Genomic DNA, 57671 nt, shown 5'->3' with positions numbered 1-57671 from the left:
GTTTTTTCTGTAGTAGCTTTTACATGTTGCATAGTGGTTTATCCTTTTATTGGGGGAGTAATACTTATTCCATTGGTAGTATCATTCATATGTTTATGCTATTTGCGGTTTCGTAACAGAAGATAAATAAGAATGAGATTATAGAAATCTAAATATTTAAAGATATTAAATTTTTTTCGTTTCATATATAATTGTGAAGGGGGAATATTTGTAACTATTTGTAAAAAAGGGAGGCGTCTATAAAATGCATGAAATTGCTAAGTGGGATTTAGATTCATTGTATTCGAATGAAGATATCCTATCTCCAATATTGAAGCTGAAAGAACAATTTTTTGTAACAAAAGATATAGTGATTCTTTCAAAACTTATTCAAGCTATTGAAAAAGCAGAATACTATTTGTACTGTCGATCGGCTGAAGAAAGTGTTACATCGGATAATACTAGATTGACTGTGAAAGTAAAGGAATTAAAAAGTGAAGTGCAGCAAGTCATACAGCAAAGTGAGGTGGAAATTACCGATAGTACTAGGCTAATAAAAGATGAACTAAGTGCGTGGGAAAATATGTACATACAATTAAGGAATAGGATAGAAATAGAGCACAATAATAAGCAATTATCATTTGGACAAGCAAATCATGTTGCAATGAATAGTGATAATGAAAAGGAAAGGCTAGAAGTATTCGAGTCATTAACATGTGCTTTACATAAGGAGAAAGAAATTTTTGCTACTGTATTAAATCAAATAGGAAGATTGCGTAATACAAAGAGTAATGAATTAGAAGACATAGATATTTTAACTCAATCTTTTCATGCAAATGGCATTTCAGAAACTGTATTATTACAAATATGGAATGCGACTGAAGAAAATCTTGATAAATTAGTAAGTGTTTTAAATGTGTATAAGAAAGGTAGAGCTTCGATTACATGGCATGAACTTATGACAGTAAAGGAAAATAATGAGGTAATTATTCCTTTTTCGGTAGCAGTACAAAACATATACGATGCATTAAAAAATATAGATGAAGAATTAGCAGAATTTGCACGTCATGCGATAGAAAGTGGTTGGGTAGATGCAGAGCTGAGAGAGAATAAACCACCAGGTGGATTTTGTGCTCCTTTTTTCAGTGAGAAAGAATCTCGAATCTCAATGCGTTACGACGGAAGTATCGATAGTGTAAGAGTACTTGCCCACGAACTAGGACATGCTTGGCATTTTTATAATATGAGTTTTGAACAATCCTCTTCTTTTTTAGATGATTATTTGCCAATGAGTACAGCTGAATCAGCATCTATTTTCTTTGAAACGGTGCTTATAAATTATCTAATTCAAACAACAGATAGTATAGATATGAAAAAGTCATTGCTTAGCTGGAAAATAAGAAACTGTTTTAATTATGTAATGGCAATTCGAGCATCGTACGAATTTGAGAAGAACTTTTACGAGAAATGTAAAGAAAGTCCTTTAAGTGCTGATGAAATCGAAAAATTATCTATAGTAGCGCAAGAAAAAGCATATGGAAATTCATTATCAGAATATCAGCCGTTTGTTTGGATGAAATATGTTCAGTTTTATTTAGCAGATGTTCCTTTTTATAATTATCCATACACATTTGGGTATTTAGCTAGTTTTAGTTTATTAGAAATAGCTAAAGAAAGGAAAAGTATTTTTCACTTGAAATATAAAGAGTTTTTACGAGAAACAGGAAAAGCTCCAGTGGAAGAACTGATGAAAAAATATTTTGAAATAAATATAACGAGCTATGAATTTTGGGGTAAGGCTTTTAGACAAATTTCTATAGATATTGATGAATATTTGAGGCTTATATAAGGGGCGAGTATAGTGGATTACCAACTTATAAAGGGAATACCTTTTTCAACTTTAGAATATACAAAAGCTATAAGTTTATTAAAAAGTTGGCTACATGAAAAACAAGAGAAACCAAGATTTGTAGTAACTGCAAATCCTGAAATTGTTATGTCTGCAAAGGAAAGTACGGCTAAATCTAAACAGTTTAAAAAGATGTTACTATCTGCGGATTTAATAACAGCGGATGGAATTGGTGTCGTAATTGGCTCGAAAATATTAAAAGGAACGCTGAAAGAACGCGTCACTGGGGCAGATATCACTCACGATTTAATAAAATATTGTAACGATAATCGATACCGTGTCTTTCTTTTTGGAGCTGCACCAGAAAGTAATAAAAAGGCATTAGTAAAATTAAATGAGCAGTTCCCAGGCGCACAGTTTAAAGGACAGCATGGATTTGTAAATGGTGAGGAAATAGAAGAAGTAAAAATGAAAATAAAGCAATTCAAGCCGCACTTATTGCTAGTAGGACTAGGTTCACCGAAACAAGAAGAATTCATCTATGAAAACATACAAACATTAAACGTTCCACTATCTATTGGTATTGGAGGTATGATCGATATATTATCTGGTACTGTAAAAAGAGCACCGAAAATTATGAGGGATACAGGAACTGAATGGTTATATAGATTACTCTCACAGCCGAAAAGATTAAAGAGACAAATCGTACTTCCGAAATTTTTATTGTCGGTTATGTCTGAAAGAATTAAAGGGAGTAATTAATAAAGGAGAGTACATTCATGAACAGAATCGGAATTATCGGAGCAATGCAAATTGAAATAGACTTACTTTTAGAAAAATTAGTTGTACAAGAAGAACAAATAATTGCGGGAATGCCTTTTTACGTTGGAGAATTCATGGGAACTGAAGTAATTGTTACAAGATGTGGTGTAGGGAAAGTAAATGCAGCCGCATGTACGCAAACATTAATTCATAAATTTGATGTAGATGCTATCATCAATACAGGTGTTGCTGGTGGATTACACCTAGATGTAAAAGTTGGTGATATTGTTATTTCAACGAATGTTACCCATCATGATGTAAGTAAGACTCAAATGAAAAACTTATTTCCGTTTCAAGAAGAATTTATCGCAAGTAAGGAATTAGTAGAGCTAGCGCGTAAAGCATGTAATAGTAGTTCTTTACATATGGAAATTCATGAAGGAAGAATCGTAAGCGGTGAATGTTTTGTTGAAGATTCAAAACTAAAAGCGAAATTAATAGATGAATATGCACCACATTGTACAGAAATGGAAGGTGCAGCAATTGGACATGTTGCCTACATAAATGAAGTACCGTTTCTCGTTATAAGATGTATTTCTGACAGCGCAGACGATGAAGCTCAAATTTCTTATGATGACTTCGCGAAAACGGCCGCAAACTATTGTTCAGAAATTATCGTTGAGATGCTTAAAAATATATCAAGTAAAACTGTATTATAATTCAAAAGGAGAGAATGAAATGTTACAAGCATTAATTTTTGATATGGACGGAACGTTATTTCAAACAGATAAAATTTTAGAATTATCGTTAGATGATACTTTTAATCATTTACGTTCATTACAATTATGGGATACGGTAACACCTATTGATAAGTACCGTGAAATCATGGGTGTGCCATTACCGAAAGTTTGGGAAGCTTTATTACCGGATCATTCTCTTGAAATAAGAGAACAAACAGATGCATATTTTTTAGAAAGATTAATTGAAAACATTAAGAGCGGAAAAGGTGCTTTATATCCGAATGTAAAAGAAATTTTTACATATATAAAAGAAAATAATTGTTCAATTTATATTGCTAGTAATGGTTTAACTGAATATTTACGAGCAATTGTATCTTATTATGATTTAGACCAATGGGTTACTGAAACGTTTAGTATTGAACAAATAAACTCACTTAATAAAAGCGACTTAGTAAAAAGTATTTTGAACAAATATGATATAAAAGAAGCAGCTGTAGTTGGGGATCGTTTATCTGATATAAGCGCAGCTAAAGATAATGGCTTGATTGCGATTGGATGTAATTTTGATTTTGCACAAGAAGATGAACTTGCCCAAGCTGATATAGTAATAGATGATTTACTGGAGTTGAAGGGGATATTGCCTGCTATACAGAGATAATAAAATTGTTTAAATTACAATATAATCATTCTAAAAATAATAAAGTCGTTTAAAAATCTTTCTTCCATTAACGGAGTAAATTGCTTAGTGGGGAATTAAAATAAGTACTTGTGGCTTCTGAAGAAATGGAAAAAGAAAGATGTTAAATACAAAGTAGACTCTGTTATACAGAGGTAAAGATAGTGGTATTCATTTGTGATGGATTAGTAATGGTTTGATTTGGATTATAAAGTGTGTGTTATTTTTGCCAAGTACTATATGACTTATTCTATGGAGGGAATATGATTAAAAATAATTTTAAAATTAGTAATATTCCTGCGGTTTTATGGGGAGATAAAAGTGAAAAAGTTTTTATTGCAGTACATGGAAATATGTCAAATAAGGAGGATACAGTTATTCAAAAATTAGCTGAAGAAGCTAATCAAAAAGGTTATCAAGTATTAAGTTTTGATTTACCCGAACATGGAGAAAGAACAAATGATAATACACTTTGCAAAGTACAGGTTTGTGTTAGTGAATTATCTATAATTATGAATTACGCAAAAGAACATTGGAAACAAGTAAATGTGTTTGCATGTAGTATCGGAGCTTATTTTAGCCTTATAGCCTATCAAAATGATGTGATAGAAAAGGCATTATTTTTATCACCAGTAGTTAATATGGAACGAATTATCGAAAATATGATGAAATGGTTTAATGTAACACCAGAACTTTTGCAAAAAGAAATGACTATAGAGACACCAATTGGCCAAAAGTTATATTGGGATTATTTATGCTATGTAAAAGAACATCCTATTAATACATGGAATATAGATACATATATTATGTACGGAGCTAAGGATGAACTGTGTGAATTTGAAATTATTAATGATTTTACAAAAAAACATCGTTGTGCATTAGAAGTCATGGAGACAGGTGAACATTATTTTCATACTGAAGAACAGTTAAAGATATTTCAACAGTGGTTACACAAACATATCAATTAACGAAGTATAATTTATCTTGGGTCTGTTTGAGAATAAACTAATATAATATTTCATCATATTTGAGTACAAATAGTTTTAAACGTATAGCAATTAAACAATTATATTATCGATTTACATCTGAAGTGCAAAATACGCATGACACAAATTGAATGAAGTAACAACCATAAAAATGCTCAGAATAAATAGTTCTTGAGCATTTTATTTCATATTAAGGGGGAATTTATTTGAAAGATATACATATTCAACAAATTGAAGATTTAATGTTATACGAACACAATTACCTTGTTCAAGAAAGCAAAGAAGAAGGATTTAATTTCCTAATAAAACTAATAAGTGAATATGAAAATAAAATAAACACATTTAATAAAACTGGTGAATGTTTATATGGTATTTTTCAAGGGGAAAAGTTAATTGGAATAGGAGGGTTGAATGAGGATCCTTATACAGAAAATAATAAGATTGGCCGATTAAGGAGATTTTATATTTTAAAGAATTATCGTCGTATAGGGCTAGGGAAGTTGTTATTAAACCAACTATTATCTTATGCGGAAAAGAATTTTAAAGTAGTTGTTTTACATACAGATACAAAGCAAGGCGATGCATTTTATACTGCAAATGGATTTGTGAAAGGGGAATTATTTAAAGGATCTAGTCATTATAAAGTATTATATGAGTAAAAAAGAGACCTCAGCTTCGAAACCATACGCTTATGAAGTCTCTTTTTTCTAGTCAATTATGTTCAACGTTCATTTCTTTCAATAGTCCCTTCGGATCACCTTTTACATAATAGAAATGTGGATTATTTTCATCGTCGTAAAGCATAATATAAGGTTTTTGATTAAGAGGGAGGAGAATAAGTACTTCATCAATTGTTGTTTGTAGCCATTGATTTGTAATAGAAACTGGTTTAGATAAAGGGATTTTTATCATGTGACCATCTTTTGGAACGACATTTAAGTTTTTGAACGGGCCAGTAATGGATTTAGCATATTGAACAGCTTTTTTTTGAATAGCTGGATCTAAAGATTGTTTTTGAACGACCATTTCTTTTTGACAATCAAATACTTCAATTTGTTGATTTGTATTTGCGAACACATTTGTCGATAATAAGAAACAAAGAAGAGTAATGACTCCGATTTTTTTAATCATAATACAACACCTCGTCTTTACTATACCCTTAAAAAGTTCAAATATTTTTCTGTCACATTTATGTAACAAAGAAGTTGTATAATACAATTGGTTTTTGTTTAAAAGCAATGGAGGATAATTCATGAAAGTATTAATTGCAGATGATGAACAAGATATGTTAAGGATTTTAAAAGCTTATTTTGAAAAAGAAGACTTCGAAGTGTTATTAGCGAAAGATGGAGAGGAAGCACTTCAAATATTTTATGATGAGAAAATTGATTTAGCTATTTTAGACTGGATGATGCCGAAACATAGTGGTATTACTGTCTGTCAGGAAATAAAAAAGAATTCAAGCGTAAAAGTATTAATGCTTACGGCGAAAAGTGAAAGTGAAGATGAATTAGTAGCGCTTCAAAGTGGTGCAGATGAGTACGTAAAAAAACCATTTCATCCAGGTGTATTAATAACTAGAGCGAAAAAGCTTATACAGCATGATGATGTCATTCAAGTTCAAGATTTGAAAATAGATTTTACTAAAAATAAAGTTTATAAAAATGACAAAGAGTTAGATATTACAAAAACAGAGCTAGAATTAATAAAGTGTTTTTTAAATCATAAAGGCATGATTTTAACTCGTAAAAAATTGTTAGATATCGTATGGGGATATGACTATTTTGGAGAAGAGCGAACTGTTGATACACATGTAAGAAGATTACGTAAAAAAGTTGGAGAAAATATTATAAAGACGCACCGTGGGTTAGGATATAGTTTGGAGGAACAGAGTGAATAAACTTGGAAAAAAACTATTTCTCAGCATTTCTTTAACTGTTATTCTTATTTTTACGATTTCTTTATTATTAATCAACTATCTTTTACCGAAATATAATATTTACAAAACACGAGAAAGTTTAAAAGGTATTACAGCACAAATACAGTCCATACCGAGCGAACAAATAGATGAAGCAATTTCTAGCATTGAAAATAAAGGAACTGTTACGATTGCGTATACATCAATTAACAATTCGGAAGATCATATTAATGATGAGTTACGCTTGCAACTTACAAGGAAAAGAGTTGCCCTTAATAAACTTTGGATTACAAAAGGTGAAATAATAAAAGTAAAGAACTTCGGACAATTGAATAAAATATATGATCAAGAGAAAACCAAATCTAGTTTTTTTGTGAAATATATTGCGAAAAACGATATGTTGATTTTAGTAGGGGTTTCTATCGCACATTCGAATGAAATAATAAAAACGTTAAACGCATTGTATTTATTCATTTTAGGTATGACGATTTTACTTATTATTGTACTTGTATGGATATTGTCAAAAGCAATTACGACACCACTGAAAGAATTAAGTGATGTCGCAGAAGATATTTCACGTTTAAAGTTTAAAAAGACAAAAGTGAAAACGAATGATGAAATAGGAGAGTTAGCCGATAGTATTAATATCATGAGTGAAAAACTACATGAAGCACATCAAGATTTAACAGATCGTAATGAACATTTAAAACGATTTATGGGTGATGTGACGCATGAATTAAAAACACCAATAGCACTAGTAAAAGCATATTCTATGGGAATAAAAGATGGTCTAGATGATGGTACGTACATAGATACAATCATTAAACAAACAGATCAAATATCAAATTTAATTGAAGAATTATTACGATTTTCTAAATTGGAAAGAGATGTTTTGCAAAAAGAAGAATTCTCTATTAAATCACTACTCCAAAGTATTATAGATAAGCATAAGATTGAACTGGATTCAAAAGAAATTGATTTGCATGTGAATTATAATGTTGGCGATGCAATTATTTATGCAGATGTAAATAAAATGAGTATGGTATTACAAAATTTAATTTCCAATGCGATAAAATATACAACAAATCAAAATATAAAAATTACTTTAGAAGATCGAAATGAAAGTGTATATTTTCAAATTCAAAATGGTATGAATGGTGAACAAATGAAAGATATCGATAAAATTTGGGAGCCTTTTTACGTCTTAGAATCTTCTCGTAGTAAAGACCATTCAGGTACAGGACTAGGTTTAGCAATCGTGAAAAGTATTTTAGAAAGGCATGGTTTTGACTATGGTGTATCTACTATAGAGGGAGAAATACGGTTTTATATAACTATGAAGAATGAATAATTTAATACGATTAGAAGCATCGTCTATTAATAGGCGATGCTTCTAATTGATTATATGTGAGTAGTAAACGAGAATAAATAACTTCGAAAAATCGTTGGAAGAGTGTTCTGCAAATTTCTCAAGTGGTTGCATGAAGTGTTAACTGAATTTTCAGTAATTTTGTTGTATAGTAAAAGGAGAAATATATGGGGAGGAAAGAGTATGGGGAAAAAGAAAATAGCTACACTATCAGCAATATTATCTTTATCAATTGCATCAGGTGTTTCTAGTATGACTGCGTATGCGGACAATAAAGACACAAACTACATAAATAAGAATGACGTTAAATTAAATGGAAAAATTTCAGAAGCGTTACGTTCAAACACGAAGATTGAATTAGAGAATGGGATGACAAAACCGATTTACTCGCTTGATGAAGCGATTGTTGAAAATTTATTTGTAGAAACGGAAGTAGATAGTGATCGAGATGGAAAAAAAGATCGAGTATCAGTAAAAGTTATGCGTCCAAAAACTGATCCAAATGTGAAAGTTCCTGTTATATATGAAATGAGTCCATATCGAGCGGGTTTAAAAGACGTTCCTGTATATAATGTAGATGAAGAATTGTATGCGTATGAAGGCAAACCGTATGGAGCTGTTAATCTTGGTTCATACGGAAATTATTATGTACCAAGAGGCTATGCAGTCATTTTAGGTGAAAGTATTGGAACTGGAAAATCAGATGGATGTCCGACTACTGGGGACGAACAAGAAATATTAGGGACGAAATCTGTCATTGATTGGGTAAATGGACGTGCGAAAGCATATACAGAAAATGGTGAGGAAGTTAAAGCCGATTGGTCAACAGGAAATGTAGGTATGACTGGAGTCTCTTATAATGGTACGTTACCGAATGCTGTTGCAACGACAGGCGTTGAAGGGTTAAAAACAATTATACCAATTGCAGCGATTAGTAGTTGGTATGATTATTATCGTGCAAACGGTGCAGTCATTGCGCCAGGTGGATACCAAGGAGAAGATACAGATAATATGGCAGAAGCAGTACTAACAAGAGAAAATCCTGAAGTTTGTGGACAAGTAATAAAAGAGTTAACAGCAGGACAGGACCGAAAAACTGGTAATTATAATGATTTTTGGGACAAACGTAATTATGTAAAAGATGCTAAAAACGTAAAAGCGAGTGTATTTGTTGTTCATGGTTTAAATGATTGGAATGTAAAGACGAAGCAGTTTGCGCAGTGGTGGGAAGCGCTTGGAGAGAATGGTGTCCCTCGTAAAATGTGGTTACATCAAGGTGGACACGGTGGGACATCAACGAATGACTGGCAAAAAACACAAAATAAATGGTTTGATTACTGGCTATATGGAATTGAAAATGGCATTATGAATGAACCAATGGTTGATGTACAACGTGAAAATAAAACATGGGAAAAATTAAAAAACTGGCCAGATCCAGCAGCTGTACCGTCAAAAATTCGTATGTATTTAAGTAACAAAGCAGTTAATTTACCATTGAGCATGGGGACTGTTAATAAGGTGTTTTCATTCGTAGATGATGCAAAAATGAAATCAAACGAATTAGTAGCAAACCCAGAATTAGAAGTAGCCAATCGATTAGTGTATACAATGCCTATACTGCCAAAAGATACGCGTATAAGTGGTACGCCAAAGATTTCAATTACAGGAAATATTGATCGATCTGTATCAAATTTAACAGCATTACTTGTTGACTATGGAGGAACGAAGCCGGAAATCGTAACACGAGGCTGGATGGATCCACAAAACTTAAAGAGTATAGAAACTTCAACAGCGATTCAACCGGGCAAAGATTATACATTTACATGGGACATGCAGCCAGATGATTATGTCTTTAAAGCTGGGCATCAAATTGGAGTTGTTTTAATTGCAAGTGATTATGATTATACAATTAGACCAAAAGCGGGCACGAAGCTTACAGTGAAATTAAGTGAAGTGACATTGCCAATTGTGAAATAAATAGTTATGGATAAAGGGCTTACTACAAAGTAAGCTCTTTACATTTTGAAAGGGGGAGTTTAATGTGAATGTTTATTGGTAGATACAAAAAGGCTTACAATAAATAAAAAAATTGCATTTATGATCAATAGGCCACTAAATGTAAGCCCAGCAAAACCTCCAGCGAATCCATCTCCTACTTTTTCACCAATTACATGCAAAGTGGCAAAGAAAACGATGGGGGAAGAAAGAATGAAAATGCCACTTGTAATTTTCCATATTCGTCTATACTTCTTTGCAATAAAGAAAATTACAGCATTAAAAGCAATAAGAAGTAAAAGAAATATAATGAATGAATTCATCATAGGCTCCTCTTGGTAAAATTCTGAATTTTCATTCGCAAGGGTATGTTATATAATATGATTATATTGTATGGAAAGCGAGTGATATATTATGACAGTCAGCTCTTTCGAATTTTCATTAAAAGTAAAGGTACAGGAAGATTAATTGAATGAAAATCTTCCGTACGTAAAAAACGGAGGAGAAAATAAATGTTTAGTTTTTATAGTACACTTTGCACGGAACTTTACGATTTCACAAAGCCTGTCGGTTATTCTTTAAATGGTGATATTGAGTATTACGAAGAACGTTTAAAAAATTGCACCGGAAGAATTCTCGAAGCAGCGGTAGGATCAGGGCGTGTCATCATCCCACTTCTAGAGGCTGGATTTAAAGTAGATGGGATAGATTATTCACCTGAAATGCTAGAATCGTGCCGCGTGCGATGTAAAGAGAGAAACTTACATCCTAATTTATATGAAGGAAGCTTACAACAATTTTCACTGCCACATAAATACGAGGCAATTATCATTCCTACTGGATCTTTTTGTTTAATTGAAAATCGTGTGGATTCTATAAACGCATTGAAATGTTTTTATGAACATCTTAATCCAGGCGGGCGATTAATCGTAGATATTATGCTTCCCCATGACTGGAAGACTGGGGAAATTCATACATCGACTTTTTCTTTGCCGAGCGGAGATGGAATTACATTAGAAAATAAATCAATTGAAATAGATTGGCTGAACCAAGTTACTCTATCATATTTAAAATATGAAAAATGGAGTAAAGGACAGTTAGTACAAACAGAACTACAACGCTTTGCGGTACGCTGGTATGGAATAGAAGAGTTTAAACTTCTGTTAGAAAGTATAGGTTTCTCTAACATTACTTGTTCTGCTGATTATGTTTATGAAAATGAACCGTCAAATGCTAATCAAATGTTTACTTTTGAAGCCGTACGAAAAGAAAAATGAAGAACTACCTAAGAAAACAAGGCGATCGACATAATATCGATTGCCTTGTTTTATTTGTATATTATTTACATGCTATTTCGTTTTCATCGTCCAAGCATCTTTCTATTAACTACATATGCTATTTATATTAGAGACAGTCACTATTTTAAATAGAACTGTTATTTTTCTATAAATGTTATTTTGGAGAAGTGGGGGGATAAATTTGGAAAACGTAGAACAAGATAGAATTGAGAATCAAGTGTATTCAAATCGTGTAGTAAGATCAGAATTTGATGCGAATTGGGAAACGTGTATATCAAAAAGTGGTTATGTAATTTATGTAGCAACAAGTAACAATGCTGAAGTAACAGTACTTCTTGCAGATGGTTCAAGTAAATTATTAATTTTTGAAAAAGGCGGTAAAGTAGTAGTAGGTGGCGGTGGAACAAGTCATTACAGTAAGCCGCATATCGCAAGAAATATTTAAGGAGTTAATTGAGAAGAAACCTATAAGTAACATAGAAAAAGCATTTCCTATTTCGGGAAATGCTTTTTCTATGTTATAGTATAATAGTGTTTCAAAACAATGTTATTTTAATATATTTCAGATTTTGTTGTGTATTATTTTTATATTAAATTAGTTGTGTAAGTATTTTTTTATATAAGGAGTAATAATTAGAAAAATGAAAAATATCGACTTTATACTAGAAAGTGATGAGGCATTAAAACCGTCTGAACGATTAGTACTATTATTATTAGAGAAGCATAGAATGTTATATACGAACGATCTATTAGCATTATCTAATTTATCATATAAAACATTAACGGATTCATTAACAGCACTAGTTTTAAAATCATATGTACTAAAGGAAACAGGCAAGGGAAGAAGACAGAATTGTTATAGATTGGTATGATAAGATTCCTCATTTTAGAGATCTTATATTAATGTTTTTGAATGTAAGGGTAAATTCTATTTTGGTTTTCAAATGAAAAATACAGGGCAAGGCTCGCTTGTATATTTGAATTTCATTTTTATTAATGTAATTCTATCAGTATTGAAAATAGAAAAATAAAATAAACTGCAAAAAACAGAAATAAAAAAACAATCCGTTTTTAAAATGGATTGTTTTTTATTGGAATAATATTATTTAATGAATGGAAAACAGGAATGATTATTCTACTTCACTTGTATACTTTTCAGGTAATAATTCCATTACGTTACATTTTACAAGTTCACCATTATAAGAGAGTATAACATTCGTATTTTTTCCGTAATCACTTATTAATTCTCGACACATCCCACATGGAGCAACAACCCAACATTTTTCTATATCTTCATGAGGGTGTGGGTGTGCAACTGCTACAATGGTATCAAATTCATAATCACCTTCGGAAATAGATTTTCCTATTGCCATGGCTTCACCACATACTGTTATTCTTCCAACATTTGCTTCAACATGCACTGCTGCATAAATATTACCCGTTTTAGTTCGTACAGCTGAACCGATATGATGACGACCATATTTATAGTTTTTTTCGATTACTTTTTCAGCAGCTGTAATTAAATTATAGTCTTCACTATTTAAAGGCATTACTTGTAACATAATTTCTCCTCCTTATAAAACATGATTATTGATATTTTAACGGGATATTTTAATATTTAAAACAAAAGATAGAAATACGATAGATAATATTGTTATGTAAACTGTTATTTTAAGAGGAAAATATAATAATCAATAGAACATATAGAAGAGTGTAATTAAATATTTTGAATGATGGGAGATTATTATGGAGATTTTACAATCAATAGCACAAGCTGTTATAAGTGGTAATAAGGAAAAAGTGGTGGAGTTTATAAAGACGAATCCAAGTGCAGTTAATGAATTTAGTGAAGATGGGTGGACGCTACTTCATTTAGCGGCTTATTTTGGACAAAAAAAGCTAGCGAGTTTTCTTTTAGAAAGTGGTGCAGATATACATATTAGAGCAAAGAACGAAAACGAAAATACACCTTTACAAGCGGCAATAGCGAATAAGCAAATTGAACTTGTTGCTTTCTTAATTGAAAAAGGATCAGATGTAAATGTTATACAAAGTGGTGGTTGGACGGGTCTCCACGAAGCAGCATTATTAGGGAATGAAGAAATTATCGTATTGCTTCTTAAAAATGGAGCTAATAAGATGATTGAGAAAAATGATGGAAAAACAGCCTATGATATTGCATTAGAAAAAGGACATGAGCACCTTTTACATTATTTGCATCAGGAAGTGAACATATGATGAATAAATGGAGTATAGGTGTATTTTTATTTGATGATGTAGAAGTGTTAGACTTTGCAGGGCCATTTGAAGTTTTTTCTGTAACCGAAGCGGATGAAGAAAAACCATTTACTGTTTATACAGTTAGTCAAAATGGAGAAATGATTACAGCAAGAAACGGATTAAAGGTACAGCCGGATTATAGTATTGAAGATTTACCACCAGTTGATATTTTACTTATTCCAGGTGGTAAAGGTGTTCGGGAAAAGGAAGTGAAAAATGATATTATAATCAATTGGGTTCGTCAGCAAATGAAAGAAGTAAAACTAATGACTTCAGTTTGTACTGGAGCGTTATTACTTGCGAAAGCCGGTTTACTGGATGGCTTAAAAGCCACAACGCACTGGGCTAGTATTCAAACGTTCAAAAAAGATTTTCCGAATGTAGAAGTAATGGAGAATGTGAAATTTGTAGATGAAGGGCACATCATTACATCGGCAGGTATTTCAGCTGGTATTAACATGTCATTTCATATTGTGAAAAATTTGTTAGGTGTGGAGGTTGCTGAGGATACGGCAAAAAGTATGGAATATGATATTGATTTACAAAATTAAAAAAGCCCAAATTGGGCTTTTTTCTTATTTTAAGTGTATATAGGTATGATCTATGCTCTAAACTTAAGCTCTTAAATAGTCATTCTGGTTTTATCAAATGTACGACAATGCATTTCTTTTCTCCTTGTAATCATGTTAAAACAAGGAGAAATTTGTATGTAAAAAAACTCTTCTACAATAGTAGAAAAAGAATAACAGAAACTACTATTTTATGCCAGTATACATAAAAAAGTGCAATATAAATATGGAAATGTCGTCGAATGCTATCTTTAATTGGTTAATTAGTGAGATATTTTTGTGAAGGAGCTTATTTTATAAGAATAGAATTAAAGTTAATAAGAAATCATGCCGATGGTAGTGAAAATATATGTGTTAGGGGGATTTCATAATGAGGAAACTCAAGCGAATAAATGTTCCTAATATACAAGAACAACTATCACAGTCTAATGAGAATCGAGCAATTAATAAGAAAAAACTAAGGCGATTTATATTCATGTTTATATTTATTGCGGCGGCTACTTTGTACGTTCAATTTATTTTAACGAAACAACAAGAAATAATTGTAGAAAAAAAAGATACAATAACGAACCAAAAAAAACAATTGCTTTCTTTAAAGAAAGATAAGGCTTCTTTAAAGACTAACATAGAAAATTTAACAGACGATGAAGAAGAAATTTTAAAGTTTGCGAGAAAAGAATATCAATTTTCTAAATCAAATGAAACTATATTTGTGTTGCCGAAGTAGTGTAATAGAACAGTTAGCAATAGCTAGCTGTTTTTTCATGTATGAATGTCATGGTACAAGAAACAATTACATATTGTAAAAATGAAGAGCTCGAGCTGTTTTTGTACTTATGGAATATATACGAAAATAAATGTTGTTAAAATTCTGTCAATTGTATTATAATACAAGGTAAGCGGATACATTTTTTAATCCATGTTGAGTTTATCACTCATACGACTATTAAGAAAACCGTTATCCCGTATTAGAAAGGAAGAGAGCTGTGTACGCTTCAAATACAATTTATGTCGTAGGGGATGCGAAAGCACCTCAAAATAATCCCATTACCGAAAAGTTTAAAAGCTATTTTGTAGCGTTTGTACTTGTTAAGGAGACTGGGGAAATTGTAGATGCAGATTGCTCAGCGACAATTGCATTAACATCTCAATTCGTTAAATATTTATTTCTACATAAAAATATTAATGACCCAGAATTAATAATGGAAATAAAAGATCGTTATTTCGGTTCGTGTCAAAAAGCACTACTTGTAGCATTAAAAGATGCACAGAAAAAATATAATCAAATCGCTGCTTTGTCTACACATTCCTAGACAAAATCCAGCCGTAAGAATCTTCTTATGGCTGGATTTTTTTATTTCCCACTAACCTTCTACATGAAAAGTAGGCAAAAGAGGAGATGTATTGCTCCAAAATCATTGAGGATTAAGGTTCCATTTTGCCAGACAATGAAAGGATGAACAAAATGAAAATTACTGATGTAAAAGTAAATCGTAGAAGTGTAAATCTGCATACACCGTTTAAAACGGCGCTTCGTACTGTAACCGAAATAGAAAGTATAGACGTATATATTCATACAGATGAAGGAATTGTTGGCAAGGGTGCTGCAGCTGCAACACCAGTTATTACGGGGGATTTCGCTAGTGGGATTGAAGAAGCAATTTTAGGGCCGATGCGTTCAAGTTTAATTGGTCAAGATATTACTCAGTTTCAGCAGTTACTACAGCACATTCAAATGAGTTGTATTGGAAATCCAAGTGCAAAAGCGGCGGTAGATATCGCTTTATATGATGTGTATTGTCAATATCATAACGTTCCACTTTACGCATTATTAGGTGGAAAAAAAGAAATTCACACAGATATTACTGTAAGTGTAGATGAACCGTTCATTATGGCGAAAGAGGCAAAGCAACATGTAGAAAAAGGATTTCAAACTTTGAAAATTAAAGTGGGGAAATCTGCCCCTTTAGATTTAGAACGTATTGAAGCGATTCGAAATAGCGTACCAAAAAATACGACGTTACGATTAGATGCAAATCAAGGTTGGAATCCAAAAGAGGCAGTTTCTATTATTAAAGAGATGGAAAATCGTCATTTAAATATTGAATTTATTGAACAACCTGTTCATGCGAAAGATTTGGATGGTTTAAAGTACGTCAAAGATCATGTAAAAACGCCTATTATGGCAGATGAAAGCATATTTTCAGCGGGTGATGCATTGAAAATCGTTCAAGGAGGATATGCAGACTTGCTCAATATTAAATTAATGAAATGCGGTGGTATACGTGAAGCTTGGCGTATTGCTGATATCGCAGAAACAGCTGGTGTAAAATGTATGGTCGGAAGTATGATGGAATCCTCACTTTCTGTTAGTGCTGTAGCCCATTTAGCAGCTGCCCATCCTAATATTCATTACTTCGATCTTGATGCACCGCTTTGGTTAATGGAAGAACCAGAAGGAATGACTTATTCTGGCTCAAAGGTAAACCTTCAATCGACAGTGAATAGTAAATCTTAGGAGAAGAGACTAGTAAACTATCTTTTAAGGGGGATATGTATGAAAAAAGTAGGAACTGCATTTTTAACAACTTTATTTATATTTTCATCGTTTACATCAGCACATGCTGAAGAGAAGAAAGATAGTAAGGCGTTTATCGATGTGTCTGCCGCAACACTTTGGACTGCACCTGATTCATTACGGCCAATTGATGTACCAAGCGCTATAAATCCAGTTGATTTGTGGAAGTGGACGAAATCGATGACACTTGATGAAAAACTTTGGTTAACAAACGCAAATAAATTAGAAACGCAAGCGCTATTAGGTCAAGAAGTAACGGTTGTTGATAAAAAAGGGGACTGGGTGAAAGTGTTAGTCCATGGTCAGCCAACACCACGAAATGAGGAAGGTTACCCAGGGTGGATGCCTGAAAAACAGTTAACTTATAATCAAGAATTTGCAGATAAAACAAATGAACCTTTCGTATTAGTAACGAAACCGACAGCAATTTTATATATAAATCCTTCTGAAAAACATAAATCGCTTGAAGTGAGCTATAATACGCGACTGCCGCTACTAAGTGAAGATACAATTTCATATCGCGTGTTGTTACCAAATGGACAGAAAGCTTGGCTACGAAAAAATGATGGAACGGTTTACCGTTCTCAAAATGATATTCCAACCCCGGCGGCCGATGATTTAATAAACACAGGGAAAATGTTTTTAGGATTACCGTACATTTGGGCTGGTACAAGTGGCTTCGGATTTGATTGTTCTGGATTTACACATACAATTTATAAATCGCACGGTATTACCATTCCGCGAGATTCTGGACCGCAATCGAGAAATGGAGTTGCAGTGGATAAAGAACATTTACAAAAAGGAGATTTAATTTTCTTCGCACATGATCAAGGGAAAGGTAGTGTTCATCACGTTGCTATGTATATTGGTGACGGAAATATGATTCACTCACCAAGAGCTGAAAGATCGGTAGAGATTATATCACTAAATACACCAGGATATATAGAAGAATACGCTGGTGCGCGTCGTTACTTACCTTAAAAAATAGAGGGAGGTTTTCAAATGAAAAAAGTTGTTCGTTACTCATTAGTTAGTACTCTGTTAGTTTCTTCAATTTTAGTTGGCTGCGCAAAAGAAAAAACAACGACAAAGCCGAAAGATGAGAAGAAAGTATTACAGTTACTAGAAACGGGTGAAATTCCGTCATTACATTCAGGGAAAGTAACAGATGCAGTATCATTTAACGTTTTAAATAACGTAATGGAAGGATTATTCCGCTTATCGAAAAATGATGAAGTGATTGAAGCTGGCGCACAAAAATATGAAGTGAGCAAAGATGGAAAAACATATACATTCCACTTACGTGATGCGAAATGGTCTAACGGAGATCCAGTAACAGCGCAAGATTACGTATATGCTTGGAAGCTGCTTATTAATCCGGATACTGCTTCTCAATATGCATACATTGCGTACGATGTGAAAAATGCGGAGAAAATAAATAAGAAACAACTAGGGTTAGAGGAATTAGGAGTAAAAGCGAAGGATGATAAAACGTTCGTTGTAGAGTTGGAACATCCTGTACCGTATTTTACGAAATTACTTATTTTACCATCATTCTATCCGATTAACGAAAAATATGCGAAAGAACAAGGTGATAAATACGGATTAGAAGCAAATAAAACGGTATATAATGGGCCTTTTACACTATCTGATTGGAAGCATGAAGCGAGCTTTACAATGAAGAAAAACGATAAGTATTGGGATAAAAAAGAAGTGAAGTTAGATGAAGTAAACTATCAAATTGTTAAAGAAATTTCAACTGCGGTAAATTTATATGAAACAGATAAAGTTGATAGAGCTGTCATTTCTACAGAATTCGTAGATAAATATAAAAATAATAAAGAGCTAAAACAATATACAGATCCAGTTATGTACTTCTTCCGATTTAATGAAAATGTGCCGGTTCTTAAAAATAAAAATGCACGTCTTGCACTAAGTACAGTGTTTGATAAGAAAGGACTTGCGACTTCGTTTTTAAATGATGGTTCGGTTGCTGCAAACTATTACGTGCCAAAAGGATTTTTAAAAGGTCCAGATAACAAAGATTTTAGAAGTACAGCAGGTGAGTTTAATAAAACGGATGTAAAACAGGCGAAAGAATATTGGGAAAAGGCGAAGCAAGAGACTGGTATAAATGAAGTAACGCTTGAGTTATTAAACTATGATTTAGAAAACTTTAAGAAAGTAGGAGAATACATTAAAGAACAGCTAGAGAAAAACTTACCAGGCTTAAAGGTAAATGTAAAATTACAACCACATACGCAAAAGCTAGCGCTAGAGAAGAAGAAAGAATATGAAATGTCATTATCACGTTGGCTGCCAGATTATCCAGATCCAATGACATATTTAGAAGTATTCCTTTCTGGAAGCAGTGTGAACAATACTGAATATGCAAATCCAGAATATGATGCGTTAATTAAGAAGATTAAAACAGAATTAGGTAATGATGAAAAAACTCGTTGGAAAGCATTGCAAGATGCTGAAAAGATGTTGCTGGATGATGCGGTAATTGCTCCAGTATTCCAGCGTGGATTATCTTACTTACAAAAGCCATATGTGAAAGATTTATACGTACATCAATTTGGACCAGCAACAAGTTTAAAGTGGGCAGATGTACAAAAATAAAGGATGAGAAAACAGACTCCACGTTTGTGGTAGTCTGTTTTTTAGTTAAAGTCGGGTAAATAGTACATGGTATAATTTACTAGTCTGTATAAAATTTTGGAGGGGAATGAAGTTTTATGTTTGAAGAAAAGAAAGTAATGCATACAAAAAGGTTATTCATGAGAAAGCCCATTATAGAAGATGTTGATCAATTTTATAGCATAGTAAAAGAAGAGGCTGTTGGCAAATGGCTTGCTAAATCAAAGGGAATGTCAAAGGAAGAAGTAAAGGACTATATTATGCAACTAATATCACATTGGGAACAGTATGGTTTCGGGGTATGGTTGTTAGTTAATAGAAATACAGGAGAGCTTTTAGGACATTGTGGTTTAAGAAAAATAGATGAAACAGGTGAAATAGAAATTATGTATTTACTTGATCCGGAATATTGGGGAAATGGATATGCGTCAGAAGCAGCAAAGGCTTCCATTCAATATGCAAAAGAGATGATGAATGTAAAAAGAATAATTGCTAGAGTAAAAGTAGCAAATGAGAACTCGAAAAAACTTTTACGAAATCTAGGGTTTATATATACTCATGAAGTTGATCATAGCGGGCGCCTATTATCATATTTTGAACTCAATACATCATCCGAAGAATTCTAGACATTTCATATGTTTTTTCATTGTTAAAAAATAAAATTATTACTAAAATTTCAGTGTGAAATGTAGGTAGAATCTTGTATAATTAACGTGTTTCTATGGAAACATTTTCTTGCGCTATATAGGTCTTAATAGAACAAGAAAAGAAATACATACATGTATATAATAGATAAATAGAATGGAACATGTATAGAGAAAAAGGAGAGAAATGATGACGTGTCAAAGACAAGGGTTACAATTTAATTGCGATAGGAAGAGGAACAAAAAATGAAAATGAAGCATGCCTTTGGTCCCATAATTTTAGCGTGTGTGCTGTTTTTTATTATCATACTCATCCCATCGAAAAGTTTAGTATCACTGATTAGTGATAAGAAGGTAGAAGATGCGGCAACTTCTTTACAAAAAGAAAAATTACAAAGTGTATTCTTGCAACAGAAAATGTTAGAGAATTCGCAGTATTTACCGATGTACGGTTCATCTGAATTTTTACGAATGGATGCATATCATCCATCTAATTACTTTAAAGTGAATCCTGCAGGTTTTACGCCATATTTAATCGGAATTGGCGGTACACAAAGTTTAGCTCATATATTAAATATGACGTCTACTATGGATGAGTTAGAAGGTAAAAAAGTAGTCTTTGTTTTATCGCCACAATGGTTTACAAAGACTGGGGTTTCCCAAGGGGATTTTACGAACAATTTCTCCAAACAACAAGCATATCATTTTATTTTTAATGATAAAATAAATGTAGAAATGAAGAAGCAAATTGCGAAACGACTTTTAGATTATAAAGTTGTTCAAGAAGATGATATATTAAAAAATTCCTTAGAAGGTATTGTATATAATGATACGAAACATAACGTAAAAGCGGGCTTAGTTAAACCACTTGCTTATATGCATCGAAATATTTTAGATCATAGAGATTTATTTAACTCCATATTTAAGATTGAGCCGATGAAAGAAAAAACAAATGTGGGACTACGTTCAATTTCTTGGGTAGATGCACGCAAACATGCGGAAGAAGAAGGGAAAGCGGAATCTACTACAAACACATTCGGAATTGAAAATCCATATTACTATAAACATAATTTGAAGAAAAAGTTAAAAGGTCTAAAAAACTTTAGAGCAAATGAATCGTATGAAGAATCACCGGAATATGATGACTTACAAATTGTTTTAAATATTTTTAAAGAGAAAAATGTCAAGCCGCTCTTTATTTCTGTACCTGTAAACGGACCATGGTATGATTACGCTGGTTTCCCTAAAGAGCGCCGTGAAGTGTATTATAAAAAAGTTAGGGAACAAGTTGAGAAAGCAGGATACCCAGTAGTGGATTTCTCTGGCCATGAATATGATAAGTATTTCTTAAAAGATACAATTCATTTAGGTTGGAAAGGCTGGATTTACTTTGATGAAGCAGTGCAAAACTTTTATACTGAAAAATAAGTGTGGAGAAAAAGGAACGGCTATAAGCTGTTCCTTTTTTTAGAATAAATGATTTTGATGGGGGCAATTCGGAAAGGCGTGTATATCTTGAATTTGTCTAAAATCATAATGTTTCATTGCGAACTGCGCTTGATAAAGGTATTCATATACATACAATTGACCATCATGTGCTGAACATAATACACCAGAGGTTCCTTGCCCATTAATGAAGGAAATACCGATAGGGCGTCCGATTAAGTATTGTATTTTTTGTTGCCAATGCATAGGGGAATCACTCCTTTTTGAAATAATATACGAAATGAATGAGTGAATTGTAGCTTATCCACATAAGTATGAAGGCTTTTTATACAATTTCTAGAAGATATTAATATGAATGAATTATAAGTGCGAGAAAGGATTGAATAATGAAGAAAGAGAATATTTTGGAAGAAAAATTAAATTTAATAGAATGGTGTCAAACATTGAAGGGATTAAGTGATGATATGTGGCTTCGATCATTTAAAAATGGTTCGTGGGGAATTGCAGATGTGATTTCACATTTTATCGTTTGGGATACGTTTTTAATAAAGCATAGAATTCCATACTTTATAAGTGGACAATCTGTACCAAATGTTCCAATAGATGTTGAGGAAATGAATAAGGGAGCAATAAAATATGCGAGATCTGGTATTTCAAAAGAAGAAATATTAGATCAATTTAGTGTTACTCGTAAAAAATTAGTAGATCAAATTGAGCGAATTCCAACCCAATATTTTTATAATGACCATCAATTTGGTACTAAAAAAGTGAGGCTAAACCATTATTTTTCCTCACTCATTCAGCATGACTTAAAGCATAAAGAAGAAATAAAGCAATTTCTAATATATAATCAAGCCTATAATAAAAACCGCTAACATTTGTAATAAAATGTATAGCGGTTTTTATTTATATTTTTACGCAAGATTTTTACGCTTTTTTGTCCATTTTTTTATAACGAAGTATAAAAGAATAAGTATGACGCCACCAATTGCGAATGATTTCACATATGGTCCAGCAACATCGTTAATATTTTCCCAATTCTCACCTAGTTTTTCACCTAAATAAATGAAAATGATAGACCAAGGGATGATTGCAAGTGCTGTTAACGTAGTGAAACGTAGGAATGACATTTTTGTAATACCAGCAGGAATTGAAATCGCATGACGCACTACTGGAATGAAGCGTGCTGTAAAAATGACGCCAGTTCCGTAACGATTAAACCAATCTTCTGCAGCATCTATATGTTTTTTATGAATGAAAATATATTTTCCGTATCGTTCTAATATAGGTCGTCCACCGTATCGTCCAAGCCAATAAATAAAAATTTGAGCAATAACGCCGCCAATTGTACCAAATACAATTGCGCCTAAAAATGAGATACTACCATTGAATACTAAGTATCCCGCATAAGCAAGGACAATCTCACTTGGGATAATCTCAATCATAAGTCCAAGCATAATGCCCCAATAACCTAATCCTTCAAAAAACGTTAATACTGAATGAATAAAACTACTTACCATTGTTGCACCTTCTAGTTTATGTATTTTTGAATAGGTGAACCTTATACTTAATAACATAAAAGATTCACTATGTGTAGATTATACCTTATTTGTATAGGGGATTGCTATTTCAATTCTTTTATGCCTCTTATAAGTATTATAATAAAGTATGTAAGTTCCGTTTTCATGAAGAGATAATGAAAAGATTATTAAAAATTTCTCATATGTTAATGATAATAAACTGAAAATTAAGTATAATTATATAGGTTTTTAATTTGTAAAAACAGGAGGAGAATACATGCAATTTAATGATCCGATTTATGGGGAAATTACTATTTGTGATAGACATATCCTTCGATTGATGGATACAAAAGCATTTCAAAGATTGGCGTATATTAAACAACAAGGACATACATATTTTTTACACGAAAACGCAATACATACGAGGAAAGAACATTCAATAGGTGTATATGTACTTGTAAATAAAGTGATAGAACATCTTACGGATATTGGTGATATTCGTTTATCAGAATATGAGAGGGAGTTATTATCTGTTGTAGCACTTCTACACGATGTTGGCCATGGCCCATATTCGCATTGTTTTCAACAAATATCAGGCGAAGATCATGGTGAGTGGACTATACGAATCATTCAAGAGGATGAAGAAATACGAACGATTTTAAATCAGACCGCCGGATTATTAGATGATGTAACGAAAGCTTTAACAGAAGATGGTGTTTTTCCGATTATAGATGAGCTCTTGTTTAATTCATTAGGAATGGATCAATTAGATTTTTGGAATAGGGATTTATATTATTCATCGCTTGAGATAGGTGGATTACAGATAGAAGAACTGATAGCTAGTATGCGTTTTATAAACGGTAAACTTGTCATTGAAGAATCGGGAATCCCTTTGATTGAACAACTAATGAAAATGAAAGAAGGACTTTATAATAATGGCTTTGGTCATCCGTTTGTAATAGGAAAAGATTTATTGTTGCAAAAGATTTTTAAAAAGATAGAAGAGAAAAATCTTTCTTTCTATACTCCTGAGCTTCAAAACTTCTTTTATGAAAGAGAGAATTTAGAAGTAGAGGATTTTCTTCCATTACATGATAGAATAATTTTCAATGAATTAAAGTGTTTTGAAAAATCAAAAGACGTAGAAATAGCAACATTAATTCAGCTATATTTTTCGGCAACTAAAAGTTTAGCATTTGAAAAAGGAATAGAGGGTGATTTTAATAAGGGAAATAGCAGCTTAGTGGTAATCACTGAAAAAAAAGCTTACAGTTCATATGTAGGTGGTATTTATGTTTATAGTAAGGGAGAGTTAGAGGATATTATAGAAAAATCACCTTTTATTCGAGAAATAGTAAGGTTACCTACAAAAAAATGTGCGTATTCAATTTGAGTTGATTTAGAAATTCCCTTATCACCTAGACAGGTACTTCACTTTCAAATAACGAATTATAATGGTAATAAAATTTTTATAGAAAATTAACGTGATGAAGGTGAAAATATGAAAAAAACATTATTAGAAAAGGCCTCATATCTACATAAAGCAGAATTAGAACAATTACATAAAGCTATATTAGTTTCCGAGAAAGCGCATGAAGGACAATTTCGCGTTTCGGGTGAGCCGTATATTACTCATCCATTTGCAGTTACAGAAATTTTGTTAGATTGTAAGGCAGATATAATAACTTTAGTTGCAGCATTATTACATGATGTGGTGGAGGATACAGATTATACAATTGAGTATATACGTGATATATTCGGTAAAAAAGTGGCTGATATTGTAGAAGGGTTAACTAAAATTGATAAAAAACAAACCCCTAATAAAGAAGAGTATGAAGCAGTGAATTTAAAGAAATTATTGTTAGCTACGCAAGGAGATATAAGAGTAGCTATTATAAAAGTGATAGATCGTCTACATAACATGAGAACTTTACAGGTGAAAGCTGTAAAGAAACAAGTTCCTTATGCAAATGAAACACTCAAAATTTTCGCTCCGATTTGTAAAAGACTAGGGCTATTACATATTCAACACGAGTTAGAAGATTTAGGTTTTTATTATCTTAACCATTCTAAATATAAGGGAATGAAAATTCTTTTACAAAATTATGTTAAGTTATTAGACGGTTTGTCTCAAAATATCATGCAAGATATAAATAATTTTCTAAATTCATCTTTAATATTTGAAGTTAACTATGAAGTAAGCCCTATTTATACAGCCTATTCTCGTCTCCAAGAAATTCAAGACATTACAGCGGTGTCAAAAATAATTATCACGGCCTCAAATAATTTAGACTGTTATAAAATATTAGGAGTTATACATCAACTATACCAACCAATTCCATATCAATTTGAAGATAATATAGCAATTGAAAGTGATGTGTTAAACAAATACTTAAAGACCAAAGTGGTAATCGATAACCATGAAATAGTGATATGGATTGAAACAAAAATAAATCAGGAGAGACAATATAAAGGGGTATTTCATATTCTTACAAAAAGTATAACTGATAAGGATATGCAAAATATAATTTATAAATTGATGGATCATTTTATTAAGACAAATGATCTAGTAACTCAAGATGCGATTGAATTTTATGATTTAGTTTCATATGAACTATTTCAAGATAACATTGTAGCATTTACTCCTAAGTTAGATTCCGTGAACTTACCGCAAGGTTCAACTGTAATTGATTTTGCTTTCGCATTAAACCCTGAGATTGCTAAATATATGTCAGGTGCTAAAGTTAATGGTATAAATAAACCGATAACAACGAATGTTTCACATTTAGATATCGTTGAACTTTTGGTAACTGAAAACATTAGTAATGTGAGACAGGATTGGTTAAGTTTTGCTAATAGCTCAAAAGCTCAAATCGAAATTTATAAAGAGTTACGAAGATGAAGGCGTTAAATCTATCGAGAAAAGTTGTTCGAAATATAATAGGCGATTATGGTTTTTTATAATTAATACATAGAGAAATAAGCATCAACCTGTTCTAAGTATGTAACAGGTTGATGCTTGTTTTCGTTATAAAAAAAATAGAAGCATTTCTGCTCCTATTTTTTAAGGCTTCACATCTAAGTTCTGTAAAAATAAAGTTGCTGTTACGTAACGTTTCGCTAACATTTGTACATAAGCGGTATGTACAGAAAGTGTGGCGATAATTATGGCGTTACGGATTGCTTCACGTTGCTCGTTATTAACCTGATCGAACTTGCTTGCAATTTTATCAGCTCTTTCTTTTACGATGTTTTCAATTGTATGGATTGTATCTGTTGCATTTAATTGTAAGCAATTCCCTTGATTGAGTTCTTCAAATAGAGAAGAGTATGCTCCATATAAATGAACAGGATTGATTAAGTCATCACTTCGATCGGCTGGGTCATTTACGATAAGGCGTAATAGCTTACGAATGGATTCAAAATCAAGTGCTGTTTTTAAATCTTCAACAATGAATAGTAAGGCTGCTTGTTCAATTGAATATTTTTTTCCTTTTTGAGGAGAGCCAATCATTTCTTTTATATCTCGTTTCACCCAGTTTTGCATGGCAGTTACAGAGAAACTTGTGTTTTCGATCTGATTGCCAAGCGCGACTATTTCATTTAAAGAGAAACCGACGTCTGTATCGTCAATTTTTATCAGTTTTTCAAAAATAGGTGAAAGTGCGGTAGTAATAAAAGCAGTTACGCTTTGTCCGCTTTCAATATCTTTTTTATGTGACTTTGCCCAAGCTTCTTGTAAAATACCGAGAGGCTTTTTCGTATTCCATCCTCTTAACGATAGAAGAAGGGTAGCCATTTCGTTTCGTGTGAGATGAAATGTTTCCATCTTTTCACCTCCATAAATAATAAAAAGTTCTTATGAACCTATAATATGTTTTGTTTCATTTAAAGTCAATTCTGTTTTGCTTAATTTTTCCTTTGTCACCAAACTGTCGGAAGTAAATAACACTTGCATATTTCGACAAAAGTTCATATAATAAGTTCATAAGAACCTTTAAAATGTTTTTAAAAATAAATCTATCATTCTGAATTTACTAGAAAGGTAGATTTCACATATATCTATATAAAAGGAGAATGGATATAATATGTTGAAAAAACTTGTAGCAGTCATGACAGCATTCATGGTTATCTTTGGAGCTAGTAGCTTCATGTTTGTAGATCACGCAGCAGCGAAGAGTTACAAATCTGGTAAAAAGTCATTTACACCAAGCTCAGGTCAAAAGTCAAAAGTTGATTTAAACAAAAAAGACTCAAATGTAAATTCGCAAAAAACGACTCCAGATTCAAAAACAAAAGCAACAAATACAGCACCAAAAAGTAATAAAGGAAGCTTTATGAAAGGTTTATTACTAGGTGGTCTTGGTGGTTTACTAATGGGTAGCTTATTTGCAAATATGGGAGCTCTTGGTTCTGTATTAGCGTTTATGGTAAATATGTTAGTAATGGCTGGTATCGTAATGTTAGCAATTCGTGCATTTAAATACTTCAAAGATCAACGTAAGAAAAAGGAAGATGAAGTAGCATGGAAACGATAAAAATTTCTGAACAAGAACTGATCAACGCCCTTTGCGTATATATCGCTGAAAAAAGACAAGTTGGTCCAGAAGAAGTTTTAGTTGAACTTATGTACGACGATGACTATGGTTTCTCTGCTGAAGTAGAGGTAAATGGTCGCCAGCAAATTTTAATTCAAGCGAACTTAATCGAAGCACTACGCTTATTACTTGACAGAGAATATAACGTCAATTCATTTGCAGCGAGATTACAACTTGAATTAGATGATGAAGAAGGTATTTACGCGTTAGCGAAATTTAATAGTGACGAACAATAAGACTGTTAGGGCTTTATGCTCTAGCAGTTTTTTATTTTAATTTTTATTATTAGTATTTTTCCTATTTTAGGATAAAATTCAATTTTTAATAAACTTATGAATTGGTAAAAATATGTTATTATTATTGAAAACATTTTATATTAATAGGAAGATATTATGAAAAAGAGATTATTAGCAACAATAGCTACGGTATGTTTATCTTTAACTGCTTGTAATTCAACAGAAGAAACAAAGAATGTAAAGGCGAAAGAGAAAACAGAGAAGAGTGTAGAACAAAAAACTGACACAGCAAATCAAAAAGTTGAGGAAGTAAAATCAGCAAGTACAGTAGAACAGTTATCACAAGACCATAATGTGTCAATAGAAGGAGATGGTAAAAATTCTTCTGATTTCTTTGAGTTGAAAGCTGGTTTTGTAATTGCTGATGTAGAACATAAAGGGAAAAGTAATGCAATCCTTCATTTGAAAGATGAACAGGGAAATGATGCGGGAACACTTTCTAACTTTATTGGAAATGGTAAACAAAAAAAATTAGTTGTTATAAAAGAGAGTGGAAAGTATTTCATTGATGCACTAGCAGACGGACACTGGAGTGCTAATATGTCTCAATCTATTCCGATGGATAAAGTAGTGACGACTCCAGGGGCAGTAAGCGGGCATGGTAGTGATGTTGTATTTGTAAAGTTAGAAAAAGGTTTAAAAGAATTTCATGGGATACATAATAACGGGAAAAGTAATTTTATCGTTCATCTAAATGATAGTACTTTATTTAACGAAATCGGAAACGCTGATACTACGAAAAAAATGCCTGTAAAAGAAAATGGTATACATATATTTACTATTCAAGCTGATGGTGATTGGACAATTGAAGTGAAATAATTTGAAAAGCTCCTCTTATATTTTTGATAAGAAGAGCTTTTTTACAAATAAGTCTTATTAAAGAATTTCTTGTTGTTTATAGAAATCGTTATCATTTGTTTGGAATTTATGCCATAAATCATTCATCTTTCGTCTACCGATATCTACCATCGGATTAAACTGAATTGCAGCTTTCTGACGAACAAAGTGAACGTTTTGAATGGCGTGAGTTAATTGTTGGTCGACTATATCACGTTTTTCACTTGCATATTTAGCAATAGATAGACCTGCAACAGTTCCTTGTGCCATTGCAATTTTCCCGCTTTCAATGCCAGTTATATTACCGGCTACAAATAAACCAGGAAGAGGGGTTTCCATCGCTTCGGAATGGAGAGGAACGTGCCCGCCTAATTCCGGAATGTAACGGAATGGACAGCCAGCTACAGCAGCTAGCTCAGCAAGAGGATATAAGCCACCTGCAATACAAACGAAATCTGCCTCATATATTTGTTCCGATCCAGTGATGATGTTTCCTTTCGTATCAATATTAGCAATGCGTACACCTTCAACTTGATCTGTCCCGATAATTTCAAGAGCTGCTTTTCGAAGATGAAGACGTGTACCGTTTATTTTTATTCCGATGTTTGGATAGAAGGTTAATCCAGCTTGTTTAGCCCAATTATATTTCATCAATTTACTACCAATACGTAATAAAGGTGACGGGGCAAGGTGTGCAGCGTGTAAGAGAGAATTTACAACTTCTTCTGGTTCACCAGCCTGTTGACTTAATTCACTTTTTTCAGGAAGTACGATATGTTCCACTTTAATTCCTGCCAATTGTAATTCATTCAAAATGGAAAATGACAATATGTTAGCACCAATAATGATTCCTTTTTTCCCAACTTGAACACGATGTACATTCGTCATAACTTGAGCTGCTCCAATTGACATCACCCCAGGAAGTGTCCAACCAGGAAGAGGGATAGAGTACTCAGCAGCGCCAGTAGCAAGTAAAACGAAAGGTGCTTCTAACGTACCGATATTCGTATGGACGAACCAAGAACTTTCATCTTTATCTAAATTATAGACGGAAATGCCACATCGAATATCAACTGAAAGAGATTGTGCTTCTTCGTGAAGGCGTTTTGATTCTTTTATCCCGTTCCACCATTCTCCAGTAGGTTCTTGATGTAATTGTCCTAACAATCTTCCGCCAGGCTTCATAAATTCATCAATAACAAGTACTTTTAGTCCAAAACGGGCACAAGAGATAGAGGCTGATAAACCCGCGGGGCCAGCACCGATAATAATGACATCGTTCATCGCTTTTTCACCATCTCTCTCACGATATTTGGATGTTGTTTACCACTAATAACAACCATACCGTTTTCTACAACAGTTAAGCATGCTCGTACGTTTGCTTGATTGTTTACTGTGACGCGGCATTCAGAACAATGTCCAATATTACAGTAAATACTTCGTGGCGTCCCGCTATCTTCATGCACTCTTAATGTTCTTATTCCATTCGCAAGTAAAGCAGCTGCAATCGTTTCATGTTCATATGCTTCATATTGTTGACCGTTAAATTGAAAAGTGATGCGATTACTATTATGTAAACTCCCTAAAATAGGGTGATGTGTAATTCTACTCATTTACTTTCACCTACCGATCCAAAAGTAACTGCTCGTACCGGTGGTTGGTATTTCAATGGAATATCATTTGTAGTTACGCCTGGATTTGCATTTTCAATCATTCGATCTATCATCATTCTACATGTGCGGCCACCGCAAAAACCCATGCCAGCACGTGTTCTTAGTTTTAATTCTCTTGCCGAGCATTTATAATCAGCAATTGTCGATTGAAGTTGACCGTATGTAACTTCTTCACATCGACAAACAATTAAGTGATCTTTATTCGTCATATGTATTCCTCCTCTAGTTCGATTTGCACAAATTATATAATGCAAAAACTATGCCAATATAGAGGAGGGAAGGTTTATTGTAACCCAAGCTTTTTTAAACGATTATATAAGGTGGCTCTCGTAACACCAAGTTGTTTTGCGCATTCTAATTTATTCCCATTTAAAATGCGTAAAGCCCTCTCAATGACTTTTTTCTCGTGTTCCTCCATCTCTTCTTGCAAAGAGAGGATTGTATGATTGTTGCTGAGTAATAAGGAATGAGCCGCATGATTATCTAAAGTTTCGGTTGTATGAAATGGTAAATATTCTTGCTTTATAATACCGTCAGTCGCAAATACGACAAGTCTTTCAATAACGTTACGGAGCTCGCGAATATTACCTGGCCAATTGTAATGAAGCAGCTCATGCATAATGCTTGAAGGTAAGTCGCGAATGGGTCTGTTATAGTTAATTGAAAAATTGTTTAGGAAAGAATAGGTTAATTCAATAATATCTTCGCGTCTTTCGCGCAGCGGTGGAATATGCAAACTAACTACATTTAGGCGATAGTATAAATCTTCTCGGAACGTGCCTTTTCTCATTTCTTCTTGTAAATCACGATTGGTAGCAGCGATAATACGAAAGTCAATATGAATCTCTTTTTCTCCACCAACTCGGTAATATTTTCGTTCTTGTAGTACGCGCAAAAGCTTCACTTGCATATCTAGCGGCATTTCTCCAATTTCATCAAGAAATAATGTGCCGCCTTGGGCGAGCTCTATTTTACCTTTCTTACCTTTACTATTTGCACCAGAAAACGCCCCGCGCTCATACCCGAATAATTCGCTTTCAAATAACGCCTCTGGAATGGCACCACAGTTAATTGAAATAAAAGGTGCCTTCGCTGCCTCACTAGCTTCATGAATTGCTTTCGCAAATACTTCTTTTCCAACACCACTTTCACCGAGTATTAAAACGGTTGATTTCACCGAACAAACTTTTCTAGCTAATTGTATTGTTCTTTGTATAACAGGGCTCTTTCCATTCATCGCAAGAAAAGGATCTGATTCATCTTTATACTTTGCTACTTCTTGTTCTAAACGGTGCATTTCATGTGACATATTGAATAGTTTTTCATTTAATGCGACTTGATTTGTAACGTCAGTTTCTGAAACGACTGCTCCTATAATTTCACCGTTACAATAAACTGGATTTGAGTTAATTAATACGAACAAATCTGGACGAGGTTGATGGAACTGAGCGATTATACTTTTTCCGTCATGTAATGATTGCAAAATTTCCAAATCTTTATAATCAAAAAAACGAGTGATAGGTTGTCCAATAATTTCATTATGCTTGACTGAAAAGATCTTTTCGGCGCCATCTGTCCAGGTGCAAACGCGTTCTTTATCATCGATGACTGTAACGGAAGAATCCGTTGTTTGTATTACGGTGTTATAAAAAGATTGCAGTTCATTGTATGACTTAACAAGAAACGGGATGATTTGCTGAGCTGTTATACAGCATGTAGGCTCTTTATTTCGGTTCATGATGATAACGGCTAGTTCATTGGAAAACCCGTCAATTAAAGCGGTGAATGAGTCATCTTCATATATTACTGCGCAGTTATATTTTTCTGTAGTAGAAGGGCGGTAATAATACTTTTCGTTAATTTGCTCAATATGCTGCAAACAGTATGTATGATCAATGGATAAAATTTTTAGAAATTCTTTTATTGTGGGAAATGAGAATGCCATATTGTCCTCCTATTATGTATAAAAATTTTGACAGTGATAAAAAAATAATACACTTATTTGCGATAAATTTAAAATATTTTTACAAATAAAAATATTATTTATAAAAATTGTATATATGTACAGTTGGCACGTCAATTGCATAAAAGAAAGTGAGAGCTTTAGGGGGAGGAGGAGTGTTTTGTGAGGCATTGCGACGTTTTAATAATTGGCGGCGGTATTATTGGCTGCTCGATCGCTTATTACACTTCGAAATACGGAAGAGACGTAACAATCATTGAAAAAGGAGAATTTGTCAGCGGGACGTCTTCACGGTGTGACGGAAATATTTTGGCTATTGATAAAGACCCAGGATTTGATAGTCAAATGTCGTTAGTAAGTCAAAAATTAGTAACGGATTTAAGTGAAGAGTTAGAGCACTCATTTGAATATAGGGCACCAGGAAGTATTCTCGTATGTGAGTCGGATGAAGAGATGGAAGCAGCGCAGCAATGGGTCAATCGTCAACAAGAAGCTGGTTTACCGTTTCGAATGCTTGATAGGCAAGATATAAGGGAAGAATCACCATTTTTCGCAGATGATTTATTAGGCGGGTTAGAATGCGCAACAGATTCGACTGTAAATCCATATCTTCTTGCTTTTGCACTTCTTGCAGAATCGAAGAAATTTGGTACGAAAGCTTTTAATCATACGGAAGTAAAAGAAATGAAAAGAGATATAGACGGTTCCTTTATTGTAGAAACGACAAATGGGACGTTTACTGCGAAGCAAGTGGTGAACGCAGCGGGTGTGTGGGCTCCGAAAATCGGACAAATGTTGGATGTAAATATCCCGATTGAACCGAGAAAAGGGCATATTATTGTAGCTTCAAGGCAACAACACGTTGGTTGCCGTAAAGTAATGGAATTTGGTTATTTAATTTCTAAATTTGGCGGACAACGAAAAGTGGATGCTTTAACTGAAAAATATGGGGTAGCCCTTGTATTTGAGCCGACAGAAAGCCAAAATTTTTTAATTGGTAGTAGTAGAGAATTTGTAGGGTTTCATACGAGGATAAACAACGAGGTTATCAAATGCATTGCGAATAGAGCAATACGTTTTTATCCAAAAATGGCGGATATGATGGTGATTCGTTCCTATGCTGGATTACGCCCATGGACAGAAGATCATTTGCCGATCATTTCACGTGTGGAACATATCCCGAACTACTTTATAGCGGCAGGGCATGAAGGGGATGGCATTAGTCTTGCTGCAGTTACAGGAAAAGTGATTGAAGAGTTATTAAACGAAAAAGAAACAATCATTCCTATTGAACCACTTCGTTTGAGTCGTTTTACAGAAAGGGTGTTAAACGGATGAGGTCACAAAGAGTCTTTACGACGATTGATACACATACGGGCGGGAATCCAACGAGAACATTGATTAGCGGCCTGCCTAAGTTAATAGGAGAGACGATGGCAGAGAAGATGTTACATATGAAAAAGGAGTATGACTGGATTCGTAAATTGTTAATGAATGAACCGCGTGGTCATGATGTAATGTCAGGAGCACTATTAACAGATCCGTGTCATCCTGAAGCAGATATCGGTGTTATTTACATAGAGACAGGTGGATATTTACCGATGTGTGGTCACGATACAATTGGTGTATGTACAGCTTTAATTGAATCAGGTTTAATTCCGGTTGTTGAACCGATTACCTCGTTAAAGTTAGACACACCAGCCGGGTTAGTTGAAGTCGATATATTTGTTCAAGGTGGAAAAGCGAAAGAAGTCTCATTTTGTAACATACCAGCTTTTTTACTGAAAAATATTACAGTAGACGTCGAAGACATTGGAACTGTAGAGGCTGATATTGCGTATGGAGGGAATTTTTATGCCATTATCGATGCGAAATCAGTAGGGTTAGAGTTAGTACCAGAAAATGCATCTACAATCATAGATAAGGCAATTCATATAAGAAATATCATTAATGAAAAATTTGAAATCATTCATCCAGAGCATTCGTTCATTAGAGGATTAACCCATGTTGAATTTTATACAGATCCTACTCATGAAAGCGCTCATGTGAAAAATACAGTTGTCGTTCCGCCTGGAGGAATTGATCGTTCTCCATGTGGTACAGGAACATCAGCAAAGTTAGCGGTATTATATGCGAACCAAAAAATTGAGATTGATGAAGAGTTTGTTCATGAGAGTATCGTTGGTTCTTTATTTAAAGGGTGTGTCATAAATACGACAAATGTTGAAAATATTGAAGCGGTCGTAACGAAAATTACAGGTTCAGCTTGGCTTATGGGGATGCATAGATTTTTTTACAATGAAAAGGATCCACTGAAAGAAGGCTTTTTGCTAATTCCGCCGATGGAACATGAAACGGAGGATGTAAAATGAACATTCAAAAAATGTATACAGCAGTAGACGTACACGTAAATGGCGAGGCATTCCGTGTAATAAAAGATGTACCATGCAAGTACTACTACAATTTAGAACAATTAAACGAACAATTTTCAGGTGAATTAGCAGAAGAAATGCAGCTTTTATTAAATGAACCGCGTGGTTTTATCGGTTTAAATGGATGTATCGTCGTTCCTTCTATTCATCCTGAAATCGATGCAGCTGTATTATTTTTTAATCATGAAGGGTCAATACCTCTTCATTACGGAGGTATTGTCGCAGTCATAACGATGTTACTAGAAAGCGGATATTTAAAAAAGAGAGAGACGAATCAATACAAAATCGAAACGTTATCTGGCATATTTTTAGTCCATGCGTATGTAGAGAATGATGAAGTTGTATCTGTTTCGTTTGAAAGTAAAGTATGTTATATGATTGAGAAAAATTTACAAGTTGAAAATATAAGTTACTCTCTCATACAGGCAGATAAAGTATACGCAGTTGTAGAAAAAGATGCGTATTCACCAGAAATTCATATTGAAAACATTTCTGAATTGAAAAAATGGGGAGAAAGTACACTACAAGCTATACAAAAACAGTCGTTAATAAAAAGGCTTATTTTAGTAGATTCTTCGCAAAAAGAAAAGAACCATATAAAGTCGATTACCTTTCATGAAGATAACTTTATCGTACGATCGCCAGGTTTTGTTTCTACTATTGTGTCTTATGTTCACGCGTTATTTAAAAATGATTATATAGCGGATAAACCTTTTATAAATGAAAGTATATGTAATAGTTTTATAGCAGTTGAAAAAGTGAAGAAGGAAGAACTGGGTTGCATTTTCCGTTTTGAAAGTAGAGGTTTTATTACAGGGATGCAGACGTTTCTATTAGACTCTACAGATCCGTTTCCGACAGGATTTTTATTAAAATAGTAAAGGGAGAGATAAATATGAAAAATATTAAAGGGGCATTTCCAGTATTAATCACACCGATGGATGAGTTTCAAGAAATTAATTGGAACGGTGTAAAACAAAATGTAAACTACTTTATTGAGCAAAAAGTGGCTGGCATTATTATAAACGGAAGCACAGGAGAGTTTGTTAGTTTGTCAAAAGAAGAGCGATTTAAAATGGTAGAAACAGTATTAAAAGAAGTGGATGGTCGTATTCCGGTTATTGTTGGAACTGCTGCGGAGACGACGAAAGAGACGATTGAATATACGAAACATGCAGAAGCGCATGGAGCGGATTGTGCATTAATTATAAATTCGTATTATTGTAAACCGAAAGAAGAGGAAATATATTTTCATTTTAAAGAAATCTCAAACGCTGTAAATATACCAATTATGTTATACAATAATCCGTTTACATCTGGTGTTGATATGAGTACAGAACTCATGCTACGCATTGGAAAAGAGTGTGAAAATGTTACACATATTAAAGAATCTAGCGGAGATATTCGAAAAGCAAGAGATTTAGTAAGACAAGGCGAAGGTGCGTTTCAAGTATTCTGTGGATCTGAAGATTTAGTTATGGAATCTTATTTAGTTGGTGCGACGGGCTGGGTTTCAGTAGCAGGTAATATCGTACCGGGACTTGTTACGAAAATGTATGAGCATTTCCAAAATGGTGAATTAGAAAAAGCTTGGGAAATGAACGATGCGATTTTACCTCTTTGTGAGTTTCTTGAAGGGTCCGGAAAATATGTACAAATCGTTAAACGCTCAATGGAATTACACGGGCAAGCTGGAGGGCCTTCTCGCTATCCGAGACTCGGATTAACTGAAGAAGAGGATCAAAAGCTTCAAATGATTATTTCAAAAATTGCAGCTCATGCAGCTGTTTAAATAAGGAGGAGAGCATATATGTTAACGAAAAACATTGAACTAAAACCAAAAGTGAAAGCGTTTTTAAATGAAGAAATTAAAATGTTTATTAATGGTGAATTTGTTCCTTCCATTAGCGGGAAGACATTTGAGACATACAATCCAGCAACTGAAGATGTTTTAGCTGTTGTATGCGAAGCACAAGAAGAGGATATTAATGTCGCAGTAAAAGCGGCAAGATCTGCATTTGAATCAGGACCTTGGGCAGAAATGACTACTGCTGAAAGAGCACATCTTATTTATAAATTAGCAGACTTAATTGAAGAGCATGGAGAAGAATTGGCGCAGTTAGAAGCTTTAGATAACGGGAAACCATATCAAGTAGCACTGGATGATGATATTGCAGCGACTGTAGAAAATTACCGCTATTATGCGGGATGGGCTACGAAAATTATCGGGCAAACAATTCCGATTTCAAAAGATTACTTAAATTATACACGCCATGAACCTGTTGGGATTGTAGGACAAATTATTCCTTGGAATTTTCCGCTCGTTATGTCTTCTTGGAAAATGGGAGCTGCACTAGCGACAGGTTGTACGATCGTATTAAAACCAGCAGAACAAACGCCTTTATCGTTATTATATACAGCGAAACTTTTTAAAGAAGCAGGTTTTCCAAAAGGTGTTGTAAACTTTGTGCCAGGTTTCGGCCCTGAAGCGGGAGCTGCAATTGTAAACCATCATGATATTGATAAGGTAGCCTTCACAGGTTCAACAGTTACAGGAAAATATATTATGCGTCAATCTGCAGAAACTATTAAACATGTAACGTTAGAACTTGGTGGTAAATCACCAAATATCATTTTAGAAGACGCTGATTTAGAAGAAGCGATTAACGGCGCATTCCAAGGTATTATGTATAATCACGGCCAAAATTGTAGTGCTGGATCTCGCGTGTTCGTTCACCGAAAACATTACGAAACAGTCGTAAATGAACTAGTAAAAATGGCGAATAACGTGAAACTTGGAGCAGGTATGGAGAAGGAAACGGAAATGGGTCCACTCGTATCTAAAAAGCAACAAGAGCGTGTACTACATTACATTGAACAAGGAAAAGCAGAAGGCGCTACTGTTGCTGCTGGTGGTGAACGTGCATTTGAAAAAGGTTATTTTGTACAGCCAACGGTATTCACAAATGTTACTGATGATATGACAATTGTGAAAGAAGAAATTTTTGGACCAGTTGTCGTTGTACTTCCATTTGATTCAACAGAAGAGGTAATCGAAAGAGCAAATCGCTCGTCATACGGACTCGCTGCAGGCGTATGGACACAAAATATTAAAACTGGACATCAAGTTGCCAATAAATTAAAGGCAGGAACAGTATGGATTAATGATTATAACTTAGAAAATGCAGCTGCACCATTTGGTGGGTTTAAACAATCTGGAATCGGTCGTGAGTTAGGTTCATATGCGCTTGATAATTACACAGAAGTGAAGAGTGTTTGGGTAAATATAAAGTAATAGAGAATCTAACTGTTAATAAATAGAGGAATGAAATAATGAGATAGGCGGACAACTGGAAGATTTAATAATAGTTGTCCGTTTTCTTATATATAAAATAGTTTTCAAAAGAATGATAAGGGGGATTTGGATGGAGCAATTAGTAGAGTGGTTAGTAGGGCAAGTATGGAGTATTGGATTAGTTGTTTTCGCCTTAGGAGCAGGTGTGTATTTTACAATTGCAACTCGTTTTCTACAAATTCGTTATTTTAAAGAAATGATTAAACTATTATTTGAAGGGAAGAGCTCTGAGACGGGAATTTCATCCTTTCAAGCATTTTGTTTAGCGTTATCTGGTAGGGTTGGAATAGGTAATATTGCAGGGGTTGCGACAGCTATCGCTTTTGGCGGACCTGGAGCTGTATTTTGGATGTGGGTAATGGCACTATTAGGAGCAGCTAGTGCATTTGTTGAATCAACATTATCTCAAGTATATAAAAGTAAAGTTGGAAATGAATATCGCGGTGGTACACCATATTTCATTGAAAAAGGCTTGAAAATGAAATGGTTTGCAATCATTGTAGCAGTCGTTGTAACACTTTCATATGGCGTTTTATTACCAGGTATTCAATCTAGTAGTATCGCAGTGGGATTTGAAAACTCTAACGGTATTAGTAAATATATAACGGGTATATTGTTAGTCTTATTATTAGCAGCAATCATTTTTGGTGGCGTAAAGAGAATTGCAGGCGTTTCACAAATGCTTGTTCCATTTATGGCAATTGGATATGTAATTGTTACATGTATCGTATTAATTGCGAATGTAACGGAAATTCCAAGTATGTTTGCTTTAATCTTCTCTAGTGCTTTCGGTATAAATGAAATGTTTGGTGGAATCGTCGGTGCAGCAATTGCATGGGGCGTAAAGCGCGCTGTATTTTCAAATGTAGCTGGCGTTGGAGAAGCGACGTATAGCTCTGCTGCGGCTGAAGTATCTCACCCAGCAAAACAAGGGTTAGTTCAAGCGTTTTCTGTATATATTGATACAATTGTCGTATGTACAGCGACAGCTCTTATGATTTTAATAACAGGTATGTATAATGTTATACCGGAAGGGAAAAGCGCTATTGTAAAAAATATAGGGAATGTTGATGCTGGCCCAATTTATACTCAACAAGCAGTTGAAACTGTTATGACTGGGTTTGGTCCATTATTCATTTCAATCGCAATCTTCTTCTTCGCTTTTACAACTTTACTCGCTTACTACTATATCGCTGAAACGACACTTACTTATTTAGATCGTGAGCTTAAACATAGTTGGTTAAAACCAGTTTTGAAAATTGGATTTTTAATTATGGTTTACATCGGTAGTGTAGAATCAGCATCGCTCTTATGGAATCTTGGAGATTTAGGAATCGGTAGTATGGCATGGTTAAACTTAATCGCGATTCTACTATTAAGCAAAATTGCATTAAAAGTGTTAAAAGATTATGAAGCACAGAAAAAAGAAGGGAAAGATCCAGTGTTTGATCCTAAAAATATAGGGATTGAAGGACTAACTTTTTGGGAAGAAAGAAGTAAAGAGATTGAAAGGAAAAACTATAAAGAACAATCAGTAGTGGATGATAGTCTGAAATTGTAGTTATAATAAACTGAATATTCATTCTTTTTAGGTGGCGTATATTGCCTTCTTTTCATCACATACTACAATAGGTACATATAATTGGAATGGAGGTAATAATAAAATGGCGCACGAACAACATAGTTCAGTAAATGACGTTCTACATCATTATAAAGAAGGTATCGGTAGTTTTACAAACCAAATTCCTGAAATTGCTGAAACATATAATGCATTCACGCAAGCTTGTTTTCAAGAGGGTTCTTTAACAAAAAGGGAAAAACAACTTATCGCATTAGGAATTAGTCTAGCAACGCAAGATGAATATTGTACCGTTTATCATACAAAAGGTTGTCTTGATCAAGGGTGTTCAGATAAAGAAATTCTGGAAGCGTGTGGTGTATCAGCAGCATTTGCTGGTGGAGCTGCAATGAGTCAAGCAGTAACTTTAGTACAAGAGTGTTTAACAGAACTGAAAAATCATAAGCATTGAATAGAAAAGAACGTTTTAAACTTTATGTTTAAAACGTTCTTTTACGTGAGATTAAATTTGAGTATGAAAATTAGCTTGTATGTGATGTAGCAAAGTAAGATTCTTAAATATAGTGGGAATGAGAAACAACTATTTATTTTTAAGATTTTCTAAAAAGTTTCAATTGTTTCATATAATCAATAGCTTTTGTTTTGTTTTTTTGATTACATACATATTTGAATTCATTCTTATCTCGATAATAACTATTCATTATTTCCTTTGTAAGAATTCCATCGGAAATAGCTTTTTTAATTGCGCAATGTGGTTCATTTGTATGAGAGCAGTTAGAAAATTTACAGTTCTTAGATATCGCTTCTATATCCTCATATCCAAGATCAAAGTCGTCCTTATGATGTATTAAGTCAAATCCTATTTTGCTAATGATTAATCCCTCCATCATTCATACATTCTAAAAGTATGCTCTATTTAAATATATATTTCCTTTTAGTATTCTGTTATTCCTTCTTTAAAACTTGGTACAATGAAACAAAAGGGGGATTAATAATGCAAAATTTAGTAATTGAAGAGATTAAGCAAATAAAAGATGAGGTGGAAGAGCTTTCTAACCTTTTGAAAACAGTTGTAGATGATGGGGCGTCAATTGGTTTTTTACCTCCACTGGAACAAAAAGAATCAACGAAGTATTGGCAAACTGTTTTAGCGCCAGAAGTGATATTATATGTCGCTAAAATAAACAATGAATTGGCAGGGAGTATTCAATTACATTTAGTTACAAAGCCTAACGGAATTCATAGAGCCGAGATTTGTAAGTTAATGACTCATCCCAACTTTAGACGTAATGGTATTGGACGTTTACTTATGCAAAAAGCAGAGGAACGAGCGAAGCAAGAAGATAGGTCTCTTTTAGTGTTAGATACGAGAGAAGGAGACCCTTCTAATAGATTGTATAAATCATTAGACTATCAAGAAGTTGGAAAAATACCAGAATACGCGATTTCTCCAAATGGTAATTTAGATGCCACAGTTATTTATTATAAAGTTTTATAAGTTACGATTAAAAAGCTATCATGCTCAAAATAATAAACCACCATTTTTAACACCGTCTATATTTCTCTAGCGGTGTTATTTGAATTTATTTAATGTACAAATTGAATTTGAGAAAGTTTTTAGAGGGTTCTGTTTGTATGGTCTCTCGACTTATAATGGATGTAGAGAAGATGACTAGGCAACTATAGTTATTTTCGCTTTATTATGGGAAAGGGGATGACGAGATGAAAACGAAAGGTTTACAGAAGGTGAAGAAAGTTATATTAAGTGGTGGCATATTACTTACGGGATTGTTAACTTTCGGTTTTTCAGAAAAAGCTTCAGCTCATGGATATGTTGAATCACCAGCGAGTCGTTCTTATTTATGTAAGCAAGGGGTAAATGTAAACTGCGGACCAATTCAATATGAGCCGCAAAGTGTAGAAGGAATAGGTGGATTCCCGCAATCAGGACCTTCGGATGGTCAAATCGCAGGAGCTGGCCATTTCCCTGCTTTAGATGTACAGACTGTAGATAGGTGGAAGAAATTTACTTTAAACGGTGGGACGAATACATTCAAGTGGAAACTAACGGCTCCTCATAGTACGAAAGAGTGGAAATATTATATTACGAAGAAAGATTGGAATCCAAATAAGCCTTTAACGAGGTCTGATTTAGATTTAGTGCCTTTCTATGTGAAAAATGATGGAGGAGCTAGACCTGGAACTTCCGTAACACATGAAGCAAATGTACCTACTGATAGAAATGGATATCACCTTATTTTAGCTGTGTGGGAAATTGCAGACACTGGGAATGCATTTTATCAAGTTATCGATGTTAACCTTGTAAATAATGGTTTGGCATCGAATTTTCCGCTAAATCATGTAGTGCAAGCTCCTAGCTTATTTTAAATAAAGTGAAACTTTAATCAGTGGGGGTCTTACTGCACATTAAAGCGGGATAAAATATACATTTCGATCATCTAATTCATTTTAGATGATCTTTTTTTACGAAAAACGATGAAAAATATAGAAGAAAGTGCAATTATTTATAAAAAATTATGCTTTAAATATTGTCATATTTGCTTCTTTAAGATATCCTTTTCATGAAGAGGTGGAAAACATGGAAAAAGTACTAGTTTTCGGGCATAAAAACCCAGATACAGATGCAATTTGTTCTGCAATTGCTTATGCAGAATTGAAAAAAGAATTAGGAATGAATGCTGAGCCTGTACGTTTAGGCGAAATCAGCGGTGAAACTCAATTTGCGTTAGACTATTTTAAAGTAGAAGGACCGCGTTTTGTTGAGACAGTTGCAAACGAAGTGGACAACGTTATTTTAGTTGACCATAACGAGCGTCAACAAAGTGCTAACGATATCGAATCTGTTCGTGTGTTAGAAGTTATTGACCATCACCGTATTGCTAACTTTGAAACAAGCGATCCTATTTACTACCGTTGTGAGCCAGTTGGTTGTACAGCTACAATTTTAAACAAGATGTACAAAGAAAACGGCATTACAATTCGTAAAGAAGTTGCAGGTTTAATGTTATCTGCAATCATTTCAGATTCTTTACTATTCAAATCTCCAACTTGCACAGAGCAAGACGTAGCAGCAGCTCGTGAATTAGCGGAAATCGCTGGTGTAGATGCTGATAACTACGGCTTAGAAATGTTAAAAGCTGGTGCTGACTTAAGCGGAAAAACAATGGAGCAATTAATCTCTCTTGACGCTAAAGAATTCCAAATGGGTAATGCGAAAGTTGAAATCGCACAAGTAAACGCTGTTGATACGAACGACGTTCTTGTACACCAAGCAGAACTTGAAAAAGTTATCTCTGCAGTAGTAGAAGAAAAAGGTTTAGACCTATTCTTGTTTGTTGTAACTGATATCTTAACAAACGATTCTGTCGGTCTTGCGATCGGTAACGCAGCAAACGTTGTTGAGAAAGCATACAACGTATCTCTAGAAAACAACACTGCTACATTAAAAGGTGTAGTATCTCGTAAAAAACAAATCGTACCAGTATTAACAGAAGCATTCCAAGCTTAATTTTATTGAGTACAGATAGAAAAGGACAAGTAGTCGGATTGGCTACTTGTCTTTTTCTATCTGCAGAAAACAGAAGATTCAATTTTTTAATAGGGGGTTTGTGTATGCTTAATGAATTTGAAAGTAAATTACAGTCACTTTTAGAGCGAAATATTACTTCTGTTTTAGAATTAGAAAGTTGGCTTTTCGATGAACTGTGTGTAACCGCTGAAGTAGAAGAGGAGATAACAAGTAGTTTAATCGCCACGTATAGAGATACAGATGACAGAAATATGCGTGATTTACATATGTATAATCAAAATACAATTCAACCACTTTTAAAAAGATACACTGCAAAATTTGACGAGAAATTTAGAGAGTGTCCGTTTTTCGACTTATTAGATGAGCGGAAATATGGATTTATGAAAAAAGCAAGATTTGTGAAGAGTAGAATGTTTAATGAAGAAAATATTGCTCTTTCTATTAAAGAGCAAGAGCTTATTACGAGGTATAGAGAAATAATGTCTAACATAACAATTAATTGGGAGGGAGAGCAAAAGACGTATGCATACGTTAAGGCACAGCTAGATAACTCTAATAGAGCTATTCGTGAAAAAGCTTGGTACGCTTTATGTGAAGCAAGAAGTGCAGTGAAGATGGAAATAGATTGTATTATGAATGAGCTCGTACAATTACGGAATGAGCTCGCTTTAAATGCAGGATTTCATAATTATAGTGAATATGCTTATAAACAAAAAAACAGAGATTATAACATTGAAGATTGCTATAAGCTCCATGAATCTATAGAAAAGTATGTTGTACCAATTTGGAAACAATTAGGGAGTATTTCTAAAAAGAATCTCGGTGTAAAAACGTATCGCCCTTGGGATCTTACTCCATGTAATATACTAAAAGCTCCATTTCAAAATGCCATTGATTTATTGGATGGGTTGGAAGAAATGTTTCGGAAGACAGATTTATATTTTTATGAGGAATTTATCCATATACGAAAAGCAGGATTAATTGATGTAGAAGAACGTGAAAATAAAGCACCAGGAGCTGCTTGTTTTACCTTGCCTCATAGTAAAGAGGTTTTTGTGTATTCTAATTTTAGTCCATCATTTTATGCGATTAATGCGCTCATACATGAAGTGGGACATGCATTTCATTTTTATAAACAATTTAAAAATGATAGTAGCATGCAGGAAAGGTATCTTCGTGAAGAGGTGGCTGAGCTTTATTCCCTCAGTCTTGAGTTACTAGTAATGGATAAGCTTACTATTTTTTATAAGCAAGAGGATGAATATAAAGAAGTGCAGCGCGTACAATTATATCGTGCTTTGTCTTTATTATTGTCGTCAATTGCAGGAGATGTATTCCAGCATTGGATCTATACAAATCCAAACCATACACCAGAAGAGCGTGATAAGAAATACGCTGAACTATGCAAAAGGTATCAATATTCATCAGTCAATATTGACGGATTAGAAGATGAAATTGGTTCGAGTTGGGTAGAGTCATTTCACTTTGTTCAGTTTCCTTTTTATAAAATTGAATATGCAATTGCGCAAATAGGAGCAATGCAATTGTTTCAAATTTATCGAGAGGATCCAGAAAAAGCGATTACTTTCTTTAAAGAGGGAGCGAGTGCAGACTGGAACCTACCAATACAAGAAATATATGAAAAAACAGGTATCACGTTTGATTTTTCGGAAGAAAGGATAGAAAGTACTGCAAGTGTAATTGTTGATCTGATTAATGAATTAAAATAAGGATAGCATTAGCTATCCTTATAGCTGTTTGTTCGTAGATTTTTTCTTGTTTATATAAAATGTAATAATAGCTGTAATGAGAAAAATAGGTATAGCATACGCTTGCCCAACAAACAACTTCCAGCCCACATGATTATAACCTTGAGATGCTGGAGCAATCATAGCGATTACGCAAACAATAATATAGAGTACTAGTGCAGGGAGTATATTTTTCACTTATTCACCTCCTTCTAAAGATAAAATATTTTATCATTCATATATTTTAATTAACATTAAGAGCTTTGAAAAGTAAATGTACCATTATTTGTAGTATTATAATATTTACAAAAAGTGTACTATGTTTAAATAGGGCAATGGGATTTCAAATCTTAAAAAAGTGAATTATAAGTAAAAAACGATGGTTTTATGGTAAAAGATATATTTTTTATTTTTAATATCATTATATAGCATGTTGAGAGAAAAATGTGTAAAATAGTTAATTTTACTTATGCAAGAGAAGAGGTAAGAGATAAATGAAAAGGTTATGCATAATTCCATGCGGAAAGAAGAAAATTTGGGATAAGTATCCGGATTACGGGCCTATGGAGGCAAAAGATGTATATATTAGCCCGTTCGGAAAAGCGTGTCAGGCGTATGCAACGATGTTTTTTGAGAATTGGGTTATATTATCGGCGAAGCATGGATTTTTAAGGCCAAATGATATTGTACTAGAAAACTATGATCTTGCGTTTGATTCAAAGAGCGATAAGGTAATAAGTATAGAGCAATTACAAAAACAGATGGTAGATAAAAGTTTACTACAGTTTGACGAAATCGTCTTACTTGCAGGGAAAAAGCATAAAAAAGTAGTAACAAAGCTATATCCAGAAGAAATGATTACATATCCGTTAGAAGGATGTAAAGGAATTGGATATATGTTGCAGAGGTTGAAAGAGGCAGTGAAGGAAGAGGAGGAAATATAAGTATAGTTTCGGTCACCATGAGCTTAAACTGTTTTTAGGGAGCTAAAACGTAAAATAGAGTTTTTAAGCATCGCCAAAAAGGTGATGCTTTTTGTTCGTGTCACCACTTTTTATATCGAAAACGATTTGCCTTCACCTATAGAAAATGTAGGACGTATGGGGACAGTTAAGATTGTAAGAGGGAATAGCAATAAGACAAGTTTTGAATATGATATTAAGAAAGGAGATGTTGATAAATAATGGCCAGATATAGTTTGCATGGAGGACACAATAGTATTGTTCAAGGGGCTAATTTTGGGAATCGGAAAGAACACGTTCTAGATAGGCAAGTTAAAGATGCTGTGGCGACTAAGTTAAGATCCCTAGGACACACGGTTTATGACGATACGGACGAGGTAGGGACAACTCAATCACAAAATTTAAATAATATCATTCGGAATAGCAATTCCCATGCTGTGGATTTAGTTATTTCTTTTCATCTTAATGCAAGTGATGGAAATGGACAGGGTGTTGAGGTTTTGTATTATGATCAGAAAGATTTGGCGGCTAAAATATCAGCTCAACTAGCAAAAGATATTGGATGGCGTGATCGAGGTGCGAAACAACGTACAGATTTAGCAGTATTAAATGGAACGAAGGCACCGGCTATTCTTATTGAATTAGGATTTATTGATAATGAATCCGACATGGCAAAATGGAATGTTGATAAAATCGCTAATTCTATTGTATTTGCTCTTACAGGACAAACTGGAGGAGGTGCAACGGACTTGCTCAAAGTAAAAACTGGTGGTGTAGCATTTAGCAATTTACAAGCTTTGGCTCAGGCGATGGTTGATGCGGGTATTGATGGACAAATTGTCGTTCAGAAAGATGGCATTGGTTATGCTATAACGAATGGCTATCCGTCCGGAAATATCGATAAATTTACAGCTTGGTTAGATGCACGTAAATGGTACTATGAGTACTTGAGATAAAACGAAAATTAGTTTGATTAAAAACTAAAAATTGTCTTATTTTTAGTTAACAAGTATATTAAGTAATTAATAATTATGTAACTATAAATATGGATAATTTATATGTAAAGTAGTACACAAAACCACCTGTCAGAAAGGTGGTTTTGTGTATCCCGCTTTAATGGGCAGTAAAATTCATACCTCAAAATTCGGATGAAGCTAAGAAATTAGCTGGGAATTGCACTGCTTGTGGCCTCCTACTGATTATAGTTTAGAGCTTTGTAAGTCTTTACTTATTAAACCAGTAATAATATTTTATTTTCTCAATACATAAGCCGAATTTTAAATTATTACTAAATAATACAATACTTCTCATACTATTTATTAGATGATAATAGCAAAAAAACAAGCTTTGAATATAATAACGAAAAAGGAGATGTTAAATAATGGGTTACATTGTAGATATTTCGAAATGGAATGGCAACATTAATTGGGATATCGCGGCTCCACAATTAGATTTTGTAATTGCACGTGTGCAAGATGGTTCAAATTATGTAGATCCTTTATATAAAAATTATGTACAAGCAATGAAAGCAAGAAATATTCCGTTTGGTAATTATGCGTTCTGTCGTTTCGTTTCAGTAGAGGATGCACGGATAGAGGCGAGAGACTTTTGGAACCGTGGTGATAAAAATGCAACAGTTTGGGTAGCTGACATAGAAGTAAAAACAATGAACGATATGAGAGCAGGTACACAAGCTTTTATTGATGAATTACGAAGATTAGGAGCTAAGAAAGTCGGTTTATACATCGCTCATCATATGTATGCTCCATTTGGAATGGCAAATGTTAATTGTGATTTTGTATGGATTCCTCGTTATGGTGGTAACAAACCAGCCTACCCATGTGATATTTGGCAATACACAGAAACAGGGAATGTAGCCGGCATAGGAAAATGTGATTTAAATAAGTTAATGGGAAATAAACCGTTAGTTTGGTTTACTAATCAAACTGTTGAACAATCGACAAAACAAGAAGGAGTTGGAATTATAGTGAATAAATTTAGTAAAGTTGTTACGTATGAATTTGGTACAGCGTTAGTAGTAGAAATGTTAGGAATGATGGATGCTCTTGGGTATGAATCTCGTATTATCTCATATGGAGATAAACAAGGATTAGTTAGATTTGAAACAGCATATCGCCAAGGGAATGAATTAGATCGAGCGACAGCGTGGTTAGATGCTAAAGGACTTAAATATTTTTATACAAAAGAATAGTTTGCTAAATAAAAAGCCGTCATGTGACGGTTTTTTATTTTTATGTAATCTTTTAACTCTACTTATAATATGGAGAAAATAGACTAACAAACAAGCCATTGTATACTTTCAAACATAGAATATGATGCATTCTATCAAGGAGGAAGCATATTTATGAGAAATACTTGTCATTGTGGACATTTTCAAGATTGTAATAAATTTTGGGATGATTTGATGTTTGGGAGATATAGATGTAAACGCAATGATTTTCACGAGTGTTGTTGCAAAGAGAAACCGAAGTGTGAGTGTGAAAAATATCATTGTAAAACAAAAGCGAAATGCCATTGTAGGCGTGAAGAGGAAGGGTATTAATAAATAAAAAAGAGTACGATACGTACTCTTTTTTGAGGTGATTATATTCCATCTTGAACAGATTTCTTTACAATTAACCATGTGTCTTTCTTTTTAATCGTTATAGCTACATTAGTTCCATTAGATTCCTTATAAAAGATATATCCATTGTTTGAGTTTACATATGTGACTGGTTCGCCTATGCAATCTCGCGAGCAGGATTTGTTGACTAGTTCAATTAGGGAGAGTTCGCTTGGATCTGTTTTACTTGCTTCTATAACAGCATCAAGGTTCGTTTTTCGATAGCCTTGTAAGTTGATATGAAAAAACTGCTCTATTTCTCCTGTAATGCTAGTATTCATTACTTCTACTGAATTCTTTTTTTCTTGAAGAAATCCGTTTTCATAAAGTAATTTTGTATATCCAATCCATGCTATTAATACTAGCGTGAAAAATATACCCGTCATTTTAAGCGTTCGTAGTCGTTTACTTACAATAGTTTCTGAGTATTTCATTCAGTCTAATCCTCCAATGTTTTTAATTTAAAATATGCTTGGATACATACTTTTAGAAGAGGGTGAAATTTGCTGAGTTTTCAATAAAAAAGAAAACATCCAGAGTTGGATGCTTTCTTTTTTGTATTTTTTGCTATCTGTTAGTTACTTGTTTCATAAGTGGTCTAATTTCTTTAACCGGTGGTTTTTTATCGTATACATCAACGTAAGAAAAATAATAATTTAAGTTTCTGAGAATTCCTTTTCCTATTTTAGCACTTAAGAAAGGAAAGACTTGTCCAGTATAATCATCAAGAGATTTACAGTAGTATTTTTCATCTAAATATATACTGTATTTACATGTTAGTTCTACTAGTGAGTTTCCTTCATCATTAATTACTTCCTTAGAATCAATAATGTCTATTAATGCGAATTTTTCATTTAGATAAACTTTCTTCTTTTTCTCATATTTATTTGTGAGTATAAATACGAGACCAATGGCGTTAATCAAACTGTTTCCTCCTATAAAAAACGGATATTAATAAAATATATCGATATACGTTAAATGTAAAGAGGACAGGTGAAATATCATTGATAGAAAGTTCAATAAGCCGATTTGGTTTTCAAATCGGCTTATTGTTATTGAAATACTTGCGGGAATTGCTTTACGATTGCGTTTGTTATCATGTCGGCCATTTCTAAAGCTTCTTTTTCAATTTTATCGTACAGTTTTACGCCTGCTTCATAATCTTTATTTAGGAATGCCAGTGCTTCTGCCTTAGTTAGTGCTAAATGTTCATAAAACATGTTTCTAAATGCTTCTTTATCAATATATGGGTTAATGCTAGTAAGAAATGCAACAATTTCATCTCCGTTAGCGTACCATTTTTTCTCTATAGCAGTAGCTGAATTTTGATCACCAGCTTTTGCTGCTTTAACAAGATCCGCTGCAATTACTAAGTGGTCTTTAATTAGTGCACTATATTTTTTTACAGCATCCTCACCATAGAATGGTTCAAGCGACAGTCCCATATGTGTTGCATTTTGAAGAAGCCGCCCAACTGTAATGTTTACGTCAGGTAAATTAAAAACAATACTTATAATAGCTAATCTCGTCCAAGCAACGTGTTGTTCCCATAAGGAACGCATATAACCTTTTAAAAAATTCTCGTTTTTACTAATTCGGTAATTACGTACAGATGTATCAAACTGTACATAAGGGTTATGATAGGGGGAGTAATACGATTGCCAATAAGGATACATAAACGGTAACACTCCTTTGAACATGTATAACTCAAAGTATGATGGGAATTTATATTTAGTTACGTGTCCTCGCTTATTTTTAAAAATTGAGTGTTTTAATTGTGATATACAGATAAAACGAATATAAAGCAAAAGATGCTCTGCAAGGGAAGTTGCAGAGCATCAAAAGGGTATTGCCGAGATGTCGGACTCGACTACGTAATATTATCATAAAATTCGCTTAAAAAAACCTGGTAAATGTGTCCAAATGAAAGTGTATCTTTAATAAAGTCAAAGGGATCTGCTTCCCGCGGCAGATCCCTTTGACTAGATAATGTCGATGAGCAAAAACTCATCTGGAGTACTTTAATAGTAACAAGTGAAATTCGTTTTGTGTATTGAGAAAAAAAGATTTACTTTATTAAATGTTAAAAACTTATATTTTACTTCTTGCTATTATCATCATTTGTTGTGAGTGGAGTATGGTTATAAAATGGAGAAAAGATTTACAATCACATCTAAAAGTGTACTGAAATATATATAAATCAAAAAAGACCTGCACAAATAAGCAGGTCAACTTAAGGGGGGTATCAAACAGAATATTTCATATGTTAACAACTGTATTGTATTAAGTCTATAAGGTTCATATTGAGAAAATTATTATGAACAATCTATTTCGCACGTGTATTAACGTTTAAAAAGTTGAGAAAGAAAATGAAAAAGCTTTCTATAAGAAAATAATGGTTGGTACTTATAGTATGATTCATATTTCCACGCTTCATTATTTGAGAATTGGGGTTGGTTCGATACGCTTTTCTGTTTGATGAAACTAATATTATGGTGCTTCATATAGTAACCTCCTGAATTCATATGTATAAGATTAGTAGTATTCAAGGAGAATTAATAAAATGTGTATTTATTTAGAAATTCGTTATAGTTGTTAATCCATCTCTAAAACGTAAAGAAGCATAAAATAATGAAAAAGCAGGACATTAGTCGTGTATTCAGAACTTTCATGACGCATAAGAGATGATATAATAGGAGTAGATGAAAGATAAAGAAAAGCAGGTGACTCTTTTTTGTTTACAAAAGCACAAGAACTTTTAGCGTCTTATTTCGGTTATTCGTCATTCCGAAGAGGACAAGATGAAACAATTAAAAATGTATTAGATGGGAAAGATACAGTTTGTATTATGCCTACAGGTGGTGGTAAGTCAATTTGTTATCAAATTCCCGCATTAGTATTTGAAGGAACAACGTTAGTTATATCGCCTTTAATATCGCTTATGAAAGACCAAGTAGATACATTAGTACAAAATGGTATTTCAGCTACATATATTAATAGTTCTATTTCAATTACAGAAGCGAATCAACGAATTCAATTAGCGAAACAGGGCCATTATAAGTTACTTTATGTAGCGCCAGAGCGACTTGATTCAATGGAGTTTGTTGACCAACTGATCGATATGAAAATTCCGATGATTGCCATTGATGAGGCGCACTGTATTTCGCAGTGGGGACATGATTTCCGTCCGAGCTATTTACATATACACCGTATATTAGATTACCTTCCAGAAAAGCCGCTCGTATTAGCATTAACTGCTACGGCAACACCACAAGTTCGTGATGATATTTGCAACACGCTTGGAATTAATCAAGAAAACACGATTATGACAACGTTTGAGCGCGAGAACTTATCATTTTCTGTTATTAAGGGACAAGATCGTAATGCATATTTAGCGGATTATATTCGTCAAAATCAAAAGGAATCTGGGATTATATATGCAGCTACTAGAAAAGTAGTTGATCAGTTGTATGAGGATTTAATGAAAGCGGGAGTTTCTGTATCAAAATATCATGCCGGTATGAGTGATAACGATCGAAATGAGCAACAAGAACTCTTTTTACGTGATGAAGTGAGTGTAATGGTAGCCACATCTGCGTTTGGGATGGGTATTGATAAATCGAATATTCGTTACGTTATCCATTATCAACTTCCAAAAAATATGGAAAGTTATTATCAAGAAGCAGGACGTGCTGGCCGTGACGGATTAGATAGTGCATGTATATTGCTTTATTCTTCTCAAGATGTACAAGTACAACGCTTTTTAATTGATCAATCGACAGGAGAGTCTCGTTTTTCAAATGAACTTGAAAAACTGCAAAATATGACTGACTACTGTCATACAGAACAGTGTTTACAATCATTTATTTTGCAATACTTTGGAGAAGAACCAAAAGAAGATTGTGGCCGCTGCGGTAATTGTACAGACGACCGAGAAAGTATCGATGTGACGAGAGAATCGCAAATGGTTTTATCTTGTATGATTAGGACGAACCAACGATTTGGTAAACAAATGATTGCACAAGTACTAACTGGATCTAAAAATAAGAAAGTCATTGAATTTAATTTTCATACTTTGCCAACTTACGGACTTTTATCAAATCGTAGTGTAAAAGAAGTGAGTGAATTTATTGAGTTTTTAATTTCAGACGAGCTAATTGCAGTTGAACATGGTACTTACCCGACACTAAAAGTAACGGAAAAAGGGAAAGAAGTGTTACTTGGTAAAGAGAATGTTTTACGTAAAGAACGAGTAGAGACAAGACAAATCGTTCAAGATCATCCTTTATTTGAAGTACTTCGCGAAGTACGTAAAGAAATTGCGCAAGGAGAAGGGGTACCTCCATTCGTTATTTTCTCTGACCAAACGTTGAAAGATATGTGCGCAAAAATGCCGCAAAGCGACTCTGAACTTTTAACTGTGAAAGGGATTGGTGAACACAAACTTGTGAAGTATGGTTCGCACTTCTTACAAGCAGTTCAGCACTTTATTGAGGAAAACCCAAACTATGCTGAAACTATTAAAACAGAAGTGGTGACAGAGCGGAAAAAATCAGGGAAAGCTTCAGCAAATTCACATTTGGAAACGTATGAAATGTATAAACAAGGTATTAATCTAGATGAAATTGCGAAAGAACGTGGATTATCAAGACAAACGATTGAAAATCATTTAATTCGTTGTTTTGAAGATGGAATGGAAGTAGACTGGAACAGTTTTGTTCCTGCAGAATACGAACAACTGATTGAAACTGCTGTGCAAAATGCTGATGGTGGTCTGAAATCGATTAAGGAACAACTTCCGAATGAAGTGAGTTACTTTATGATTCGTGCTTATTTACAAATTAGAAAGTAGTGACATGTAAAGGGGATAGGGATTTATGCATCACGTTTTTGTGTATGGCACGCTAAGAAAAGAGCAAACGAATGCTCATTATATGCAAGGTGCAATATGCATTGCAGACGAAGCATGGACGTATGGCGAATTATTTGATACAAACGAAGGGTTTTTAGCAGTTGAATGATTTTATAGACAGGTATAAACATTCATTGTCATATGTGATAAAGTATGAGTGTGGAAAAATTATTAAATTTAAAAACCGTAACTGAATTATTAGATGTTTCCATTAAAACATTACAACGATGGGATGCACAAGGGAAAATAAAAGTCGTTCGCACTCCTAGTGGTAGAAGACGTATTCCTGAAAGCAAAGTGCATCGCATATTAGGTGTAGAAAATATAAAAACAAATAAAAAATTAGCTATTTATGGTCGTGTTTCTTCAAACGAACAAAAACAAAAAGGAGATTTGGAACGTCAAATCTCCTTTTTGTTCAAGAAAAAATGGAAAAATTACATTTTTCTTCTATTGTAACCTTTTCGGATGTCGGTTCAGGTTTGAACGATAAACGAAAAGGTTTGTTAAAACTAATGGATTTGGCGAAAAAAGGAGAGATAACAGATATAGCTATCCGTTATCGAGATCGATTAACACGTTTTGGCTATGGCTATTTAGAAGAATATTTTAAAAACCACAATATAACTATTCATGTATTAGATGAAAAAGAAAATACAAAAAGTATACAAGAAGAGTTAGCGGATGATTTAATTGGCATTATTACCAGTTTTTCAGGAAAATTATATGGACTACGAAGTAAAAAACATAAGGAGTTGCAAAAAACAGTAGAGGAGGAAATCATTCGTGTTCCAAACGTACAAAACAAAACTTCAGAACACGAATGTTCTGAGTAGTAAAGGTATAACAATCAACACTTATGAATACTATCAACAATTCGCAAAAGAATTTGGTCGTATCGAACGCAAACTATTTGTGGATTTATATGTGCGTGGTCACAATGAAAACCAAACAAAAGTACGCTATTGTCTTTTATACGACCTTACTTCTCGTCAATATAATAGCATTAAGAGACAATTAGACGGACGTGTCAAAGCACGTAGAGAACTACAAAAATTATATATAAAAGAAACAACAGAAAAAATCATTCATTTACAGGGTGTAATCATAAAGAAAGTGGAACAAAAAGAAAAAGCACATGAAAAATTGCTACAAATGAATGGGAAAGAAAATAATTTTACAAAAAAGGTAAGAAGTTATAGAAAACAAAAGCATACCATTCATCAAAAGAAAAGAAGATTATATCGTTTAGAACTAAAATTAAAGCGATTACAAGAAGATGAAAAAAATAAAAAAATTCGTATTTGTTTTGGTTCAAAAGAATGGTTTCATAAACAATTCCATTTAGAAGAAAACAAGTTAACCTTTAAAGAATGGAAACAAAAATGGCAAGAAAAACGTGCTGCTCAATTTACGTTTATTGGTTCGAGTGATGAAAAGAACGGCAATCAAACCTGTATGTATGACACCGACAATCATTTACGGATTCGTGTAGATAACCAAAATGAAACAACATATGGCACACATTTTACTGTTCCGAACGTTGTGTTCCCTTATGGTCAAGAACAATTAGACGCAGCAAAAATAGGTCGAGTGGGATATACAAAGGGAAAAGGAAATAAAGTAACGTACTATCGTGCCTTAACCTTTAAATTCATTCGAGAAGAAGATAATTGGTATTTGTGTGCGACTGTGGATGTTGATATGCCAGACATTCAAACCATAAAAGGGAATGGATGCATTGGAATTGATTGTAACGCAAACTTTTTATCGGTAACGGAAACAGACCGTTTCGGAAATCCAATTCATACATTCGATGTTCCATTTAAGGGATACAATGTTTCTTCGGAAGTTGCCGAACAAAGTTTAAGTGTAGCATTAAAACAAGTGGTCGAATACGCATTAGAAAAGAAAAAACCAATTGCTTATGAAGATTTAGATTTTAAAAAGAAAAAATTACAGCTTCGTGAAAGTAGTAAAAATGGAGCAAGACTATTAAGTGGTTTTTATTATAGTCGTTATAAAGAACTTTTACAGCATAAGTGTTTAAAAATAGGCGTAAAAGCAATACCTGTTAACCCTGCTTATACCAGTCAAATTGGTCATACAGTATTTATGAAACGGTATGGATTAAGTTCTCACGGAAGTGCGGCTTGTGTAATTGCAAGAAGAGGGATGGATTTGACATTTGAAAAAGTGCCGTATGCTTGTCCATTAGGGTATCCGAAAAAAATGAATCGTTCGATGGAACGAAAAAAACAATGGGCTTCGGCAACAAAACATTGGAAACAACATACGTTCCAACAAAAAATATATGTATTATCTAAATTAGGATAGTTTTAAATTAAAACAAAAAAACGGTGGTGGCAATGCCATGGATAACCTGTAAGGAAGACTCCGTGCCCATGAAATCGTCGTGACAACAAAGTGCAGTAAAAAGTCGAGCTAACAGCTCCTACTGAGTCAGGGGTGACCTCTGATCCTATGAACTGGAACTTCGAAAGGAGGGAAAGGGCAATTGTGACGTCAAATATTCGGTAGACGTGGGTGAGATTCCCTGTGGCGAATCGTACAAGGCACACCGTTTTGGCTTGTGCGTGACGAATGTATACATTTGTCTAGTTTTTTTAAAACGGTATCCAGCGATGATTTGTTCAAATAAAGATAAGGTATATGGAGAAGTTTATGAAGTAAATGATGCTGTTCTGTAAAAATTAGATGAACTGGAAGAATACACAGGTAATGCAGAGAGTGATTTATATGACCGAATCACCGAAACAATATACTTTGGTGATAGAGAAATACGTGCATTTGTGTATGTTGCTCAAGACAAAGAGATGCTGAAGAAAGTTATCATTTCTGGTGATTGGGTAGAATATCAAAAAGGACAATAAGAGCAGCCGTAGAGCAGATAGTGGGATTTTCCGTTATCTGCTTTTTGTTTTACCACTTCCAAAATTCTTATTATTTCGATAAATTGTAAATATAGGAAAAAAATATGTTTTTTCATAGGTGTCAGAAAATTAGTCGGTCACCTACAGCGGGAAAACTTATTACAGGAGGAGAATAATGAACGAATTAGATGTGAGGGAGTTTTATCAAAAACAATTTGAACTGTCGAATTACGATATAAATACAGAAAGCTGGTTAGAGCAGCTCGCTAAAGAAGTTAAAGAGCAAATTGGACATCCATTTCAGTCGATGTTAGAACTGGGAGCAGGAAATGGCGGTTTTGCAAGGGCGATGTCTAAGTTACGTGTAAAGATGACTACTGTTGAGCTTGTACGAGAGTTAGTTATGTTTGCAAAAGAGCATTCTACTAATGATATTGCTATTCATTGCGCTGATTTTTATAAAATTAATTTTGAAGAAAAGTTTGATGTTGTTAGTTATTTAGATGGGTTTGGTGTAGGAACAGATGATGAACAATTGATTTTATTGAAACGGATTAAAAATTGGATGAAGGATGATGGATGTGCACTTATTGATATTTATCAACCATTGTATTGGAAAAAGGTAAGTGGACAAGAAATGCTCTTAAGTTCAGCTATGCGAAAATATGAATATGATAGCATAAATGAAAGAATGTTAGATCATTGGTGGCATCCTAATAATCCAAATGATATAGTTACACAGTCTTTACGTTGTTATACGGTAGATGAGATTAGTAATCTATGTGCTGAAGCTAGTCTAAGTATAGTTGGGATTTTCCCAGGAGGAGCGTATGACTTTGAAGAGGGAAAATATAAAGAGCAAGCGTCGTTAAATGAATGTTTATCATATCGAATAAAAGTAAAAAAGAGTAAGGATTAAATGAAGTGACCCCTAAAAGTTAGACACGGTTATTTCATTAGGCAGCTTGATCCAAATGAGTCCGGTATTGTACCGGGC

Annotated in this window: 58 protein-coding genes and 5 pseudogenes (1 of these 63 running past the window's edge); 48 read left to right on the top strand and 15 right to left on the bottom strand. The window is 33.7% G+C overall.

Annotated features, from left to right (window positions below; genetic code table 11):
• From PDK19_RS11755 to PDK19_RS11725, 6 genes and pseudogenes are all read left to right on the top strand, one after another.
• Nucleotides 1–126: the end of an APC family permease gene (locus PDK19_RS11755; protein ID WP_074568084.1), read on the top strand. Its footprint begins 1131 nt before the window's first position; the window shows 126 of its 1257 coding nt (coding positions 1132–1257); its start codon lies beyond the left edge, outside the window; it ends in the stop codon at nt 124–126.
• Nucleotides 127–244: 118 nt separating this feature from the next.
• Entirely contained in the window at nt 245–1828 is a 1584-nt protein-coding gene (locus tag PDK19_RS11750; RefSeq protein ID WP_000544308.1) for a M3 family metallopeptidase, read from the top strand.
• A 12-nt stretch (nt 1829–1840) separates the two neighbouring features.
• Nucleotides 1841–2590 carry a WecB/TagA/CpsF family glycosyltransferase gene (locus PDK19_RS11745; protein ID WP_000386253.1) on the top strand — a complete coding sequence of 250 codons (750 nt, stop codon included), beginning with the start codon at nt 1841–1843 and terminating at the stop codon, nt 2588–2590.
• Nucleotides 2591–2607: 17 nt separating this feature from the next.
• Nucleotides 2608–3988, top strand: a pseudogene (locus tag PDK19_RS27285) (5'-methylthioadenosine/adenosylhomocysteine nucleosidase).
• 281 nt (nt 3989–4269) lie between these two features.
• Nucleotides 4270–4974 carry an alpha/beta hydrolase gene (locus tag PDK19_RS11730; RefSeq protein WP_270707153.1) on the top strand — a complete coding sequence of 235 codons (705 nt, stop codon included), beginning with the start codon at nt 4270–4272 and terminating at the stop codon, nt 4972–4974.
• A gap of 224 nt (nt 4975–5198) precedes the next feature.
• Nucleotides 5199–5651: a GNAT family N-acetyltransferase gene (locus tag PDK19_RS11725; RefSeq protein ID WP_000651674.1), complete on the top strand. Its 453-nt coding sequence runs from the start codon at nt 5199–5201 to the stop codon at nt 5649–5651.
• A gap of 52 nt (nt 5652–5703) precedes the next feature.
• Here the strand turns inward: PDK19_RS11725 and PDK19_RS11720 are convergent, their stop codons facing one another.
• Nucleotides 5704–6123, bottom strand: coding sequence for a hypothetical protein (locus tag PDK19_RS11720; protein WP_270707152.1), 420 nt, complete (start codon nt 6121–6123; stop codon nt 5704–5706).
• 121 nt (nt 6124–6244) lie between these two features.
• Here PDK19_RS11720 and PDK19_RS11715 point away from each other — a divergent pair, with 121 nt between their 5' ends.
• The 3 genes from PDK19_RS11715 to PDK19_RS11705 all read left to right on the top strand — a co-directional run bounded on the left by PDK19_RS11715 (nt 6245) and on the right by PDK19_RS11705 (nt 10256).
• Nucleotides 6245–6892 carry a response regulator transcription factor gene (locus tag PDK19_RS11715; protein WP_270707151.1) on the top strand — a complete coding sequence of 216 codons (648 nt, stop codon included), beginning with the start codon at nt 6245–6247 and terminating at the stop codon, nt 6890–6892.
• Entirely contained in the window at nt 6885–8261 is a 1377-nt protein-coding gene (locus PDK19_RS11710; RefSeq protein ID WP_074615195.1) for a sensor histidine kinase, read from the top strand. The genes PDK19_RS11715 and PDK19_RS11710 overlap by 8 nt, the downstream gene beginning before the upstream one ends.
• A gap of 201 nt (nt 8262–8462) precedes the next feature.
• Complete coding sequence (locus tag PDK19_RS11705; protein ID WP_270707149.1) at nt 8463–10256, top strand: Xaa-Pro dipeptidyl-peptidase; 1794 nt, start codon at nt 8463–8465, stop codon at nt 10254–10256.
• A 59-nt stretch (nt 10257–10315) separates the two neighbouring features.
• Here the strand turns inward: PDK19_RS11705 and PDK19_RS11700 are convergent, their stop codons facing one another.
• Nucleotides 10316–10597, bottom strand: a complete 282-nt coding sequence (locus tag PDK19_RS11700; protein WP_011040419.1) for a hypothetical protein — start codon at nt 10595–10597, stop codon at nt 10316–10318.
• Nucleotides 10598–10786: 189 nt separating this feature from the next.
• Between PDK19_RS11700 and PDK19_RS11695 the strand changes: the two genes are divergently transcribed.
• From PDK19_RS11695 to PDK19_RS11685, 3 genes are all read left to right on the top strand, one after another.
• Nucleotides 10787–11551, top strand: a complete 765-nt coding sequence (locus PDK19_RS11695; protein ID WP_049112168.1) for a class I SAM-dependent methyltransferase — start codon at nt 10787–10789, stop codon at nt 11549–11551.
• A gap of 202 nt (nt 11552–11753) precedes the next feature.
• Complete coding sequence (locus tag PDK19_RS11690; protein WP_000432426.1) at nt 11754–12017, top strand: hypothetical protein; 264 nt, start codon at nt 11754–11756, stop codon at nt 12015–12017.
• Nucleotides 12018–12213: 196 nt separating this feature from the next.
• Nucleotides 12214–12444 (top strand): hypothetical protein, encoded by a 231-nt coding sequence (locus tag PDK19_RS11685; protein WP_000789031.1) that lies wholly within the window; start codon nt 12214–12216, stop codon nt 12442–12444.
• 258 nt (nt 12445–12702) lie between these two features.
• Here PDK19_RS11685 and PDK19_RS11680 read toward each other — a convergent pair whose 3' ends face one another.
• On the bottom strand, nt 12703–13134 hold the full coding sequence (locus PDK19_RS11680; protein WP_014893644.1) for a cytidine deaminase: 432 nt from the start codon (nt 13132–13134) through the stop codon (nt 12703–12705).
• Nucleotides 13135–13318: 184 nt separating this feature from the next.
• Here PDK19_RS11680 and PDK19_RS11675 point away from each other — a divergent pair, with 184 nt between their 5' ends.
• From PDK19_RS11675 to dltD, 9 genes are all read left to right on the top strand, one after another.
• Nucleotides 13319–13810 carry an ankyrin repeat domain-containing protein gene (locus tag PDK19_RS11675; protein ID WP_000404572.1) on the top strand — a complete coding sequence of 164 codons (492 nt, stop codon included), beginning with the start codon at nt 13319–13321 and terminating at the stop codon, nt 13808–13810.
• A complete protein-coding gene (locus tag PDK19_RS11670) occupies nt 13807–14403 on the top strand; it encodes a DJ-1/PfpI family protein (RefSeq protein ID WP_000981413.1) in 597 nt (198 codons plus the stop codon). Before PDK19_RS11675 ends, PDK19_RS11670 begins: the two co-directional genes overlap by 4 nt.
• Nucleotides 14404–14791: 388 nt before the next feature.
• Nucleotides 14792–15148 carry an FtsB family cell division protein gene (locus PDK19_RS11665; protein WP_001228718.1) on the top strand — a complete coding sequence of 119 codons (357 nt, stop codon included), beginning with the start codon at nt 14792–14794 and terminating at the stop codon, nt 15146–15148.
• Between the two features lie 259 nt (nt 15149–15407).
• Nucleotides 15408–15734: a DUF3870 domain-containing protein gene (locus PDK19_RS11660; protein ID WP_088106724.1), complete on the top strand. Its 327-nt coding sequence runs from the start codon at nt 15408–15410 to the stop codon at nt 15732–15734.
• 143 nt (nt 15735–15877) lie between these two features.
• The gene (locus tag PDK19_RS11655) at nt 15878–16939 is read left to right on the top strand and encodes a dipeptide epimerase (RefSeq protein ID WP_270707254.1); all 1062 of its coding nucleotides are present in this window, start codon (nt 15878–15880) and stop codon (nt 16937–16939) included.
• Nucleotides 16940–16978: 39 nt separating this feature from the next.
• Nucleotides 16979–17980 carry a C40 family peptidase gene (locus PDK19_RS11650; protein ID WP_074615675.1) on the top strand — a complete coding sequence of 334 codons (1002 nt, stop codon included), beginning with the start codon at nt 16979–16981 and terminating at the stop codon, nt 17978–17980.
• A 21-nt stretch (nt 17981–18001) separates the two neighbouring features.
• The gene (locus tag PDK19_RS11645; protein WP_000758276.1) at nt 18002–19624 is read left to right on the top strand and encodes a peptide ABC transporter substrate-binding protein; all 1623 of its coding nucleotides are present in this window, start codon (nt 18002–18004) and stop codon (nt 19622–19624) included.
• 116 nt (nt 19625–19740) lie between these two features.
• The gene (locus PDK19_RS11640) at nt 19741–20268 is read left to right on the top strand and encodes a GNAT family N-acetyltransferase (protein ID WP_000461351.1); all 528 of its coding nucleotides are present in this window, start codon (nt 19741–19743) and stop codon (nt 20266–20268) included.
• Between the two features lie 264 nt (nt 20269–20532).
• Nucleotides 20533–21714: a D-alanyl-lipoteichoic acid biosynthesis protein DltD gene (gene dltD / locus PDK19_RS11635; RefSeq protein WP_000782324.1), complete on the top strand. Its 1182-nt coding sequence runs from the start codon at nt 20533–20535 to the stop codon at nt 21712–21714.
• A 39-nt stretch (nt 21715–21753) separates the two neighbouring features.
• Here dltD and PDK19_RS11630 read toward each other — a convergent pair whose 3' ends face one another.
• Nucleotides 21754–21978, bottom strand: coding sequence for a hypothetical protein (locus tag PDK19_RS11630; protein WP_000558702.1), 225 nt, complete (start codon nt 21976–21978; stop codon nt 21754–21756).
• 140 nt (nt 21979–22118) lie between these two features.
• On the opposite strand from PDK19_RS11630, the gene PDK19_RS11625 reads away from it, so the two are divergent.
• Nucleotides 22119–22607 (top strand): DinB family protein, encoded by a 489-nt coding sequence (locus PDK19_RS11625; RefSeq protein ID WP_000711955.1) that lies wholly within the window; start codon nt 22119–22121, stop codon nt 22605–22607.
• A 39-nt stretch (nt 22608–22646) separates the two neighbouring features.
• On the opposite strand, the gene PDK19_RS11620 is transcribed toward PDK19_RS11625, so the two are convergent.
• Nucleotides 22647–23252: a DedA family protein gene (locus PDK19_RS11620; protein WP_000254808.1), complete on the bottom strand. Its 606-nt coding sequence runs from the start codon at nt 23250–23252 to the stop codon at nt 22647–22649.
• 277 nt (nt 23253–23529) lie between these two features.
• On the opposite strand from PDK19_RS11620, the gene PDK19_RS11615 reads away from it, so the two are divergent.
• A complete protein-coding gene (locus PDK19_RS11615; protein ID WP_270707143.1) occupies nt 23530–24645 on the top strand; it encodes an HD domain-containing protein in 1116 nt (371 codons plus the stop codon).
• Nucleotides 24646–24753: 108 nt separating this feature from the next.
• Nucleotides 24754–26154 (top strand): HD domain-containing protein, encoded by a 1401-nt coding sequence (locus PDK19_RS11610; protein ID WP_270707141.1) that lies wholly within the window; start codon nt 24754–24756, stop codon nt 26152–26154.
• A gap of 162 nt (nt 26155–26316) precedes the next feature.
• On the opposite strand, the gene PDK19_RS11605 is transcribed toward PDK19_RS11610, so the two are convergent.
• Nucleotides 26317–27081, bottom strand: coding sequence for a DUF1836 domain-containing protein (locus tag PDK19_RS11605; RefSeq protein ID WP_000447224.1), 765 nt, complete (start codon nt 27079–27081; stop codon nt 26317–26319).
• Nucleotides 27082–27340: 259 nt separating this feature from the next.
• Here PDK19_RS11605 and PDK19_RS11600 point away from each other — a divergent pair, with 259 nt between their 5' ends.
• The 3 genes from PDK19_RS11600 to PDK19_RS11590 all read left to right on the top strand — a co-directional run bounded on the left by PDK19_RS11600 (nt 27341) and on the right by PDK19_RS11590 (nt 28965).
• Nucleotides 27341–27790 (top strand): hypothetical protein, encoded by a 450-nt coding sequence (locus PDK19_RS11600; protein ID WP_000914477.1) that lies wholly within the window; start codon nt 27341–27343, stop codon nt 27788–27790.
• Nucleotides 27778–28086 (top strand): YxcD family protein, encoded by a 309-nt coding sequence (locus tag PDK19_RS11595; RefSeq protein ID WP_000447760.1) that lies wholly within the window; start codon nt 27778–27780, stop codon nt 28084–28086. Before PDK19_RS11600 ends, PDK19_RS11595 begins: the two co-directional genes overlap by 13 nt.
• A 156-nt stretch (nt 28087–28242) precedes the next feature.
• Nucleotides 28243–28965, top strand: coding sequence for a hypothetical protein (locus PDK19_RS11590; protein ID WP_000746568.1), 723 nt, complete (start codon nt 28243–28245; stop codon nt 28963–28965).
• A gap of 57 nt (nt 28966–29022) precedes the next feature.
• On the opposite strand, the gene PDK19_RS11585 is transcribed toward PDK19_RS11590, so the two are convergent.
• The 4 genes from PDK19_RS11585 to PDK19_RS11570 all read right to left on the bottom strand — a co-directional run bounded on the left by PDK19_RS11585 (nt 29023) and on the right by PDK19_RS11570 (nt 32601).
• Nucleotides 29023–30267, bottom strand: coding sequence for an NAD(P)/FAD-dependent oxidoreductase (locus PDK19_RS11585; RefSeq protein ID WP_270707139.1), 1245 nt, complete (start codon nt 30265–30267; stop codon nt 29023–29025).
• Nucleotides 30264–30596 carry a (2Fe-2S)-binding protein gene (locus PDK19_RS11580; protein WP_270707137.1) on the bottom strand — a complete coding sequence of 111 codons (333 nt, stop codon included), beginning with the start codon at nt 30594–30596 and terminating at the stop codon, nt 30264–30266. Before PDK19_RS11580 ends, PDK19_RS11585 begins: the two co-directional genes overlap by 4 nt.
• Nucleotides 30593–30865 (bottom strand): (2Fe-2S)-binding protein, encoded by a 273-nt coding sequence (locus tag PDK19_RS11575; protein WP_016717714.1) that lies wholly within the window; start codon nt 30863–30865, stop codon nt 30593–30595. The genes PDK19_RS11580 and PDK19_RS11575 overlap by 4 nt, the downstream gene beginning before the upstream one ends.
• 74 nt (nt 30866–30939) lie before the next feature.
• Complete coding sequence (locus PDK19_RS11570; protein ID WP_270707135.1) at nt 30940–32601, bottom strand: sigma-54 interaction domain-containing protein; 1662 nt, start codon at nt 32599–32601, stop codon at nt 30940–30942.
• A 180-nt stretch (nt 32602–32781) separates the two neighbouring features.
• On the opposite strand from PDK19_RS11570, the gene PDK19_RS11565 reads away from it, so the two are divergent.
• The 7 genes from PDK19_RS11565 (at nt 32782) to PDK19_RS11535 (ending at nt 40436) form a co-directional block, all read left to right on the top strand.
• On the top strand, nt 32782–33957 hold the full coding sequence (locus PDK19_RS11565; protein WP_270707134.1) for an NAD(P)/FAD-dependent oxidoreductase: 1176 nt from the start codon (nt 32782–32784) through the stop codon (nt 33955–33957).
• Nucleotides 33954–34991, top strand: a complete 1038-nt coding sequence (locus PDK19_RS11560) for a proline racemase family protein (protein ID WP_270707133.1) — start codon at nt 33954–33956, stop codon at nt 34989–34991. Before PDK19_RS11565 ends, PDK19_RS11560 begins: the two co-directional genes overlap by 4 nt.
• Nucleotides 34988–35929: a proline racemase family protein gene (locus tag PDK19_RS11555; protein WP_270707132.1), complete on the top strand. Its 942-nt coding sequence runs from the start codon at nt 34988–34990 to the stop codon at nt 35927–35929. Before PDK19_RS11560 ends, PDK19_RS11555 begins: the two co-directional genes overlap by 4 nt.
• A gap of 17 nt (nt 35930–35946) precedes the next feature.
• A complete protein-coding gene (dapA, locus tag PDK19_RS11550; RefSeq protein ID WP_270707131.1) occupies nt 35947–36843 on the top strand; it encodes a 4-hydroxy-tetrahydrodipicolinate synthase in 897 nt (298 codons plus the stop codon).
• Nucleotides 36844–36861: 18 nt separating this feature from the next.
• Nucleotides 36862–38346 (top strand): aldehyde dehydrogenase family protein, encoded by a 1485-nt coding sequence (locus tag PDK19_RS11545; protein WP_270707129.1) that lies wholly within the window; start codon nt 36862–36864, stop codon nt 38344–38346.
• 130 nt (nt 38347–38476) lie between these two features.
• Nucleotides 38477–39967 carry an alanine/glycine:cation symporter family protein gene (locus PDK19_RS11540; RefSeq protein ID WP_000437003.1) on the top strand — a complete coding sequence of 497 codons (1491 nt, stop codon included), beginning with the start codon at nt 38477–38479 and terminating at the stop codon, nt 39965–39967.
• 31 nt (nt 39968–39998) lie between these two features.
• Nucleotides 39999–40436: a carboxymuconolactone decarboxylase family protein gene (locus PDK19_RS11535; RefSeq protein ID WP_011040414.1), complete on the top strand. Its 438-nt coding sequence runs from the start codon at nt 39999–40001 to the stop codon at nt 40434–40436.
• Nucleotides 40437–40575: 139 nt separating this feature from the next.
• On the opposite strand, the gene PDK19_RS11530 is transcribed toward PDK19_RS11535, so the two are convergent.
• A complete protein-coding gene (locus tag PDK19_RS11530; protein WP_000398675.1) occupies nt 40576–40872 on the bottom strand; it encodes a hypothetical protein in 297 nt (98 codons plus the stop codon).
• A 107-nt stretch (nt 40873–40979) separates the two neighbouring features.
• Between PDK19_RS11530 and PDK19_RS11525 the strand changes: the two genes are divergently transcribed.
• From PDK19_RS11525 to PDK19_RS11510, 4 genes are all read left to right on the top strand, one after another.
• Nucleotides 40980–41483, top strand: a complete 504-nt coding sequence (locus PDK19_RS11525) for a GNAT family N-acetyltransferase (RefSeq protein WP_016717707.1) — start codon at nt 40980–40982, stop codon at nt 41481–41483.
• A gap of 224 nt (nt 41484–41707) precedes the next feature.
• Nucleotides 41708–42373 (top strand): lytic polysaccharide monooxygenase, encoded by a 666-nt coding sequence (locus PDK19_RS11520; RefSeq protein WP_270707127.1) that lies wholly within the window; start codon nt 41708–41710, stop codon nt 42371–42373.
• A gap of 211 nt (nt 42374–42584) precedes the next feature.
• On the top strand, nt 42585–43514 hold the full coding sequence (gene ppaC / locus PDK19_RS11515; RefSeq protein ID WP_000416846.1) for a manganese-dependent inorganic pyrophosphatase: 930 nt from the start codon (nt 42585–42587) through the stop codon (nt 43512–43514).
• A gap of 104 nt (nt 43515–43618) precedes the next feature.
• Nucleotides 43619–45265, top strand: coding sequence for a M3 family oligoendopeptidase (locus PDK19_RS11510; RefSeq protein ID WP_270707125.1), 1647 nt, complete (start codon nt 43619–43621; stop codon nt 45263–45265).
• 18 nt (nt 45266–45283) lie between these two features.
• Here the strand turns inward: PDK19_RS11510 and PDK19_RS11505 are convergent, their stop codons facing one another.
• Nucleotides 45284–45481 (bottom strand): DUF4017 family protein, encoded by a 198-nt coding sequence (locus PDK19_RS11505; protein ID WP_000789868.1) that lies wholly within the window; start codon nt 45479–45481, stop codon nt 45284–45286.
• A gap of 296 nt (nt 45482–45777) precedes the next feature.
• On the opposite strand from PDK19_RS11505, the gene PDK19_RS11500 reads away from it, so the two are divergent.
• From PDK19_RS11500 to PDK19_RS11485, 4 genes and pseudogenes are all read left to right on the top strand, one after another.
• On the top strand, nt 45778–46227 hold the full coding sequence (locus PDK19_RS11500) for a DUF6884 domain-containing protein (RefSeq protein WP_016717703.1): 450 nt from the start codon (nt 45778–45780) through the stop codon (nt 46225–46227).
• A 239-nt stretch (nt 46228–46466) separates the two neighbouring features.
• Nucleotides 46467–47201, top strand: coding sequence for an N-acetylmuramoyl-L-alanine amidase (locus PDK19_RS11495; protein WP_000135295.1), 735 nt, complete (start codon nt 46467–46469; stop codon nt 47199–47201).
• 425 nt (nt 47202–47626) lie between these two features.
• Nucleotides 47627–48457 (top strand): GH25 family lysozyme, encoded by an 831-nt coding sequence (locus PDK19_RS11490; RefSeq protein ID WP_016717701.1) that lies wholly within the window; start codon nt 47627–47629, stop codon nt 48455–48457.
• 217 nt (nt 48458–48674) lie between these two features.
• Nucleotides 48675–48865, top strand: a pseudogene (locus tag PDK19_RS11485) (hypothetical protein).
• Here PDK19_RS11485 and PDK19_RS11480 read toward each other — a convergent pair.
• From PDK19_RS11480 to PDK19_RS11470, 3 genes are all read right to left on the bottom strand, one after another.
• Nucleotides 48850–49302, bottom strand: coding sequence for a hypothetical protein (locus tag PDK19_RS11480; protein WP_270707120.1), 453 nt, complete (start codon nt 49300–49302; stop codon nt 48850–48852). The pseudogene PDK19_RS11485 and the gene PDK19_RS11480 overlap by 16 nt on opposite strands.
• 133 nt (nt 49303–49435) lie before the next feature.
• Nucleotides 49436–49792 (bottom strand): cytoplasmic protein, encoded by a 357-nt coding sequence (locus PDK19_RS11475; RefSeq protein WP_270707118.1) that lies wholly within the window; start codon nt 49790–49792, stop codon nt 49436–49438.
• 128 nt (nt 49793–49920) lie between these two features.
• Complete coding sequence (locus tag PDK19_RS11470) at nt 49921–50544, bottom strand: hypothetical protein (protein ID WP_014893647.1); 624 nt, start codon at nt 50542–50544, stop codon at nt 49921–49923.
• 1058 nt (nt 50545–51602) lie between these two features.
• Between PDK19_RS11470 and recQ the strand changes: the two genes are divergently transcribed.
• The 6 genes and pseudogenes from recQ (at nt 51603) to PDK19_RS11440 (ending at nt 57593) form a co-directional block, all read left to right on the top strand.
• Entirely contained in the window at nt 51603–53720 is a 2118-nt protein-coding gene (gene recQ / locus PDK19_RS11465) for a DNA helicase RecQ (RefSeq protein WP_000494287.1), read from the top strand.
• A 25-nt stretch (nt 53721–53745) separates the two neighbouring features.
• Nucleotides 53746–53883: pseudogene (locus PDK19_RS11460) on the top strand (gamma-glutamylcyclotransferase); the annotation flags it as partial.
• A 50-nt stretch (nt 53884–53933) separates the two neighbouring features.
• Nucleotides 53934–54616, top strand: a pseudogene (locus tag PDK19_RS11455) (IS607 family transposase).
• Nucleotides 54567–56117 (top strand): IS200/IS605 family accessory protein TnpB-related protein, encoded by a 1551-nt coding sequence (locus PDK19_RS11450; protein WP_270707116.1) that lies wholly within the window; start codon nt 54567–54569, stop codon nt 56115–56117. Before PDK19_RS11455 ends, PDK19_RS11450 begins: the two are co-directional and overlap by 50 nt.
• Before the next feature lie 299 nt (nt 56118–56416).
• Nucleotides 56417–56674 (top strand): annotated as a pseudogene (locus PDK19_RS11445) (gamma-glutamylcyclotransferase family protein); the annotation flags it as partial.
• Nucleotides 56675–56849: 175 nt separating this feature from the next.
• Nucleotides 56850–57593, top strand: coding sequence for a class I SAM-dependent methyltransferase (locus PDK19_RS11440; protein WP_270707114.1), 744 nt, complete (start codon nt 56850–56852; stop codon nt 57591–57593).
• The last annotated feature ends 78 nt before the right edge of the window (nt 57594–57671 follow it).

This window comes from Bacillus cereus group sp. BcHK124 (assembly GCF_027712065.1).
GTDB classification, from domain to species: domain Bacteria; phylum Bacillota; class Bacilli; order Bacillales; family Bacillaceae_G; genus Bacillus_A; species Bacillus_A pacificus.
The sequence above is the reverse complement of the archived record's forward strand: the minus strand, read 5'-3'. Positions and strand labels throughout refer to the sequence as shown.

Coding starts and splice junctions, on each gene's coding strand:
- PDK19_RS11750 (WP_000544308.1), top strand. CDS start 245: ATGCATGAAATTGCTAAGTGGGATTTAGATTCATTGTATTCGAATGAA.
- PDK19_RS11730 (WP_270707153.1), top strand. CDS start 4,270: ATGATTAAAAATAATTTTAAAATTAGTAATATTCCTGCGGTTTTATGG.
- PDK19_RS11720 (WP_270707152.1), bottom strand. CDS start 6,123: ATGATTAAAAAAATCGGAGTCATTACTCTTCTTTGTTTCTTATTATCG.
- PDK19_RS11715 (WP_270707151.1), top strand. CDS start 6,245: ATGAAAGTATTAATTGCAGATGATGAACAAGATATGTTAAGGATTTTA.
- PDK19_RS11705 (WP_270707149.1), top strand. CDS start 8,463: ATGGGGAAAAAGAAAATAGCTACACTATCAGCAATATTATCTTTATCA.
- PDK19_RS11700 (WP_011040419.1), bottom strand. CDS start 10,597: ATGAATTCATTCATTATATTTCTTTTACTTCTTATTGCTTTTAATGCT.
- PDK19_RS11695 (WP_049112168.1), top strand. CDS start 10,787: ATGTTTAGTTTTTATAGTACACTTTGCACGGAACTTTACGATTTCACA.
- PDK19_RS11685 (WP_000789031.1), top strand. CDS start 12,214: ATGAAAAATATCGACTTTATACTAGAAAGTGATGAGGCATTAAAACCG.
- PDK19_RS11680 (WP_014893644.1), bottom strand. CDS start 13,134: ATGTTACAAGTAATGCCTTTAAATAGTGAAGACTATAATTTAATTACA.
- PDK19_RS11675 (WP_000404572.1), top strand. CDS start 13,319: ATGGAGATTTTACAATCAATAGCACAAGCTGTTATAAGTGGTAATAAG.
- PDK19_RS11670 (WP_000981413.1), top strand. CDS start 13,807: ATGATGAATAAATGGAGTATAGGTGTATTTTTATTTGATGATGTAGAA.
- PDK19_RS11665 (WP_001228718.1), top strand. CDS start 14,792: ATGAGGAAACTCAAGCGAATAAATGTTCCTAATATACAAGAACAACTA.
- PDK19_RS11655 (WP_270707254.1), top strand. CDS start 15,878: ATGAACAAAATGAAAATTACTGATGTAAAAGTAAATCGTAGAAGTGTA.
- PDK19_RS11650 (WP_074615675.1), top strand. CDS start 16,979: ATGAAAAAAGTAGGAACTGCATTTTTAACAACTTTATTTATATTTTCA.
- PDK19_RS11645 (WP_000758276.1), top strand. CDS start 18,002: ATGAAAAAAGTTGTTCGTTACTCATTAGTTAGTACTCTGTTAGTTTCT.
- PDK19_RS11640 (WP_000461351.1), top strand. CDS start 19,741: ATGTTTGAAGAAAAGAAAGTAATGCATACAAAAAGGTTATTCATGAGA.
- dltD (WP_000782324.1), top strand. CDS start 20,533: ATGAAAATGAAGCATGCCTTTGGTCCCATAATTTTAGCGTGTGTGCTG.
- PDK19_RS11630 (WP_000558702.1), bottom strand. CDS start 21,978: ATGCATTGGCAACAAAAAATACAATACTTAATCGGACGCCCTATCGGT.
- PDK19_RS11625 (WP_000711955.1), top strand. CDS start 22,119: ATGAAGAAAGAGAATATTTTGGAAGAAAAATTAAATTTAATAGAATGG.
- PDK19_RS11620 (WP_000254808.1), bottom strand. CDS start 23,252: ATGGTAAGTAGTTTTATTCATTCAGTATTAACGTTTTTTGAAGGATTA.
- PDK19_RS11615 (WP_270707143.1), top strand. CDS start 23,530: ATGCAATTTAATGATCCGATTTATGGGGAAATTACTATTTGTGATAGA.
- PDK19_RS11610 (WP_270707141.1), top strand. CDS start 24,754: ATGAAAAAAACATTATTAGAAAAGGCCTCATATCTACATAAAGCAGAA.
- PDK19_RS11605 (WP_000447224.1), bottom strand. CDS start 27,081: ATGGAAACATTTCATCTCACACGAAACGAAATGGCTACCCTTCTTCTA.
- PDK19_RS11600 (WP_000914477.1), top strand. CDS start 27,341: ATGTTGAAAAAACTTGTAGCAGTCATGACAGCATTCATGGTTATCTTT.
- PDK19_RS11595 (WP_000447760.1), top strand. CDS start 27,778: ATGGAAACGATAAAAATTTCTGAACAAGAACTGATCAACGCCCTTTGC.
- PDK19_RS11590 (WP_000746568.1), top strand. CDS start 28,243: ATGAAAAAGAGATTATTAGCAACAATAGCTACGGTATGTTTATCTTTA.
- PDK19_RS11585 (WP_270707139.1), bottom strand. CDS start 30,267: ATGAACGATGTCATTATTATCGGTGCTGGCCCCGCGGGTTTATCAGCC.
- PDK19_RS11580 (WP_270707137.1), bottom strand. CDS start 30,596: ATGAGTAGAATTACACATCACCCTATTTTAGGGAGTTTACATAATAGT.
- PDK19_RS11575 (WP_016717714.1), bottom strand. CDS start 30,865: ATGACGAATAAAGATCACTTAATTGTTTGTCGATGTGAAGAAGTTACA.
- PDK19_RS11570 (WP_270707135.1), bottom strand. CDS start 32,601: ATGGCATTCTCATTTCCCACAATAAAAGAATTTCTAAAAATTTTATCC.
- PDK19_RS11560 (WP_270707133.1), top strand. CDS start 33,954: ATGAGGTCACAAAGAGTCTTTACGACGATTGATACACATACGGGCGGG.
- PDK19_RS11555 (WP_270707132.1), top strand. CDS start 34,988: ATGAACATTCAAAAAATGTATACAGCAGTAGACGTACACGTAAATGGC.
- dapA (WP_270707131.1), top strand. CDS start 35,947: ATGAAAAATATTAAAGGGGCATTTCCAGTATTAATCACACCGATGGAT.
- PDK19_RS11545 (WP_270707129.1), top strand. CDS start 36,862: ATGTTAACGAAAAACATTGAACTAAAACCAAAAGTGAAAGCGTTTTTA.
- PDK19_RS11540 (WP_000437003.1), top strand. CDS start 38,477: ATGGAGCAATTAGTAGAGTGGTTAGTAGGGCAAGTATGGAGTATTGGA.
- PDK19_RS11530 (WP_000398675.1), bottom strand. CDS start 40,872: ATGGAGGGATTAATCATTAGCAAAATAGGATTTGACTTAATACATCAT.
- PDK19_RS11525 (WP_016717707.1), top strand. CDS start 40,980: ATGCAAAATTTAGTAATTGAAGAGATTAAGCAAATAAAAGATGAGGTG.
- PDK19_RS11520 (WP_270707127.1), top strand. CDS start 41,708: ATGAAAACGAAAGGTTTACAGAAGGTGAAGAAAGTTATATTAAGTGGT.
- ppaC (WP_000416846.1), top strand. CDS start 42,585: ATGGAAAAAGTACTAGTTTTCGGGCATAAAAACCCAGATACAGATGCA.
- PDK19_RS11510 (WP_270707125.1), top strand. CDS start 43,619: ATGCTTAATGAATTTGAAAGTAAATTACAGTCACTTTTAGAGCGAAAT.
- PDK19_RS11500 (WP_016717703.1), top strand. CDS start 45,778: ATGAAAAGGTTATGCATAATTCCATGCGGAAAGAAGAAAATTTGGGAT.
- PDK19_RS11495 (WP_000135295.1), top strand. CDS start 46,467: ATGGCCAGATATAGTTTGCATGGAGGACACAATAGTATTGTTCAAGGG.
- PDK19_RS11490 (WP_016717701.1), top strand. CDS start 47,627: ATGGGTTACATTGTAGATATTTCGAAATGGAATGGCAACATTAATTGG.
- PDK19_RS11480 (WP_270707120.1), bottom strand. CDS start 49,302: ATGAAATACTCAGAAACTATTGTAAGTAAACGACTACGAACGCTTAAA.
- PDK19_RS11470 (WP_014893647.1), bottom strand. CDS start 50,544: ATGTATCCTTATTGGCAATCGTATTACTCCCCCTATCATAACCCTTAT.
- PDK19_RS11440 (WP_270707114.1), top strand. CDS start 56,850: ATGAACGAATTAGATGTGAGGGAGTTTTATCAAAAACAATTTGAACTG.